Source organism: Enterobacter sp. S-33, from assembly GCF_028735835.1.
Classification (GTDB): domain Bacteria; phylum Pseudomonadota; class Gammaproteobacteria; order Enterobacterales; family Enterobacteriaceae; genus Enterobacter; species Enterobacter vonholyi.
On the sequence record NZ_CP117838.1, the window covers coordinates 1 to 57,265 of the forward strand.

The 57,265-nt window shown below is 57.8% G+C and carries 53 protein-coding genes and 1 other annotated feature (1 of these 54 cut by a window edge); of the genes, 35 read left to right on the forward strand and 18 right to left on the reverse strand.

What is annotated here, in order from left to right; all coding sequences use genetic code 11:
* Genes dnaA through gyrB form a run of 4 tightly spaced genes read left to right on the forward strand, consistent with a single transcriptional unit; the run spans position 1 to position 6,013 of the window.
* Complete coding sequence (dnaA, locus tag PUP35_RS00005) at positions 1–1,395, forward strand: chromosomal replication initiator protein DnaA (RefSeq protein WP_010426558.1); 1,395 nt, start codon at positions 1–3, stop codon at positions 1,393–1,395.
* A 4-nt stretch (positions 1,396–1,399) separates the two neighbouring features.
* Positions 1,400–2,500 carry a DNA polymerase III subunit beta gene (dnaN, locus tag PUP35_RS00010; protein ID WP_014830028.1) on the forward strand — a complete coding sequence of 367 codons (1,101 nt, stop codon included), beginning with the start codon at positions 1,400–1,402 and terminating at the stop codon, positions 2,498–2,500.
* Positions 2,500–3,573: a DNA replication/repair protein RecF gene (gene recF / locus PUP35_RS00015; protein WP_048030318.1), complete on the forward strand. Its 1,074-nt coding sequence runs from the start codon at positions 2,500–2,502 to the stop codon at positions 3,571–3,573. The genes dnaN and recF overlap by 1 nt, the downstream gene beginning before the upstream one ends.
* Before the next feature lie 28 nt (positions 3,574–3,601).
* The gene (gyrB, locus tag PUP35_RS00020; protein WP_127729011.1) at positions 3,602–6,013 is read left to right on the forward strand and encodes a DNA topoisomerase (ATP-hydrolyzing) subunit B; all 2,412 of its coding nucleotides are present in this window, start codon (positions 3,602–3,604) and stop codon (positions 6,011–6,013) included.
* Positions 6,014–6,047: 34 nt separating this feature from the next.
* Here gyrB and PUP35_RS00025 read toward each other — a convergent pair whose 3' ends face one another.
* Positions 6,048–6,983, reverse strand: coding sequence for a LysR family transcriptional regulator (locus tag PUP35_RS00025; RefSeq protein ID WP_274241430.1), 936 nt, complete (start codon positions 6,981–6,983; stop codon positions 6,048–6,050).
* 109 nt (positions 6,984–7,092) lie between these two features.
* On the opposite strand from PUP35_RS00025, the gene PUP35_RS00030 reads away from it, so the two are divergent.
* The 3 genes from PUP35_RS00030 (at position 7,093) to PUP35_RS00040 (ending at position 10,326) form a co-directional block, all read left to right on the forward strand.
* On the forward strand, positions 7,093–8,118 hold the full coding sequence (locus PUP35_RS00030) for a zinc-dependent alcohol dehydrogenase family protein (protein WP_274241432.1): 1,026 nt from the start codon (positions 7,093–7,095) through the stop codon (positions 8,116–8,118).
* Between the two features lie 115 nt (positions 8,119–8,233).
* Entirely contained in the window at positions 8,234–9,046 is an 813-nt protein-coding gene (yidA, locus tag PUP35_RS00035; RefSeq protein ID WP_271369061.1) for a sugar-phosphatase, read from the forward strand.
* Between the two features lie 50 nt (positions 9,047–9,096).
* Positions 9,097–10,326 carry a DUF3748 domain-containing protein gene (locus PUP35_RS00040; protein ID WP_274241435.1) on the forward strand — a complete coding sequence of 410 codons (1,230 nt, stop codon included), beginning with the start codon at positions 9,097–9,099 and terminating at the stop codon, positions 10,324–10,326.
* Here the strand turns inward: PUP35_RS00040 and PUP35_RS00045 are convergent.
* Entirely contained in the window at positions 10,323–10,655 is a 333-nt protein-coding gene (locus tag PUP35_RS00045; RefSeq protein ID WP_096150942.1) for a YceK/YidQ family lipoprotein, read from the reverse strand. The genes PUP35_RS00040 and PUP35_RS00045 overlap by 4 nt on opposite strands.
* 248 nt (positions 10,656–10,903) lie before the next feature.
* Positions 10,904–10,975, forward strand: a sequence feature (ROSE (Repression Of Heat Shock gene Expression) occurs in the 5'-region of heat shock genes and acts as an RNA thermometer to modulate expression.).
* Between PUP35_RS00045 and ibpA the strand changes: the two genes are divergently transcribed.
* The 3 genes from ibpA to PUP35_RS00060 all read left to right on the forward strand — a co-directional run bounded on the left by ibpA (position 10,969) and on the right by PUP35_RS00060 (position 13,768).
* Positions 10,969–11,379 (forward strand): small heat shock chaperone IbpA, encoded by a 411-nt coding sequence (gene ibpA / locus PUP35_RS00050; protein WP_008500162.1) that lies wholly within the window; start codon positions 10,969–10,971, stop codon positions 11,377–11,379. Its footprint overlaps the feature before it by 7 nt.
* 133 nt (positions 11,380–11,512) lie before the next feature.
* Entirely contained in the window at positions 11,513–11,941 is a 429-nt protein-coding gene (gene ibpB / locus PUP35_RS00055) for a small heat shock chaperone IbpB (protein ID WP_008500161.1), read from the forward strand.
* A 165-nt stretch (positions 11,942–12,106) separates the two neighbouring features.
* Positions 12,107–13,768: a putative transporter gene (locus tag PUP35_RS00060; RefSeq protein WP_274241440.1), complete on the forward strand. Its 1,662-nt coding sequence runs from the start codon at positions 12,107–12,109 to the stop codon at positions 13,766–13,768.
* Here PUP35_RS00060 and PUP35_RS00065 read toward each other — a convergent pair.
* A complete protein-coding gene (locus PUP35_RS00065; protein WP_274241443.1) occupies positions 13,736–14,482 on the reverse strand; it encodes a GntR family transcriptional regulator in 747 nt (248 codons plus the stop codon). The genes PUP35_RS00060 and PUP35_RS00065 overlap by 33 nt on opposite strands.
* A gap of 221 nt (positions 14,483–14,703) precedes the next feature.
* On the opposite strand from PUP35_RS00065, the gene PUP35_RS00070 reads away from it, so the two are divergent.
* The 4 genes from PUP35_RS00070 to PUP35_RS00085 all read left to right on the forward strand — a co-directional run bounded on the left by PUP35_RS00070 (position 14,704) and on the right by PUP35_RS00085 (position 18,422).
* The gene (locus tag PUP35_RS00070) at positions 14,704–16,326 is read left to right on the forward strand and encodes an alpha-glucoside-specific PTS transporter subunit IIBC (RefSeq protein WP_274241445.1); all 1,623 of its coding nucleotides are present in this window, start codon (positions 14,704–14,706) and stop codon (positions 16,324–16,326) included.
* Positions 16,323–17,645: a 6-phospho-alpha-glucosidase gene (locus PUP35_RS00075; protein WP_274241446.1), complete on the forward strand. Its 1,323-nt coding sequence runs from the start codon at positions 16,323–16,325 to the stop codon at positions 17,643–17,645. The genes PUP35_RS00070 and PUP35_RS00075 overlap by 4 nt, the downstream gene beginning before the upstream one ends.
* A gap of 92 nt (positions 17,646–17,737) precedes the next feature.
* Positions 17,738–18,085, forward strand: coding sequence for a YidH family protein (locus PUP35_RS00080; RefSeq protein WP_115876760.1), 348 nt, complete (start codon positions 17,738–17,740; stop codon positions 18,083–18,085).
* Positions 18,075–18,422 carry a DUF202 domain-containing protein gene (locus tag PUP35_RS00085; RefSeq protein ID WP_115876759.1) on the forward strand — a complete coding sequence of 116 codons (348 nt, stop codon included), beginning with the start codon at positions 18,075–18,077 and terminating at the stop codon, positions 18,420–18,422. Before PUP35_RS00080 ends, PUP35_RS00085 begins: the two co-directional genes overlap by 11 nt.
* 35 nt (positions 18,423–18,457) lie before the next feature.
* Here the strand turns inward: PUP35_RS00085 and dsdA are convergent, their stop codons facing one another.
* Together dsdA and dsdX are read right to left on the reverse strand one after the other, a co-directional pair.
* Positions 18,458–19,744, reverse strand: coding sequence for a D-serine ammonia-lyase (gene dsdA, locus PUP35_RS00090; RefSeq protein WP_274241450.1), 1,287 nt, complete (start codon positions 19,742–19,744; stop codon positions 18,458–18,460).
* Between the two features lie 17 nt (positions 19,745–19,761).
* The gene (gene dsdX, locus PUP35_RS00095; protein WP_115876757.1) at positions 19,762–21,099 is read right to left on the reverse strand and encodes a D-serine transporter DsdX; all 1,338 of its coding nucleotides are present in this window, start codon (positions 21,097–21,099) and stop codon (positions 19,762–19,764) included.
* A 204-nt stretch (positions 21,100–21,303) separates the two neighbouring features.
* On the opposite strand from dsdX, the gene dsdC reads away from it, so the two are divergent.
* The gene (gene dsdC / locus PUP35_RS00100; protein ID WP_127729026.1) at positions 21,304–22,230 is read left to right on the forward strand and encodes a DNA-binding transcriptional regulator DsdC; all 927 of its coding nucleotides are present in this window, start codon (positions 21,304–21,306) and stop codon (positions 22,228–22,230) included.
* Between the two features lie 84 nt (positions 22,231–22,314).
* Positions 22,315–23,403, forward strand: a complete 1,089-nt coding sequence (locus PUP35_RS00105; protein WP_274241454.1) for a cellulase family glycosylhydrolase — start codon at positions 22,315–22,317, stop codon at positions 23,401–23,403.
* On the opposite strand, the gene emrD is transcribed toward PUP35_RS00105, so the two are convergent.
* The 4 genes from emrD to tisB form a co-directional block, all read right to left on the reverse strand.
* Positions 23,306–24,490, reverse strand: a complete 1,185-nt coding sequence (emrD, locus tag PUP35_RS00110) for a multidrug efflux MFS transporter EmrD (protein ID WP_248175547.1) — start codon at positions 24,488–24,490, stop codon at positions 23,306–23,308. The genes PUP35_RS00105 and emrD overlap by 98 nt on opposite strands.
* 175 nt (positions 24,491–24,665) lie before the next feature.
* Positions 24,666–25,499, reverse strand: coding sequence for an EamA family transporter (locus PUP35_RS00115; RefSeq protein WP_127729032.1), 834 nt, complete (start codon positions 25,497–25,499; stop codon positions 24,666–24,668).
* A 62-nt stretch (positions 25,500–25,561) separates the two neighbouring features.
* Entirely contained in the window at positions 25,562–26,008 is a 447-nt protein-coding gene (locus PUP35_RS00120; RefSeq protein ID WP_021242692.1) for a GNAT family N-acetyltransferase, read from the reverse strand.
* Positions 26,009–26,072: 64 nt separating this feature from the next.
* Positions 26,073–26,162 carry a type I toxin-antitoxin system toxin TisB gene (gene tisB, locus PUP35_RS21945; RefSeq protein ID WP_008500146.1) on the reverse strand — a complete coding sequence of 30 codons (90 nt, stop codon included), beginning with the start codon at positions 26,160–26,162 and terminating at the stop codon, positions 26,073–26,075.
* Between the two features lie 523 nt (positions 26,163–26,685).
* On the opposite strand from tisB, the gene ivbL reads away from it, so the two are divergent.
* The 8 genes from ivbL to PUP35_RS00160 all read left to right on the forward strand — a co-directional run bounded on the left by ivbL (position 26,686) and on the right by PUP35_RS00160 (position 34,515).
* Complete coding sequence (gene ivbL, locus PUP35_RS00125; RefSeq protein WP_057979964.1) at positions 26,686–26,784, forward strand: ilvB operon leader peptide IvbL; 99 nt, start codon at positions 26,686–26,688, stop codon at positions 26,782–26,784.
* Positions 26,785–26,890: 106 nt separating this feature from the next.
* Entirely contained in the window at positions 26,891–28,579 is a 1,689-nt protein-coding gene (gene ilvB / locus PUP35_RS00130) for an acetolactate synthase large subunit (protein WP_274241461.1), read from the forward strand.
* 3 nt (positions 28,580–28,582) lie between these two features.
* On the forward strand, positions 28,583–28,870 hold the full coding sequence (gene ilvN / locus PUP35_RS00135; RefSeq protein WP_008500144.1) for an acetolactate synthase small subunit: 288 nt from the start codon (positions 28,583–28,585) through the stop codon (positions 28,868–28,870).
* A gap of 77 nt (positions 28,871–28,947) precedes the next feature.
* Entirely contained in the window at positions 28,948–29,541 is a 594-nt protein-coding gene (gene uhpA, locus PUP35_RS00140; protein WP_274241465.1) for a transcriptional regulator UhpA, read from the forward strand.
* Positions 29,538–31,043 carry a signal transduction histidine-protein kinase/phosphatase UhpB gene (gene uhpB / locus PUP35_RS00145; protein WP_127729034.1) on the forward strand — a complete coding sequence of 502 codons (1,506 nt, stop codon included), beginning with the start codon at positions 29,538–29,540 and terminating at the stop codon, positions 31,041–31,043. The genes uhpA and uhpB overlap by 4 nt, the downstream gene beginning before the upstream one ends.
* Positions 31,036–32,355, forward strand: a complete 1,320-nt coding sequence (locus tag PUP35_RS00150; protein ID WP_274241467.1) for an MFS transporter — start codon at positions 31,036–31,038, stop codon at positions 32,353–32,355. Before uhpB ends, PUP35_RS00150 begins: the two co-directional genes overlap by 8 nt.
* 140 nt (positions 32,356–32,495) lie before the next feature.
* Positions 32,496–33,887, forward strand: a complete 1,392-nt coding sequence (gene uhpT / locus PUP35_RS00155) for a hexose-6-phosphate:phosphate antiporter (RefSeq protein WP_115876747.1) — start codon at positions 32,496–32,498, stop codon at positions 33,885–33,887.
* Between the two features lie 175 nt (positions 33,888–34,062).
* Positions 34,063–34,515 carry a DUF1198 domain-containing protein gene (locus PUP35_RS00160; RefSeq protein WP_115876746.1) on the forward strand — a complete coding sequence of 151 codons (453 nt, stop codon included), beginning with the start codon at positions 34,063–34,065 and terminating at the stop codon, positions 34,513–34,515.
* Here the strand turns inward: PUP35_RS00160 and PUP35_RS00165 are convergent.
* The gene (locus PUP35_RS00165) at positions 34,512–35,432 is read right to left on the reverse strand and encodes a LysR family transcriptional regulator (protein WP_127729036.1); all 921 of its coding nucleotides are present in this window, start codon (positions 35,430–35,432) and stop codon (positions 34,512–34,514) included. The two genes, PUP35_RS00160 and PUP35_RS00165, sit on opposite strands and share 4 nt — an antisense overlap.
* A 339-nt stretch (positions 35,433–35,771) precedes the next feature.
* Here PUP35_RS00165 and PUP35_RS00170 point away from each other — a divergent pair, with 339 nt between their 5' ends.
* Positions 35,772–36,992 (forward strand): MFS transporter, encoded by a 1,221-nt coding sequence (locus tag PUP35_RS00170; protein WP_127729038.1) that lies wholly within the window; start codon positions 35,772–35,774, stop codon positions 36,990–36,992.
* Positions 36,993–37,083: 91 nt separating this feature from the next.
* Here the strand turns inward: PUP35_RS00170 and PUP35_RS00175 are convergent, their stop codons facing one another.
* A complete protein-coding gene (locus PUP35_RS00175) occupies positions 37,084–38,082 on the reverse strand; it encodes an aldo/keto reductase (protein ID WP_274241471.1) in 999 nt (332 codons plus the stop codon).
* Positions 38,083–38,289: 207 nt separating this feature from the next.
* Between PUP35_RS00175 and nepI the strand changes: the two genes are divergently transcribed.
* The 3 genes from nepI to PUP35_RS00190 are packed head-to-tail and all read left to right on the forward strand — an operon-like array spanning position 38,290 to position 40,050.
* Entirely contained in the window at positions 38,290–39,480 is a 1,191-nt protein-coding gene (nepI, locus tag PUP35_RS00180; protein WP_127729042.1) for a purine ribonucleoside efflux pump NepI, read from the forward strand.
* 56 nt (positions 39,481–39,536) lie between these two features.
* The gene (locus PUP35_RS00185; protein ID WP_041911702.1) at positions 39,537–39,809 is read left to right on the forward strand and encodes a type II toxin-antitoxin system Phd/YefM family antitoxin; all 273 of its coding nucleotides are present in this window, start codon (positions 39,537–39,539) and stop codon (positions 39,807–39,809) included.
* A complete protein-coding gene (locus tag PUP35_RS00190; RefSeq protein WP_041911701.1) occupies positions 39,784–40,050 on the forward strand; it encodes a Txe/YoeB family addiction module toxin in 267 nt (88 codons plus the stop codon). Before PUP35_RS00185 ends, PUP35_RS00190 begins: the two co-directional genes overlap by 26 nt.
* Before the next feature lies 1 nt (position 40,051).
* Here the strand turns inward: PUP35_RS00190 and PUP35_RS00195 are convergent, their stop codons facing one another.
* The 6 genes from PUP35_RS00195 to PUP35_RS00220 form a co-directional block, all read right to left on the reverse strand.
* Positions 40,052–40,957 (reverse strand): DMT family transporter, encoded by a 906-nt coding sequence (locus PUP35_RS00195; protein WP_248175552.1) that lies wholly within the window; start codon positions 40,955–40,957, stop codon positions 40,052–40,054.
* Between the two features lie 134 nt (positions 40,958–41,091).
* Positions 41,092–42,471 (reverse strand): carbohydrate porin, encoded by a 1,380-nt coding sequence (locus PUP35_RS00200; protein ID WP_047649991.1) that lies wholly within the window; start codon positions 42,469–42,471, stop codon positions 41,092–41,094.
* Between the two features lie 138 nt (positions 42,472–42,609).
* A complete protein-coding gene (locus tag PUP35_RS00205) occupies positions 42,610–42,912 on the reverse strand; it encodes a PTS lactose/cellobiose transporter subunit IIA (protein ID WP_029741865.1) in 303 nt (100 codons plus the stop codon).
* 5 nt (positions 42,913–42,917) lie between these two features.
* Positions 42,918–44,294 carry a glycoside hydrolase family 1 protein gene (locus tag PUP35_RS00210; protein WP_274241482.1) on the reverse strand — a complete coding sequence of 459 codons (1,377 nt, stop codon included), beginning with the start codon at positions 44,292–44,294 and terminating at the stop codon, positions 42,918–42,920.
* A gap of 17 nt (positions 44,295–44,311) precedes the next feature.
* Positions 44,312–45,637 carry a PTS sugar transporter subunit IIC gene (locus PUP35_RS00215; protein WP_023309840.1) on the reverse strand — a complete coding sequence of 442 codons (1,326 nt, stop codon included), beginning with the start codon at positions 45,635–45,637 and terminating at the stop codon, positions 44,312–44,314.
* 11 nt (positions 45,638–45,648) lie between these two features.
* A complete protein-coding gene (locus PUP35_RS00220; RefSeq protein ID WP_032644367.1) occupies positions 45,649–45,963 on the reverse strand; it encodes a PTS sugar transporter subunit IIB in 315 nt (104 codons plus the stop codon).
* 293 nt (positions 45,964–46,256) lie between these two features.
* Between PUP35_RS00220 and PUP35_RS00225 the strand changes: the two genes are divergently transcribed.
* Positions 46,257–47,207 carry a LacI family DNA-binding transcriptional regulator gene (locus PUP35_RS00225; protein WP_115876739.1) on the forward strand — a complete coding sequence of 317 codons (951 nt, stop codon included), beginning with the start codon at positions 46,257–46,259 and terminating at the stop codon, positions 47,205–47,207.
* A 48-nt stretch (positions 47,208–47,255) separates the two neighbouring features.
* On the opposite strand, the gene PUP35_RS00230 is transcribed toward PUP35_RS00225, so the two are convergent.
* The gene (locus PUP35_RS00230) at positions 47,256–47,552 is read right to left on the reverse strand and encodes a YicS family protein (protein WP_127729048.1); all 297 of its coding nucleotides are present in this window, start codon (positions 47,550–47,552) and stop codon (positions 47,256–47,258) included.
* A 141-nt stretch (positions 47,553–47,693) separates the two neighbouring features.
* On the opposite strand from PUP35_RS00230, the gene PUP35_RS00235 reads away from it, so the two are divergent.
* The 6 genes from PUP35_RS00235 to PUP35_RS00260 all read left to right on the forward strand — a co-directional run.
* On the forward strand, positions 47,694–48,113 hold the full coding sequence (locus PUP35_RS00235; protein ID WP_127729050.1) for a GNAT family N-acetyltransferase: 420 nt from the start codon (positions 47,694–47,696) through the stop codon (positions 48,111–48,113).
* 146 nt (positions 48,114–48,259) lie between these two features.
* Positions 48,260–49,060 carry a lipoprotein NlpA gene (gene nlpA / locus PUP35_RS00240; RefSeq protein ID WP_008500128.1) on the forward strand — a complete coding sequence of 267 codons (801 nt, stop codon included), beginning with the start codon at positions 48,260–48,262 and terminating at the stop codon, positions 49,058–49,060.
* A gap of 121 nt (positions 49,061–49,181) precedes the next feature.
* The gene (locus PUP35_RS00245) at positions 49,182–49,961 is read left to right on the forward strand and encodes an MBL fold metallo-hydrolase (RefSeq protein WP_115876735.1); all 780 of its coding nucleotides are present in this window, start codon (positions 49,182–49,184) and stop codon (positions 49,959–49,961) included.
* Positions 49,962–49,987: 26 nt separating this feature from the next.
* Entirely contained in the window at positions 49,988–50,941 is a 954-nt protein-coding gene (locus tag PUP35_RS00250; protein WP_274241489.1) for a GlxA family transcriptional regulator, read from the forward strand.
* A gap of 183 nt (positions 50,942–51,124) precedes the next feature.
* Entirely contained in the window at positions 51,125–52,822 is a 1,698-nt protein-coding gene (locus tag PUP35_RS00255) for a ShlB/FhaC/HecB family hemolysin secretion/activation protein (RefSeq protein ID WP_274241491.1), read from the forward strand.
* 14 nt (positions 52,823–52,836) lie between these two features.
* Positions 52,837–57,265 carry the start of a hemagglutinin repeat-containing protein gene (locus PUP35_RS00260; protein ID WP_274241493.1) on the forward strand. Its footprint extends 7,736 nt past the window's final position, so 4,429 of the gene's 12,165 nt are visible here — the first part of the coding sequence; the start codon lies at positions 52,837–52,839; its stop codon lies beyond the right edge, outside the window.

The following is a 57,265-nucleotide window of genomic DNA, read 5'->3' on the forward strand; positions in this document are numbered from 1 at the left end:
GTGTCACTTTCGCTTTGGCAGCAGTGTCTTGCCCGATTGCAGGATGAGTTACCAGCCACAGAATTCAGTATGTGGATCCGCCCGTTGCAGGCGGAACTGAGCGATAACACGCTGGCTTTGTATGCGCCAAACCGTTTTGTGCTCGATTGGGTAAGGGACAAGTACCTTAATAACATCAATGGATTGCTGAACGATTTCTGTGGGTCAGATGCCCCGCAGCTGCGTTTTGAAGTGGGCACAAAGCCGGTCACCCAAACCGTACGTGAAACCGTGAACGTCGCAGCGCCTGCTCAGGCCGCTCCTGCTCCGGCCCCTCGCGTCGCACCCGCTCGTCAGGGCTGGGATAATGTCCCTGCACCGGCTGAGCCAACCTACCGCTCTAACGTTAACGTGAAACACACGTTCGATAACTTCGTTGAAGGTAAATCGAACCAGCTGGCGCGCGCGGCGGCTCGTCAGGTTGCTGATAATCCCGGTGGAGCCTACAACCCGCTGTTCCTTTATGGCGGCACGGGTCTGGGTAAAACGCACCTGCTGCATGCGGTGGGCAACGGCATCATGGCGCGCAAGCCCAATGCCAAAGTGGTGTATATGCACTCCGAACGCTTCGTTCAGGACATGGTAAAAGCCCTGCAAAACAATGCGATCGAAGAGTTTAAACGCTACTATCGTTCCGTTGACGCGCTGCTGATCGATGACATCCAGTTCTTTGCCAATAAAGAACGATCGCAGGAAGAATTTTTCCACACCTTCAATGCCCTGCTGGAAGGCAATCAGCAGATCATTTTGACCTCGGATCGTTACCCAAAAGAGATCAACGGCGTTGAAGATCGTCTGAAATCCCGCTTCGGCTGGGGCCTGACCGTGGCGATCGAGCCACCGGAGCTGGAAACCCGCGTCGCGATCCTGATGAAGAAAGCCGATGAAAACGACATTCGCCTGCCGGGTGAAGTGGCGTTCTTCATTGCCAAGCGTCTGCGCTCCAACGTCCGTGAGCTGGAGGGGGCACTGAACCGCGTTATCGCCAATGCCAACTTCACCGGTCGTGCGATCACCATCGATTTTGTGCGTGAAGCGCTGCGCGATTTGCTGGCATTGCAGGAAAAACTGGTCACTATCGACAATATTCAAAAGACGGTGGCTGAGTACTACAAGATCAAAGTGGCAGATTTACTGTCTAAACGTCGTTCCCGCTCGGTGGCGCGTCCGCGTCAGATGGCGATGGCGCTGGCAAAGGAGTTAACCAACCACAGTCTGCCGGAAATTGGGGATGCGTTTGGTGGCCGTGACCATACGACCGTACTGCACGCTTGTCGCAAGATTGAGCAGTTACGCGAAGAAAGCCACGACATAAAAGAAGATTTTTCCAATTTAATCAGAACATTATCATCGTGACGCTATGAAATTTACCGTTGAACGTGAACATTTATTAAAACCGCTGCAACAGGTGAGTGGCCCATTAGGCGGTCGCCCAACGCTGCCTATTCTCGGAAACCTGCTGCTTCAGGTCGCGGACGGTACGCTGTCGCTGACCGGTACAGATCTGGAAATGGAAATGATCGCGCGCGTTACGCTGACGCAGCCGCACGACGCGGGCGCGACCACGGTTCCGGCACGTAAATTCTTTGATATCTGCCGCGGGCTGCCGGAAGGCGCTGAAATCGCCGTGCAGCTGGAAGGCGACCGTATGCTGGTGCGTTCTGGCCGCAGCCGTTTCTCGCTCTCCACGCTGCCAGCAGCGGACTTCCCGAACCTGGACGACTGGCAGAGCGAAGTTGAATTCACCCTGCCTCAGGCGACGATGAAGCGTCTGATTGAAGCCACGCAGTTTTCCATGGCGCATCAGGACGTTCGTTACTACTTAAACGGCATGCTGTTCGAAACCGAAGGTGAAGAGCTGCGTACCGTGGCAACCGACGGCCACCGTCTGGCGGTCTGTTCTATGCCGATTGGCGACGCGCTGCCAAACCATTCGGTGATCGTGCCGCGTAAAGGGGTGATTGAGCTGATGCGTATGCTCGACGGTGGCGACACGCCGCTGCGCGTGCAGATCGGCAGCAACAACATCCGTGCACACGTGGGTGATTTTGTCTTCACGTCTAAGCTGGTTGACGGCCGTTTCCCGGATTATCGCCGCGTATTGCCGAAGAATCCGGACAAAACGCTGGAAGCAGGCTGCGATAGCCTCAAGCAGGCGTTTGCCCGTGCCGCCATCCTCTCTAACGAGAAATTCCGCGGCGTGCGCCTGTACGTGAGTGAAAACCAGATCAAAATCACCGCCAACAACCCGGAGCAGGAAGAGGCAGAAGAGATTCTGGACGTCACCTACGCCGGGGCTGAGATGGAAATCGGCTTCAACGTTAGCTACGTGCTGGATGTGCTGAATGCGCTGAAATGCGAGAACGTGCGCATCCTGCTGACCGACTCCGTTTCGAGCGTACAGATTGAAGATGCCGCATCACAGTCGGCTGCCTATGTTGTCATGCCAATGAGACTGTAATGTCGCTCACCCGTCTGTTGATCCGCGACTTTCGCAATATCGAAAGCGCGGATCTCGCTTTATCCCCTGGCTTTAACTTCCTGGTTGGCGCAAACGGCAGCGGCAAAACCAGCGTGCTTGAGGCCATCTATACGCTCGGCCACGGTCGGGCGTTTCGCAGTTTGCAGATTGGTCGCGTCATTCGCCACGAGCAGGAATCCTTTGTTCTGCACGGGCGTTTGCAGGGCGAGGAGCGGGAGACCGCCATCGGCCTGACCAAAGACAAGCAGGGCGACAGCAAGGTGCGCATCGACGGCACCGACGGCCATAAAGTGGCGGAGCTGGCGCTGCTGATGCCGATGCAGCTGATAACGCCCGAGGGGTTTACTTTACTCAACGGCGGCCCCAAATACAGAAGAGCGTTCCTTGACTGGGGATGCTTTCACAACGAAGCCGGATTCTTTAACGCCTGGAGCAACCTGAAGCGTCTGCTCAAGCAGCGTAACGCCGCGCTGCGTCAGGTGACGCGCTACGCCCAGCTGCGTCCGTGGGACATGGAGTTAATCCCTCTCGCGGAACAGATAAGCCGCTGGCGTGCCGAATACAGCGCTGGTATCGCCGAAGACATGGCCGACACCTGCAAACAGTTTTTACCTGAATTCTCTCTCACCTTCTCCTTCCAGCGCGGCTGGGAGAAAGAGACGGACTATGCCGAAGTGTTAGAGAGAAGCTTCGAGCGCGACCGCATGTTGACCTATACCGCGCACGGCCCGCACAAGGCGGATTTCCGCATTCGTGCTGACGGTGCGCCAGTGGAAGACACGCTGTCGCGCGGGCAGCTCAAGCTCCTGATGTGTGCGCTGCGCCTGGCACAGGGAGAGTTTCTCACCCGCGAGAGCGGAAGACGCTGCCTGTACCTGATAGATGATTTTGCCTCGGAACTTGACGACGCGCGGCGCGGGCTGCTTGCCAGCCGCTTAAAAGCCACGCAGTCGCAGGTTTTCGTTAGCGCGATAAGCGCTGAACACGTTATAGACATGTCGGACGAAAATTCGAAGATGTTTACCGTGGAAAAGGGTAAAATAACGGATTAACCCAAGTTGAAATGAGCGAGAAACGTTGATGTCGAATTCTTATGACTCCTCCAGTATCAAAGTCCTGAAAGGGCTGGATGCGGTGCGTAAGCGCCCGGGTATGTATATCGGCGACACGGATGACGGCACCGGTCTGCACCACATGGTATTCGAGGTGGTAGATAACGCTATCGACGAAGCGCTCGCGGGTCACTGTAAAGACATCGTGGTCACCATCCATGCGGACAACTCCGTCTCCGTCACCGATGACGGTCGTGGCATCCCAACCGGTATTCACCCGGAAGAGGGCGTCTCTGCGGCGGAAGTGATCATGACCGTCCTGCACGCAGGCGGTAAGTTCGACGATAACTCCTATAAAGTATCCGGCGGCCTGCACGGCGTAGGTGTTTCGGTAGTAAACGCCCTGTCGCAGAAGCTGGAGCTGGTTATCCAGCGCGAAGGCAAAATCCACCGTCAGCTTTATACGCACGGCGTGCCGCAGGCACCGCTGGCCGTCACTGGCGACACCGACAAAACCGGTACCATGGTGCGTTTCTGGCCGAGCCTCGAAACCTTCACCAACGTCACCGAGTTCGAGTACGACATCCTGGCGAAACGCCTGCGTGAACTGTCGTTCCTGAACTCCGGCGTCTCGATTCGCCTGCGCGACAAGCGTGACAACAAAGAAGACCACTTCCACTACGAAGGCGGTATCAAGGCGTTCGTTGAGTATCTGAACAAGAACAAAACGCCTATTCACCCGAATATCTTCTACTTCTCCACCGAAAAAGACGGTATCGGCGTGGAAGTGGCGCTGCAGTGGAACGACGGTTTCCAGGAAAACATCTACTGCTTTACCAACAACATTCCACAGCGTGATGGTGGTACTCACCTTGCAGGCTTCCGTGCGGCGATGACCCGTACCCTGAACGCCTACATGGACAAAGAAGGCTACAGCAAGAAAGCGAAAGTCAGCGCCACCGGTGACGATGCCCGTGAAGGCCTGATTGCCGTGGTTTCCGTGAAGGTGCCGGATCCGAAGTTCTCCTCACAGACCAAAGACAAGCTGGTCTCTTCTGAGGTGAAATCGGCGGTTGAGCAGCAGATGAACGAACTGCTGAGCGAATACCTGCTGGAAAACCCGTCCGACGCGAAAATCGTGGTGGGCAAAATTATCGATGCGGCGCGTGCCCGTGAAGCGGCGCGTAAAGCGCGTGAAATGACCCGTCGTAAAGGCGCGCTGGACCTGGCAGGCCTGCCGGGCAAACTGGCTGACTGCCAGGAACGCGACCCGGCGCTGTCCGAACTGTACCTCGTGGAAGGGGACTCCGCGGGCGGCTCTGCGAAGCAGGGCCGTAACCGTAAGAACCAGGCGATTCTGCCGCTGAAGGGTAAAATCCTCAACGTTGAGAAAGCCCGTTTCGACAAGATGCTCTCTTCTCAGGAAGTGGCGACCCTCATCACCGCGCTGGGCTGCGGCATTGGCCGTGACGAGTACAACCCGGACAAACTGCGCTACCACAGCATCATCATCATGACCGATGCGGACGTCGACGGCTCGCACATTCGTACGCTGCTGTTGACCTTCTTCTATCGTCAGATGCCTGAAATCGTTGAACGTGGCCACGTCTACATTGCCCAGCCGCCGCTGTACAAAGTGAAGAAAGGCAAGCAGGAACAGTACATCAAAGATGACGAAGCGATGGATCAGTACCAAATCGCGATCGCCCTTGATGGCGCGACCCTGCACGCGAACTCGCACGCCCCTGCACTGGCCGGTGAGCCGCTGGAGCGTCTGGTGTCCGAGTTCAACGCCACGCAGAAAATGATCACGCGTATGGAACGCCGTTATCCGAAAACGCTGCTGAAGGAACTGGTTTATCAGCCAACCCTGACCGAAGCCGATCTGAGCAACGAGCAGACCGTCACTCGCTGGGTGAACGCCCTGGTGACCGATCTCAACGAAAAAGAGCAGCACGGCAGCCAGTGGAAATGCGATGTTCAGCAGAATGCCGATCAGCAGTTCGAGCCGATCGTTCGCGTGCGTACTCACGGCGTCGACACCGACTATCCGCTGGAGCACGAGTTTGTGACCGGTCCGGAATACCGTCGTATCTGCACGCTAGGCGAGAAGCTGCGCGGTCTGATTGAAGACGATGCGTTCATCGAACGTGGCGAACGTCGTCAGCCTGTAGCCAGCTTCGAGCAGGCGCTGGACTGGCTGGTGAAAGAGTCCCGTCGTGGTCTTGCGATCCAGCGCTATAAAGGTCTGGGTGAAATGAACCCGGAGCAGCTGTGGGAAACCACCATGGATCCGGAAAGCCGTCGCATGCTGCGCGTCACCGTTAAGGACGCGATTGCTGCAGACCAGCTGTTCACAACCCTCATGGGTGATGCGGTAGAACCACGTCGTGCCTTCATCGAAGAGAACGCCCTGAAAGCGGCGAATATCGATATCTAATCGACGTTATACCGCACGATAACTGGCCGCGCTTTTAGCGCGGCTTTTTTATGGGCGCAGCCATATCCAGCGACATCACGGAAGGTAAACGGCTCGCCAGCGTATCGATCGCAATTCTTACCCTTAGCGGCAGATGCGGCGTCTGCTGCCACACCGCATGAACGTCGAAATGCACATCCGGTGCCTGCTTTAAAAGCGGGACGAGTTTACCCTGGTGAATATCTTTGACGACCATCCAGCAGGGCAGCCATGCAATGCCGTGTCCGGCCAGCGCCGCGTCGCAGATCGCCTGCAAATCATCCATATTGAGCGACGATCGGGGTGTAAAGGTGTGCGAGGTCCCTTCATTATCCATCAGCTGCCAGGAGAGGACTCTGCCTGCGCGCAGATAGTTAATCGCCGTATGAAGGGGTAAATCAGCCACGCTTTGCGGCTGGCCTTTTTTCAGCAGATAATCCGGCGAAGCGCACAGCACCATGCGGTGTTCCCCCAGCCTTCTGGCGACCAGCACGCTGCTGTCCTGAAGCGTGCCGTTACGCACCGCCATATCAAACCCTTCCTCGACGAGATCCACCACGCGGTCGCTGAATGACATCTCCAGTTCAAGCCCGGGGTGTTCCTGTGCCAGCGCTATCAGCAGCGGCGCGACGCACTGGCGACCAAACAGCACCGGCATGGCAACGCGCAGGCGGCCACTGACCTGCTGTTTCCCTGTTTCAAGCAGCGATTCTGCGCCCCGAATCTCCTCCAGCGCGCGCAGGCAGCGTTCATAAAAAAGGGCGCCGTTATCGGTCAGCCTCTGGCTGCGGGTGGTGCGCTGAAAGAGCCGTACTCCCAGGCGTTCCTCAAGGCGAGCGATGCTTTTTCCTACCGCCGAGCGCGACAGGTGCAGGCGAACTGCGGCCTGAGCAAAACTTCCCGCCTCAACGGCAGCGACAAAAACAGGAATATCTTTCAGCGTATCGGTCATGGATTGTATCCATTCAGGCATCAATAAAGAGAAAACTTATCGCCACTGGAGATCATAAGTCAACGGTAGACTGTCAGGACCAAAGCTTACTTGATGGCCGGAGAAAAAAATGACCGAGACAATGCAACGCTGGACGATGAGCGCCCTCGGGCGCGAGAGCCTTGCGCTTATTCAGGAGCCCATTCCACAGCCCGGTCCGGGTGAAGTGCGCGTAAGGGTGAATGCCGTCGCGCTCAACTATCGCGACAAAATGGTGATTGAAGGCACGATGCCGATTCCGCTTTCCTTCCCGTTTACCCCGGCGTCTGACATGGCGGGCGTCGTCGACAGCATTGGTGAAGGCGTCACGCGTTTCCAGCCAGGCGCCCGCGTCATCTCAACCTTCTTCCCGGAGTGGATCGACGGTAAACCGCAGGCTGACGCGCGCAATTTGCCCTATAAAACGTCCGGCGGATACTTCCAGGGAATGCTGGCCGAGTACGTGATTGTGAAGGAAGACGCGCTGGCGGCCTCCCCGGAGACCCTGGATGACGCCGAGGCCAGCACCTTACCCTGCGCAGGGCTTACCGCCTGGTTTGCGCTGGTGGAACGCGGTCAGCTGCGCGCCGGGCAATCGGTGCTGGTACAGGGAACGGGCGGCGTGGCGATTTTCGCCCTGCAAATTGCCAAAGCGCACGGCGCGGAGGTGTTTGTCACCTCGGGGAGCGATGAAAAACTGGCGCTGGCCAAAACGCTGGGGGCCAGCCAGGGCATCAACCGTCTGAAAGGCGACTGGGCTGAAAATACGCTGGCGCTGACTCAGGATCGCGGCATCGACCATATTATTGAAACCGTGGGCGGAGAGAACCTGAAGCATTCCCTGCGCGCCGTTGCCGTTCATGGACGCATATCGGTCATTGGCGTGCTGGCCGGGTCTAACATTTCGCTCTCTGCTGGCGAACTGTTGCTGAAATCTCCCGTCATTCAGGGGATCGGCGTAGGCCACCGCAGGGCGCTGGAAGATTTCGTTCGCGCTGTTGACGTCACGGGACTGAAGCCGGTGATTGAGCATCGCTACCGCTTTAACGAGCTTGAACAGGCACTTGGACATCTGGATCGCGGCGCGTTCGGTAAAATCGTTCTCACCCGCGAGTAAGCCTTTGTTCCCCGGAATAAACGTAAAAGGGGTGTTCCTGTTGCGCAATGTAGCTCTATTTTTGTGTGCTTAATCGCGTTAGCATGAGGCAGCACTCATTTATTCCGGGGAACTCATGGCTATCAAACTCATTGCAATCGATATGGACGGCACGCTGCTGTTGCCGGACCACACCATCTCTCCAGCCGTTAAAAACGCGATCGCCGCGGCGCGCGCAAAGGGCGTGAATGTGGTTCTGACCACGGGGCGTCCGTATGCGGGCGTGCACAGCTACCTGAAAGAGCTGCACATGAATCAGCCTGGCGACTACTGCATCACCTATAACGGCGCGCTGGTACAGAAAGCCGCGGATGGCAGTACGGTTGCGCAAACCGCGCTGAGCTACGATGACTACTTGTTCCTGGAAAAACTGTCCCGTGAGGTGGGCTCCCACTTCCACGCCCTCGATCGCAATACGCTTTACACCGCCAACCGTGATATCAGCTACTACACGGTACATGAATCCTACGTTGCGACCATTCCGCTGGTGTTCTGTGAAGCCGAGAAGATGGACCCGGCGACCCAGTTCCTGAAAGTGATGATGATTGACGAGCCGGAGATCCTGGATAAGGCGATTGCGCGCATTCCGGCCGAGGTGAAAGAGAAATACACCGTGCTGAAAAGTGCGCCGTACTTCCTCGAAATCCTCGATAAACGCGTCAATAAAGGCACCGGCGTTAAATCGCTGGCCGACGCGCTGGGCATTAAGCCGGATGAAATCATGGCCCTGGGCGATCAGGAAAACGACATCGCGATGATTGAATATGCGGGCATGGGCGTGGCGATGGAAAACGCTATTCCGTCGGTGAAAGAAGTGGCTAATTTTGTCACCAAATCCAACCTCGAAGACGGCGTGGCCTACGCGATTGAGAAGTTTGTGCTGAACTAAACACCCGCTTGCTATACCCTGATGCGATAACTGTGCATCAGGGTATCCTCATGAAACAAATCACCTTCGCTTCCCGCAACCACCAGCTGACCAACATCAATACCTGGACGCCGGACAGCCAGTGGCTGGTCTATGACGTGCGCCCGTCAGGTGCGTCGTTCACCGGTGAAACCATCGAGCGGGTCAACGTCGGCACGGGTGAGGTGGAGGTGGTTTATCGCGCCACTGACGGCGCGCACGTCGGCGTGGTGACCGTTCATCCGGCACAGGACAAGTACGTCTTTATCCACGGTCCGAAAAACCCGGATGGAGACTGGCACTACGATTTTCATCATCGTCAGGGGGTGATTGCGCATCACGGCCAGTTGAGCAACCTGGACGCGATGGATATCACTTCGCCGTACACTCCTGGCGCGCTGCGCGGCGGAAGCCACGTCCATGTCTTCAGCCCGAACGGCCTGCTCGTCAGCTTTACCTATAACGACCACGTGCTCCACGAGCGCGATCCTAAACTTGATTTACGCAACGTCGGCGTGGCGGCGCCTTACGGGCCGGTGAAGCCGCAGAGTAACCATCCCCGCGAATACCCGGGCGCTTACTGGAGCGTGCTGGTCAGCCGCACGACGCCCAATCCGCAGCCGGGCAGCGACGAGATTAACCGCGCTTACGAAGAGGGCTGGGTGGGCAACGACAGGCTGGCGTTTATCGGCGATACCCTGTCTGCAACGGGCGAGAAAGTGCCTGAACTTTTTATTGTTAATCTGCCCGAAGACGAGCAGGGCTGGAAGCGTGCGGGCGATGCGCCGCTACAGGGCTCGACGGATACCCTGCCAGCTCCGCCAGCGGGAGTAGAGCAGCGTCGTTTAACCTTTACGCATCAGAGGGCGTATCCGGGTCTGGTAAACGTGCCGCGTCACTGGGTTCGCAGTAATCCGCAGGGGACACAGATTGCGTTTCTGATGCGGGATGATAACGGCATTGTGCAGCTGTGGCTGATCTCGCCGGAGGGCGGCGAGCCGTGCCAGTTGACGCGAAACGGAAGCGATATTCAGTCTGCATTTAACTGGCATCCTTCCGGCGATCGTTTGGGGTTTGTGCTCGAAAATAGGATCGCCTGCTGCGACGCACAGACCGGAGAGGTGACGTTTTTGACGTCCGATCACGGCAATCCGCCATCTGCTGATGCGGTCGTGTTTTCTCCGGACGGGCGCGTTATTGCATGGATGGAAGAGACAGCCGGTTTCCGTCAGCTTTGGGTAACGGAAACCGCGCAGCGCTAGCGTGGAGGCATGTCAGCGGGCGGGATGACGGCGTTTGTCGCCAGATTCTCCTGCTCGCTTTTTTCTACCCGTGAGCGTACGGAGTTGTCCTTACGAAACATATCCCACGGCAGCAGAAGCGTATCCGCCACGGCCGTAAACGGCATATCGAGGATTACCAGGGATTTTGTGCCCCAGTTTGTATCGTCATCGGAGAGCATCGTCGCGCTGGCTCGCGTCCCCGGATATGTTCCTTCTTTACCGCCGGTGTGAGACATCACGCTCGAACACCCGCAAAGTAAAACAACCCCGCTGAACGTCGTCAGCTTTATCAGAACATTTTTCATCATCACTCAGTCATCGTTAATGGCACTGCATAGACCTTCAACTCAGGGTTATAGCGAGCCTTATCCAAAATGGATAGCCCGATAACCCCGCACTGTGGCAGCCATCGCAATTTAACCCTTTGTGCTGTTGTCCCAGTCTAAGCGAGATGCAGGAAAGTGCAAAAAAAAGTGCAGGTGTCGTTCTTGAAAAGGCCGATTGCAGACCCATTTTAATGATGTAGCCCGATAACGAACTCGCCTGATGGGTGTTCGGGGGCGCAAAGGCCTGTCCATGGTGGAAGGCTTCAACTTCTCGCTGATTTCAGGAGTTTTATTTATGCGTAACTTCGATCTTTCTCCGCTCTACCGTTCTGCAATTGGTTTTGACCGCCTGTTTAATCATTTAGAAAATAACCAAAGCCAGAGCAACGGCTACCCTCCATACAATGTTGAGCTGGTTGACGAAAACCACTACCGCATCGCCATTGCCGTCGCCGGTTTTGCAGAAAACGAACTGGAAATCACCGCTCAGGACAACCTGCTGGTGGTGAAAGGTTCCCATACGGCCGAGCAGAAAGAACGTACCTACCTTTATCAGGGCATCGCCGAGCGCAACTTTGAACGCAAGTTCCAGTTAGCCGAGAACATTCACGTGAAAGGCGCGAACCTGGTCAACGGCCTGCTGTTTATCGAACTGGAACGTGTGATTCCGGAAGAGAAAAAACCGCGTCGTATCGAAATTAACTAATTATGCGGGTCGCGCGAGCGGCCCACCCAGACTTGCTTGCCGTAACGGGAGCATATGCGAATCCACTTGGATTTGCAGGAACAACTGCGCACAAAAAATTGTGCCGAACTCGCTTCTCAGAAGGAGATTTAGTATGCGTAACTACGATTTATCCCCCTTGCTTCGTCAGTGGATTGGTTTTGACAAACTGGCTAACGCCCTGCAAAACACCGCTGAGCAACAGACTTTTCCGCCTTACAACATCGAAAAAAGCGACGATAACCATTATCGCATCACCCTTGCGCTGGCCGGCTTCCGCCAGGAGGATCTGGATATCCAGCTCGAAGGCACGCGTCTGACCGTGAAAGGTACGCCGGAGAAACAAGAGACCGAGACCAAATGGCTGCATCAGGGGCTGGTTAATCAGCCGTTTAGCCTGAGCTTTACTCTGGCAGACCATATGGACGTCTCCGGCGCAACGTTTACCAACGGGCTGCTGCATATCGACCTGACCCGTAACGTGCCGGAAGCCATCGCGCCACAGCGTATCGCCATTAGCGACCGCCCAGCGTTAAACAGTTAACAGTGTGCGGGCTGGTGTCCTCACCCCGGCCCTCTCCCACAGGGAGAGGGTGAAAAGATAAAGCCCTGCCACGACAGGCCTTTTTTGTGCGCCATCGCCCATACAACCGCCCACGGCTCTGAGAGAATCCTTAGCATAACTAAGGTTATGCCAAGGAAGTGGATCATGAGTGATATCGCGTTAACCGTAAGCGTGTTGGCCCTGGTCGCTGTTGTTGGCCTGTGGATAGGGAATATCAAAATCCGCGGCGTCGGGTTTGGGATAGGCGGGGTGCTGTTTGGCGGCATTTTTGTCGGGCACTTTGCCGACAAGCTCGGGCTGGTCCTCAGCGCCGAAATGCTCCACTTTACCCAGGAGTTCGGCCTGATCCTCTTCGTTTACACCATCGGTATTCAGGTGGGACCGGGGTTTTTCGCCTCACTTCGGGTCTCCGGATTACGGCTCAACCTGTTTGCCCTCGGCATTGTGATAATGGGCGGGCTGGTCACCGCGATTCTGCACAAAATCTTCGATATCCCGCTCCCCGTAGTGCTGGGCATTTTCTCCGGGGCGGTCACCAACACGCCTGCGCTCGGCGCGGGGCAGCAGATCCTTCGCGATTTGGGTATCGAACCCGGCATCGTCGACCAGATGGGGATGAGCTACGCCATGGCCTATCCGTTTGGCATTTGCGGCATTCTGCTCTCCATGTGGCTGGTCCGCGTCCTGTTTCGCATTAACGTCGACAAAGAGGCGAAGGACCATGAAACCACGCTCACCAACGGCCATATGCCGATCAAAACCATCAATATTCGGGTCGATAACCCTAATCTGAATAATATGGCGATTCAGGACGTGCCGATCCTGAACAGCGCCAATATCATCTGCTCCCGCCTTAAGCGCGACGATATGCTGATGGTCCCCGCACCCGGCACCGTCATTCAGCAAGGCGATCTGCTGCACCTTGTCGGTCAGCCCGGGGATTTAAATAACGCGCGGCTGGTGATTGGTCAGGAAGTGGATACCTCGCTCTCAACCCGCGGCACCGCTATGCGGGTGGAGCGCGTGGTGGTAACAAACGAGCATGTTCTCGGCAAGAAAATACGCGATCTGCAGGTAAAAGAGCGCTATGACGTGGTGATCTCCCGCCTCAACCGTGCGGGTGTTGAACTGGTCGCCAGCCCGGAGGCCAGCCTGCAGTTCGGGGATATCCTCAACCTGGTCGGTCGCCCCTCGTCCATTGACGCCGTGGCAGATATGGTGGGCAACGCCCAGCAGAAACTGCAGCAGGTGCAGATGCTGCCTGTGTTTATCGGTATCGGGCTCGGCGTGCTGCTCGGTTCTATTCCTGTGTACGTACCGGGCTTCCCGGTGGCGCTCAAGCTGGGCCTGGCGGGCGGGCCGCTGATTATGGCGCTGATCCTCGGGCGTATCGGCTGCATCGGTAAGCTCTACTGGTTTATGCCGCCGAGCGCCAACCTGGCGCTGCGCGAGCTGGGCATCGTGCTGTTCCTGGCGGTGGTCGGGCTGAAGTCCGGCGGGGATTTTGTCGATACCCTGGTCAAGGGCGAAGGGATGAGCTGGGTCGGCTACGGCATCTTTATCACGGCGATCCCGCTGCTGACGGTGGGCATACTGGCGCGGATGTTCGCCAAAATGAACTACCTGACGCTGTGCGGCATGCTGGCGGGTTCCATGACCGATCCGCCCGCGCTGGCCTTTGCCAATAACCTGCACACCACCAGCGGCGCGGCCGCGCTCTCCTATGCCACCGTCTACCCGCTGGTGATGTTCCTGCGCATCATCACGCCGCAGCTACTGGCGGTGCTGTTCTGGGGGATGAGCTAGCAGGTCGTCCGGGTGGATGCGCCGCAGATGGTAGTCCACCTGGTAATCACTGGTATTTCGGAACATCACTGAATAATTGAGGAACTCGCCGCTGTCGCTGTAGGAAAGAGACGTAATGCGCAGCAGCGGCGTCTGTTCCGGCAGGTTCATATAACCGGCCAGCGTTTTATCTGCCAGCACCGGCGTCAGGCTCTCGTAGTTGCCGCTGATGGTGATCCCGCACTCCTTCTCGATGTAATCAAACTTTGACCCTTCAAGATGCGACAGCGACAGGTTGCGAAACAGCTTCACCGGCATAAAGCTGTCCTCCAGCATCAGCGGTTTTCCGTCCACGTAGCGCACCCGTCTGGAAAAGTAGATCCGCTCATCCACCTGAATCCGCAGCTGGCTGGCGATGGCGGGCGGGGCGGGCATCACTTCAAACTGCAGCACCTTGCTCTGCACCTCTTTTCCCTGCTGACGCAGCACCTCCACCAGCCCGGTCAGGTTTGTGGTTTCGTGGTGAACGTCTTTGCGCGACACAAACGTGCCGCTGCCGTGCCGCCGTTCAACCAGCCCCCAGCTCACCAGCAGATCCAGCGCCTTGCGGATGGTCATGCGCGCCACGTCAAACTCCTGCGCCAGCGCTTTCTCGCCCGGCAGCGGGCTGCCGATGTTGTAGTCCGATGAATTCAGCCGCAGCCGCAATCTGTCAGCAATGGATTTGTAGATCACCAGTAGACCTCTCTGCCCTTATCAGGGCGTGGATGGCGTCCTGACATGTCCATATTTACCGTAAAAAGTAGACCTGATTGGTCAAAATAAAACCATGAATGCGATCACGAATCGCAGCGGCACGCCATGTTCGCGCATCAGTAAGTTCTTATGCTCACCTCAGGCCAGCAAAAAACCATAAAGGCCTCTACCCCTACAGGTTGTTTCATGAGGATTTAAAAATGCTCAGTCAAATACAACGTTTTGGCGGTGCCATGTTTACCCCGGTGTTGCTGTTTCCGTTCGCCGGGATCGTGGTGGGAATCGCCATCATGCTTCGCAACCCGCTGTTTGTCGGCGAAGCCTTAACGGCCCCCGATCATCTTTTCGCGCAGATTGTTCACATCATTGAAGAGGGCGGCTGGGCGGTGTTTCGCAATATGCCGCTGATTTTTGCCGTCGGCCTGCCGATTGGCCTGGCGAAGCAGGCCCAGGGCCGCGCCTGTCTGGCGGTGCTGATTAGCTTCCTGACCTGGAACTACTTCATCAACGCGATGGGGATGACCTGGGGCCACTTCTTCGGCGTCGACTTCTCCGCCGAACCGACGGCGGGAAGCGGGCTGGCGATGATTGCCGGGATCAAAACGCTCGATACCAGCATCATCGGGGCCATCGTGATTTCAGGCATCGTTACCGCCATCCACAACCGCTATTTTGACAAGCCGCTGCCGGTGTTTCTGGGGATTTTCCAGGGCAGCTCGTTTGTCGTTATCCTCGCATTCTTCGTCATGATCCCCTGCGCCTGGCTGACGCTGCTGGGCTGGCCGAAAGTGCAGATGGGCATTGAGTCTCTGCAGGCGTTCCTGCGCTCTGCCGGGGCGCTGGGCGTGTGGGTGTATACCTTCCTGGAACGCATTCTGATCCCAACCGGGTTGCACCACTTCGTCTACGGTCCGTTCATCTTCGGCCCGGCGGCGGTTGAGGGCGGGATTCAGGTCTACTGGGCGCAGCATCTGCAGGAATTCAGCCAGAGCACCCTGCCGCTGAAAACCCTCTTCCCGGAAGGCGGCTTCGCCCTGCACGGTAACTCAAAAGTGTTCGGTTCGATCGGGATTGCGCTGGCGATCTGGTACACCGCGTCGCCGGAAAACCGCGTCAAGGTCGCGGGGCTGCTGGTTCCGGCCACGCTTACCGCGGTGCTGGTGGGCATTACCGAACCTCTCGAATTCACCTTCCTGTTTATCTCGCCGCTGCTGTTTGCCGTTCACGCCGTGCTGGCGGCGACCATGGCGACGGTGATGTACGCCTTCGGCGTGGTCGGGAACATGGGCGGCGGCCTGCTGGACCAGTTCCTGCCGCAAAACTGGATCCCGATGTTCCACAACCACGCCTCGACGGTGTTCACCCAGATCGGCATTGGCGTCTGCTTCACCGGAATTTACTTCGTGGTCTTCAAAACGCTGATTGCGCGTCTGAACCTGAAAACGCCGGGCCGGGAAGAGAGCGAAATCAAACTCTACAGCAAGGCCGACTATAAGGCGGCGCGCGGGCAAACCACCGCCCCGGCGGCGGCCAGCCAGCAGGTCGGACAGGCCGCCGGGTTCCTGCAGGCGCTTGGCGGCGCGGCCAACATCGAAAGCATCAACAACTGCGCCACCCGCCTGCGCATCGCCCTGGTCGATATGGCGAAAACGCAAAGCGATGACGTCTTCAAAGCCCTCGGCGCCCACGGCGTGGTGCGACGCGGCAACGGTATTCAGGTGATTGTCGGCCTGCACGTTCCTCAGGTGCGCGACCAGCTGGAATCGCTGATGAAAACCCCCTTAACGAATGAACAAACCACCCTGACAGAGGCTATATCATGAAAAAATTCTCAGTTGTCATTGCAGGCGGCGGCAGCACCTTTACGCCTGGTATCGTCCTGATGCTGTTAGCCAACCGTGACCGTTTCCCGCTGCGCGCCCTGAAGTTTTATGACAACGACAGCGCGCGTCAGGAGACCATCGCCGAAGCGTGCAAAATCATCCTTAAGGAGCAGGCTCCGGAGATTGAATTCAGCTACACCACCGATCCGAAAGCGGCGTTTACCGATGTCGATTTCGTAATGGCGCATATCCGCGTGGGTAAATACCCAATGCGTGAAAAAGATGAAAAAATCCCGCTGCGCCACGGCGTGCTGGGCCAGGAAACCTGCGGCCCGGGCGGCATCTCCTACGGCATGCGCTCTATCGGCGGCGTGCTGGAGCTGGTGGATTACATGGAGCAGTACTCCCCAAACGCGTGGATGCTGAACTACTCCAACCCGGCGGCGATTGTCGCGGAAGCCACGCGCCGCCTGCGTCCGAACGCCAAAATCCTCAACATCTGCGATATGCCGATCGGCATTGAAGGGCGCATGGCGCAGATAGTCGGCCTGAAGGACCGCAAAGAGATGCGCGTGCGCTACTACGGCCTGAATCACTTCGGCTGGTGGACGTCGATTGAAGACCTGAACGGCAACGATCTGATGCCGAAGCTGCGCGAATACGTGGCGAAAAACGGCTATGTTCCGCCTTCGGAAGATGCGCACACCGAAGCGAGCTGGAACGATACGTTCGCCAAAGCCAAAGACGTGCAGGCGCTGGATCCGGACACCATGCCGAACACCTACCTGAAGTATTACCTGTTCCCGGACTACGTGGTCGCGCATTCCAACCCGGAACGCACCCGCGCCAATGAGGTCATGGATCACCGTGAAAAGCATGTGTTCAGTTCCTGCCGGGCGATTATCGAGGCGGGCAAATCCTCCGCCGGTGAGCTGGAAATTGATGAACACGCGTCGTACATCGTCGATCTGGCGACCGCCATTGCCTTTAACACCCAGGAGCGGATGCTTCTGATTGTGCCAAACAACGGGGCCATCCATAACTTCGATGCCGACGCGATGGTTGAGATACCGTGCCTGGTCGGCCATAACGGTCCTGAGCCGCTTACGGTGGGCGATATTCCACACTTCCAGAAAGGGCTGATGAGCCAGCAGGTAGCGGTGGAAAAACTGGTGGTGGATGCCTGGGAGCAGCGCTCGTACCAGAAACTCTGGCAGGCGATTACCCTGTCGAAAACCGTGCCGAGCGCGTCCGTCGCGAAAGCGATTCTGGATGACCTGATCGAGGCCAACAAGGATTACTGGCCAGAGCTGCACTGATCGTCCTGACCGACATCGCCCGATGTCGGTCTCCTTGTCCTTGTCGATTTACGCTATGCTGAAGCCTGCCCGTAGCTCGACAAGGAACCTTCATGAAAATTTCCCGCCTCGGCGAAGCGCCGGACTACCGCTTCTCGCTGGCTAATGAACGCACGTTTTTAGCGTGGATCCGCACCGCGCTGGGATTCCTTGCCGCAGGGGTGGGTCTCGACCAGCTCGCGCCTGATTTTGCCACGCCGCTGATTCGCGAGGTGCTTGCGCTGCTCCTGTGCCTGTTCGCGGGCGTGCTGGCGGTTTACGGCTACCTGCGCTGGCTGCGCAATGAGAAGGCGATGCGTCTGAAGCAGGATCTGCCCTATACGCGCGGGTTACTCATCATCAGCGCGGTTTTGCTGGCGGTGGCGGGCGTGGTGATGGTGCTGGTGTTCTATGGCGGATAGCCGCAAAGCGCGACGGGAAGCGGACCCCGGCCTGCAGCCGGAGCGGACGTCGCTCGCCTGGCTGCGTACGCTGCTGGGGTATGGCGCGCTGATTGCCCTGGCGATTAAGCACAACTGGCACCGCACCGGGGTGCCGTTCTGGATCTCGCTTGTTGTGCTGGCGCTGGTGGCGATCGTTTTATGGCGCTATACCCGCAGCCGTAACCTGATGGACGTGGCGCAGAACGACTTTGTGCAGCCGAAGGCGGTGCGGGATAAGTTCCTGATTGCGCTGGCCGTGCTGTCTCTGTCTTTACTCTTCGCAGTGACTCACATTCAGCAAATTGTGAGCTTTTAAAGCCCGGTGGCAGCTACGCCTTACCGGGCCTACGATCAGCGGCCTTTTGCTAAATACTTCGCCATCTCGTCTTCCGGCACCATCCCGCCGCCGGTCGCCCACACCAGGTGGGTAACGTTCGCACCGGCACTGACGCGCAGCGGCCCGGCCATCCCCGCCAGCGCCGACGGTTCCAGACGAATGCCTTCCTCCTGCGCCAGCCAGCCGAGCATGTCGTACATGCTCCGATCGGAAAGCGTATAGAACCCGTCGAGCAGGCGCTCCATCGCGCGACCCACGAAGCCGGAGGCACGCCCTACCGCCAGCCCGTCCGCCGCCGTCACGTTATCAATGCCCAGGTCCTGTACGGCAATCTCGTCGTGCAGGCCGGTGTAAACCCCCAGCAGCATGCACGGGGAGTGCGTGGGCTCCGCGAAGAAGCAGTGGACGTTGTCGCCAAAGGCCAGCTTCAGGCCAAACGCCACGCCGCCGGGGCCGCCGCCGACGCCGCACGGCAGGTAGACGTATAGCGGATGCTCCGCATCCACCACGCGGCCCTGTGCGGCAAACTGCGCCTTCAGCCGCTCGCCCGCCACCGCATAGCCCAGGAACAGGGTGCGGGAGTTTTCATCGTCAATGAAGAAACAGTTAGGATCGCTTTCCGCCGCTTTGCGTCCCTGCTCCACCGCCACGCCGTAATCCTGCTCGTATTCCACGACGATCACGCCGTGGCTACGCAGTTTGGCTTTCTTCCACTCGCGGGCGTCGGCGGACATATGCACCGACACCTTAAAGCCGATGCGGGCGCTCATAATGCCGATGGACATACCCAGGTTGCCGGTTGAGCCCACGGCGATGCTGTACTGGCTGAAGAAGTCCTTAAAGCGCGGCTCCAGCAGAACGCTGTAGTCGTCTTCAACGCTCAGCAACCCGGCTTCCAGCGCCAGTTTTTCCGCGTGGGTCAGCACCTCATAGATACCGCCGCGCGCTTTAATCGAACCGGAGATCGGCAAATGGCTGTCTTTTTTCAGCAGCAGGGTGCCGGGAATGGCCTTGCCGGACTCTTTCTCCAGCCGCGCCTGCATTGCCGGAATCGCGACCAGTTCGGATTCAATAATCCCGCCCGTTGCCGCCGTCTCCGGGAAGGCTTTCGCCAGATAAGGCGCGAAGCGTTTCAGGCGAGCATGGGCGTCGTCCACGTCGGCTTTGGTCAGCCCAACATAGGGCAGCCCTTTAGCCAGCGTGGTGGTAAGCGGGTTAAGCCAGGTGGTTTCTTTCAGGGCAATCAGATCCTCAACCAGAGGAAACTGTGCGGTTAAAGTAGTGATAGTTGCGTTTTCCATAATACGTCTCTTCGCGCTCAGATAATGAAAGAAAGCAGGAATGTGCCGCCAAGTGCAAGCACCGAGGCGATAAACGTCGCCGTCGTATAGTATTTGAAGGTCTCATTCAGGGTCGCGCCGCAGTATTGCTTCACCAGCCAGAAGAGGGAATCGGTTACGATTGTGCAGCCAATGGCGCCGGAACCGATGGCAATGGTGATGATCTCCGGGCTCACGTTCGGGTAGAGCGGCAGCATCGGCGCGACTATCGCCGTGGCGCCCATCATCGCGACCGTGGCGGAGCCTACGGCGGCATGCAGCACCAGCGCCACTAGCCAGGCGAGCAGGATAGGGTGCATGTGCAGGTTCGATAGAATATGCGCCAGCGAGTCCGCCAGCCCGCTGGTTTTCAGGATGGCGTTAAACGCGCCCCCCGCGCCGATAATCAGCAAAATGTTGGCGATAGAGCCGAAGCCATGCTCTGTATGGGTTAGCATCGCGCCCATGCCCATATGCTGGCGGATGCCCAGCAGGTAGTAGGCGACAAACACGGCGATAAACATCGCGGTGATCGGGTTGCCGATAAACTCCAGCAGCGTATACAGCGTGCCTTCTTTTGCCATATTCAGCTCGGCAATGGTTTTCACCAGCATCAGGGCAATCGGCAGCAGCACCGTGAACAGCGTGGCGCCCAGCGACGGCAGGGTGTGCTCTTCCCGCACCTTCAGGTCTGAAAATTCCGCCGGAACCGGTTTAAACGGCAGACGGTTGCCGAGCAGTTTCAGGAACAGCGGGCCGCCGACCAGCGAGGCCATCAGGCCTACCATCAAACCGTAGACAATGACCGTTCCGACGTCCGCGCCTAATTTATTGGTCACAAACAGCGCGGCCGGATGCGGCGGCACCACGCAGTGCACCGCCATCAGCGCGGTACAGAGCGGAATGGCCAGCTTAAGCAGCGACGTGTTGGTCTTTTTGGCGATGGAAAACGCCAGCGGGATCAGCAGAACCACGCCCACTTCCACGAACAGCGTAATGCCGCAGATTAGGCCTACCAGCACCATAATCACGTCTGCTGACAGCCAGCGGCAGCGCTGCAGCGCGATCCCGATGCGCTCGGCCGCGCCGGAAACCTCCATCATCTTACCGAGAATGGTTCCAAGGCCGATAACCGCCGCCAGAAAGCCCAGCGTGCCGCCAATCCCGCTCTCGATGGCGTTTACCATATCCAGCGGGCTCATTCCCATCATTGCGCCGACGAAAAAGCTCGCCAGCAGCAGCGCAAGAAATGGGTGAAACTTCAGTTTTACGATGGTTAAAACAATCAACACGATGCTGACAAGCAGCGTTGCCACAACCCAGACCTGAGATCCCATATCTCACCTCACCCTTATGTCATCTGGGGGTATTGGACGAAAAAGCGGCGTGGGGTGACAAACGATATAAATTGGCGTTCAGGTGAGCTAGATTGAATCAACTGAGTGACTATGCTCTAAAAAACGTACTTAATCTGAATTAGGGTCACATAAATTCACCCTTAAACGGTATGCTGAGCGCAGAAAACACGCGCGAGAATTGTGATGACCGATGCAAATGAAGCCAGAAACCGGCTATTAAACGGCTGGCAGCTGTCGAAAATGTACACCTTTGAAGTCGCGGCCCGGCATGAATCCTTCGCGCTGGCGGCGGAGGAACTGTCGCTTAGCCCCAGCGCGGTAAGCCACCGCATCAACCTGCTGGAAGAAGAGCTGGGTATTCAGCTGTTTGTCCGCTCGCATCGTAAAGTCGAGCTGACGCAGGAGGGAAAGCGCGTTTACTGGACGCTAAAATCGTCCCTCGACACACTGAATCAGGAGATCCTGGACATCAAAAACCAGGCGCTGTCCGGTACGCTGACGGTCTACTCCCGGCCGTCGATCGCTCAGTGCTGGCTGGTACCCATGCTGGGTGACTTTACCCGCCGCTATCCGTCGATTTCGCTCACCATCCTGACCGGCAATGATTACGTCAATATGCAGCGAACGGGCGTCGATCTGGCGCTCTATTTCGACGATACGCCGCCAAACCATCTGTCTCATCACTTCCTGATGGACGAGGAGATTTTGCCCGTCTGCTCCCCGCGGTATGCCCGCGAGCATGAACTGCTGAAAAACCCTGATAACCTCAGCCACTGCACGCTGCTCCACGACCGTCAGGCCTGGAGTAACGATTCCGGTACGGATGAATGGCTGAGCTGGGCGCAGCACTTTGCGGTGAATATGCCGCCATCGTCGGGTATCGGTTTCGATCGTTCGGATTTGGCGATTATTGCGGCCATCAACCACGTTGGCGTCGCGATGGGCAGAAAGCGGCTGGTGCAAAAACGGCTTGAACGGGGCGAGCTGATCGCCCCGTTTGGTGACAAGACCCTGAAATGCCATCAGCACTACTATGTCTCAACGCTTTCTGGCCGTCAGTGGCCGAAAATAGACGCCTTTATCGGCTGGCTGAAAGAACTGGCAGGTTGAAGAATTATTACGCTTTCGCTCTACACCAAATGTGAAAAAGCGTGCTAAATACAGGTAATGCTTTCGATTTATCCAGGGTAAACCGTGTTAAAGCCTTTTATTGCCTCTGCATTACTGATCTCTTCCGGCTGGGCGATGGCCGCTGAGCCGCCGCTGACGGCCGCCCGTTATGCGCAGCAGCTGGGCGTCGGGATGGATGTGGACTGGGCGCGCACCGAGCGCGGCATACGTGAATTCGACCCGCTGGTGGTACGCGATTTTCGGGCTAAAGGCATTACCCACGTGCGCATCCGTGTCGCCGATGAGCCGACGGAAGCGCGGCTGATCCACCTGCGCAAGCTGGTGGAAGCCTGCGAGCAGTATGGCGTGATCCCGATAGTCGCGTATCAGGCGGATGAATATAAAAACGACCCGAAAGCCGATAACGAGAAAGAGACGGTCAACTGGTGGATTGCCGTGGCGCACTATTTCGGTCAGAGCTACCCGCTGCTGGGTTTTGACCTCATTTATGAGCCGGCCGACAAGCTCAATCACAATCTGGCGTCGTTAAACCGCGTCTATGAAAAGACCATTAAAGCGATCCACGACATCGACCCCCAGCGCATGATCTTTATTGCGCCGCGCCTGCGTGCCGCGCCGGAGGAGTTATCCAGCCTGAAGCTGCCTGCGCACAGCCAAAACTACCTGCTGGCGGAGTGGCATATTTTCCCGTGGGGGCCGCTGAAAAATGGTGGTAAATACCCGTGGACGTCCGGCACGGCGGCGGAGAAAGCGGCTATCCATAATCGCATCAATACCGCGCTGCGCTGGCAGCAAAAAACCGGGCACGTTAGCTGGGTCGGGGGCTGGGGCGTGGGGGAGTCAAACCACCTCACGCCAACCGCTTCGCAAATGGCCTTCGCCACCTTTATGGCCTGCGAACTGCAAAAAGCGAAAATCCCGTATGCGCTTAACGCGGATTTCCAGTTTTACGACGGGGAAGAGGGGGCCTGGCGGCCAGCGCCAGAGCCCTTACTGCAGGCGATGATAACCCCTGCCTGTGAAAAGCCCGGCGAGAAGCCGGGCCATCATGCGCTTAAACCGGCTGCTCGTGATGCGGAACGCGCGACGCCAGCGGCAGCCAGCACAGTAAAATCAGCAGCCCCATCAGCGTCATCAGCAACCCCAAACTAGACTGCCCGGTCTGCGGCATCATCGCCGACAGCCAGGCCAGCGCGCCGGAACCAATGTTCTGCAAACCGCCCACCAGCGCGCCCGCCGTGCCTGCGAGGAACGGGAACGGCTCCATCGCGCCGCTGGTGGCGAGCGGGAACAGCATCCCCGCGCCGAAGAAGAACAGCGCTGCCGGGATGAGCAGCGTCCAGACGGTCATCACGCCAAACAGCCCCGGGATCCACATCATCAGACCCGCCAGCAGGCAGCTGATCACCGACTGCCACATCAGGGTGGAGAAGCGCTTGTTCTGACGCCCGGCAAACCACGCGCCGAAGAACGCCGCCGGGATTGGCAGAATAAACAGAATGCTCACTACCATGCTGCTCAGGCCCAGCCCCGCGCCCAGCAGCACGCCGGAGCAGGCTTCAAACACCGCGATGCCCGCCAGGCCGCCGATCAGCATCAGCAGGTAGCAGGTGAACGCGCCGTTGCCGAACAGCGTTTTATAGCTGGCGATAAGCTTCGTGCGCGGCGCGTCCTGCGGCCGCGTTTCCGGCATCCAGCGCGCCATGCTGAAGGTGACAATCATGCAGAGCACCAGCAGGAAGGCGTAGCAGGCGCGCCAGGACCACATAGTGTCCAGCAGGCCGCCAATCAGCGGGGCCAGCAGTGGGCTCACCAGAATCCCCATATTCAACAGGCTGTTGGCATGACGAAGCTGAGTGCCCTGATACATATCGCGCGGTAGGGTTCGCGCCATTACCCCGCCGACGCCGGTCCCGACGCCCTGCAGGGCGCTGGCGGCAATCAATACGGTCAGGCTGTGGGTGGTCATCGCAATCACGGTCGCCACCATGAAAATGCACATACCGACTAAAATCACCGGACGGCGTCCGATACGGTCGGAGAGCGGTCCATAGAACAGCTGCGAAACGCCATAGGTCAGCAGGTAGGCTGCCATTACGCTCTGTACTGCGCCCTCGCGGACGTTTAATTCCTTTGCCATGTCGGCAATCGCCGGAATATAGATGGTTTGCGCCATCTGACCGACGGCCACCAGTAACACCAGCATCAACAATAAGTTAACGTTCCGTTGCTTTTTCATGTCGCTGAATACTTTTGCCAAAAGAGAAAAATGAAGAATAAGTGACTGCACATTCCCATAAATGCGCGAGGAATCTACCACAGAGAGATGGCAATTTAAGCATTGTCTTGGTGAATGAAAAAACCGGCAAAGGCAGGATTTGTAAACAAGAACGGCAACTAATGTTGCCAGTGCTTTACGCCAGGCGCAGCAGAATGGCGCCGCCGGCGATACCCAGCGCCGCCGCGATGCGCAGGCCCGCAACCTTCTCTTTTAAAAGGATAAACGCGATTAGCGCGCCAAAGAGTATGGAGGTTTCACGCAGCGCCGCGACTACCGCCAGCGGCGCCTGCGTCATTGCCCACAGCGCCAGACCGTAAGAGCCCATGGTGCCAACCCCGCCGAGCAGCCCCTTTTTCCAGTGCAGGCGCAGGTAGCCGGACGCCTCGCGCCGACGCGCCACCATCGCCCAGCCGAGCAGGCAGAAGCCGTTCATAAAGAAGGTCCATAGCGTATAGCCCAGCGCGGTGTCCGACAGCCGCACGCCGGTGCCGTCCACCAGCGTATACCCGGCAATAAAGCAGGCATTTAGCAGCGCCAGCCAGATCCCTTTGCGTGACTGCATGCGCCCGTTCATCGCCATCGCCAGAATCGACAGGCAAATTACCCCGATGCCGGACCAGGCGAGCCAGGAGAGACGATCGCCGAGCGCCAGCACGCTGATCAGCGCCACCAGCAGCGGGGCGGTGCCGCGCATCAGCGGGTAGGTCTGGCTCATATCGGAGACCTGATAGGTCTTCGCAACCAGCACGGTGTACACCACCTGTAGGGCGCAGGAGACAATCAAAAACGGCCAGCTTTCTGCTGAAGGTTGTGGGGAAAACGGCAGTAAGACCAGAGCGATAACCGTGGCGGATCCGCTGACGCTTATTGCGGAATAGAGCTTGTCCGTTCCGGCCTTAACGATGGCGTTCCAGCTGGCATGCAGCAGCGCGGCGAAGAGCAAAATGCAGAATACGGTGATGGTCATGGCGTATCGGGTGGTGAATTGTCACTCAACTGTAACATTCACGCCCTGAAGCTGCCAGCCGCTTACACCGCACAAAAAAGGCGGTGCGTCACCCGCGGTTCGTCCGAGACCAGCGTAAATCCTGCCTGGCGATAAAACCCGTAGGCAGCGTCCGGCGCATGGGTATTGAGGAAATCAAACCAGATGCTGGCATCGGCCATCACCACGGTCAAAAGCTGCTTGCCAATTCCCAGCCCGCGGCACTTTTCGCTGACGTAGAGATGGCGAATACGTCCGGCGCGCGGCTGCTGGCTGAACGGATCGCGATTCAGACCGCACACGCCGACCAGCTTGCCGTTGAGAAACGCGCCTAACAGCTTTTCGCCCGGCGCGTTAAAGCGGTTCTCACCCCGCTGCCAGCTCTCTTCGAGCCTGCGCAGCATATTGAAATTCAGTGCAATACTTTCCGCCTTCAGGGCGATATACCCCGGCTCGTCTGGCGTGACAGGCTCAATTAACAGACGCGACATAGCATTCCCTCGTTATTAAAGAGGGGCGGTTGCCCGCCCCTCTCAGGTGCGACTTGAACCTGAATTACCGAACGAATTTCAGGACAGCATCAAGCAGTTGCAGTACAGCAACAATGAGTTTGAGGATAAGTATCACCATATCCACTACGCTCATACGCGTCTCCTTTTGGTTAAAAGGAGCACGATGCTGGCGTACCTTTCCGCCGCCTGTTGCCAGCACCTGGATTGACGTAACACAGTGTGCTCACTTCAGAGGGTTAAGGCACTGACGGCACCACCCGTTTCAGCCAGGACTTCGTTGCGCCGGTAGAACTGCGGCCCCCTCGCTCACTGCGAACACCCTCAGTATAGATAAATACTGTACGTATGAACAGTATTTTGTGGACAAAATCTGGATGGCGATCCATACTCAAAAACGTCAAAATCCGTGCCTCAATTGCGCGTTCGTCTTCGATCGCGTATACTTTTTTGCGTTGACGTAACACAGTGTGTTCTGCGGCGACCAACCGCAAAACCCTGATAAAAACCTCGCTTAGGCGGGGTTTTTTGTTTTCATCACCCAACAAACGAAACGTGATCCCTGACGCATTTTTGCGCAGATGAAAATTTTTCCATTGTCACGCCCGAAAACCTGTGTTTGTATAAATTCAATCAATGAATCCAAACACAGGTCCCCAATGACTTCATCCATCTTCACTTCGACCCTACTAAAAACTGCGCAACCAGCCGCAGTGGTCGTCGTGCGTGTGGTGGTGGTCGTCGGCAATGCGCCGTAGGGACTGGATCAACACACGAATCCAAAACCCCGCCGGCGCAAACCGGGCGGGGTTTTTCGTTTAGGACCCTCCCCGGAAAGTCGGCCCAGAAGAAAAGGACTGGAGCATGGCAAGTTCGGGCACAACATCCACCAAGACGCGTTTTACCGGCGCGCAGCTGATCGTTCACCTGCTGGAGCGACAGGGCATCACCACGGTTGCGGGCATCCCCGGCGGCACGGTGCTGCCGCTGTACGATGCGTTAAGCCAAAGCACGCAGATCCGCCACGTGCTGGCGCGCCACGAGCAGGGGGCAGGCTTTATCGCTCAGGGCATGGCGCGTACCCAGGGTAAACCGGCGGTCTGTATGGCCTGCAGCGGGCCGGGCGCAACCAACCTGGTGACCGCCATCGCCGACGCGCGCCTCGACTCCATTCCGCTGATCTGCATCACCGGCCAGGTACCGTCCTCGATGATCGGCACCGATGCGTTCCAGGAAGTGGATACCTACGGCATCTCTATCCCCATCACCAAACATAACTATTTAGTTCGCGATATCAGCGAGCTTCCTCAGGTTATCAGCGATGCGTTCCGCATTGCGCAGTCCGGCCGCCCGGGCCCGGTGTGGATAGACATTCCTAAGGATGTCCAGACCGCAGAGATCGAGATCGACGTTCTGCCGGAGCCGGGCGAGCGAGCCCCCGCGCCGGAATTCAGCGCTGAGAGCGTGCGCGACGCTGCCGCCATGATTAACGCCGCCAAACGCCCGGTGCTCTATCTGGGTGGCGGGGCGATTAACGCCGCAGATGAAATCCGCGAGTTTGCAGAAAAAGCCAACCTGCCGACTACCATGACCCTGATGGCGCTCGGCATGCTGCCAAAAGCGCACCCGCTGTCCCTGGGCATGCTGGGGATGCACGGCGCGCGCAGCACCAACTACATCCTGCAGGAGGCGGATTTGCTGATTGTTATGGGCGCGCGTTTTGATGACCGGGCGATTGGCAAAACCGAGCAGTTCTGCCCGAATGCGAAAATCATTCACGTGGATATCGATCGCGCCGAGCTCGGCAAAATCAAGCAGCCGCACGTGGCGATTCAGGGCGACGTGGCCGAGGTGCTGACGCAGCTGATCCCGCAAACCGACACAACCGACCGCGCCGACTGGCGTCAGCTGGTGGCCGATCTGCAGCGCGAGTTCCCGGGTGCCATCCCAACCGAAGGCGACCCGCTGAGCCACTATGGTCTTATCAACGCCGTGGCCGCCTGCGTCGACGACAGCGCGATTATCACCACCGACGTCGGCCAGCATCAGATGTGGACCGCGCAGGCCTACCCGCTGAACCGTCCGCGCCAGTGGCTGACCTCCGGCGGTCTGGGAACCATGGGCTTCGGCCTGCCTGCGGCGGTCGGTGCAGCGCTCGCCAACCCGGACCGCAAGGTCATCTGCTTCTCCGGTGACGGCAGCCTGATGATGAACATTCAGGAAATGGCGACCGCGGCCGAAAACCAGTTAGACGTGAAAATCATCCTGATGAATAACGAGGCGCTGGGGCTGGTGCACCAGCAGCAGAGCCTGTTCTACAAGCAGGGCGTGTTTGCGGCGACCTATCCGGGGATGATTAACTTTATGCAGATTGCTGCCGGCTTTGGCCTGCACACCTGCGATCTGAACGCGGAAGAGGATGCCCATGCGGCGCTGCAGGCGGCGATTTCTCGTCCGGGCCCGGCGCTGATCCACGTTCGTATCGACCCTGAACAAAAAGTGTATCCGATGGTGCCGCCGGGTGCGGCAAATACTGAGATGGTGGGAGAATAAGCCATGCAGAAACAACATGATAACGTCATTCTGGAACTCACCGTCCGCAACCATCCCGGCGTCATGACTCACGTCTGCGGGCTGTTTGCCCGCCGGGCGTTTAACGTGGAAGGCATTCTCTGTCTGCCGATTCAGGGCAGCGAGCACAGCCGCATCTGGCTCCTGGTGAACGATGACCAGCGTCTGGAGCAGATGATGGCGCAGATTGACAAGCTGGAGGACGTCACCAACGTGGCGCGCAACCAGTCCGATCCCACCATGTTTAACAAAATTGCGGTGTTTTTCGAATAGATCGCTCATTGCTTGAACACCCGCGCGCTTACCGTTAAGGTAGGCGCGTTTTTTTATCCGCCCGCCAGGAACGCGCCATGACCACCATCGCCCTTATCGACGACCACCTTATCGTCCGCTCCGGATTTGCCCAGCTTCTGAACCTCGAACCGGATTTTCAGGTGGTGGTCGAGTTTGGCTCCGGTCGCGAGGCGCTGGCGGGCCTGCCGGGACGCGGGGTGCAGGTCTGTATCTGCGATATCTCGATGCCGGATCTCTCCGGGCTGGAGCTGTTAAGCCAGCTGCCGAAAGGGATGGCGACGATCATGCTGTCGGTTCACGACAGCCCGGCGCTGGTCGAGCAGGCGCTTAACGCGGGCGCGCGCGGCTTCCTTTCCAAACGCTGTAGCCCGGACGAGCTGATTGCCGCCGTGCGCACCGTCTCCACCGGCGGCTGCTACCTGACGCCGGATATCGCCATCAAGCTGGCGGCCGGCAGGCAGGATCCGCTCACCAGACGCGAGCGTCAGGTGGCTGAGAAGCTCGCGCAGGGGATGTCGGTGAAAGAGATTGCGGCTGAGCTGGATTTGTCGCCAAAAACCGTGCATGTCCATCGCGCCAACCTGATGGAAAAACTCAACGTCAGCAACGACGTCGAGCTGGCGCGCCGCATGTTCGACAGCTGGCAATGAGTTCCGCTTTTTCACGGCTGATCGCCGTCGTCGCCAGCTTTTTTATCTTCTCCGCCGCGTGGTTCTGCCTGTGGAGCATTAGTCTGCATCTGGTGGAGCGCCCGGAGCTGGCGGTGCTGCTGTTTCCATTCGGCCTGCGTCTGGGGCTGATGCTGCAATGCCCGCGCGGCTACTGGCCCGTTTTGCTCGGGGCAGAGTGGCTGATGCTGGTCTGGCTGGCTCAGGAGGTTGCCCTCGCGCATCTTCCCTTATTGATGACCGGAAGCCTGCTCACGCTTCTCCCTGTTGCCCTCATTTCCCGCTATCGTCACCAGCGCGACTGGCGCACCCTGCTGCGGCAGGGGGCGGCGCTGATTGCCGCCGCACTGCTGCAGTCCCTGCCGTGGGTTGGCGACAAGGAGATGCTCAACGCTCTGCTGCTGACCCTCACCGGTGGCCTGACGCTGGCACCCACCTGCCTCGTGATCTGGCACTACCTCACCAGCACCGTCTGGCAGCCGCTCGGCCCGGGGCTGGTTTCCCAACCGGTGAACTGGCGCGCCCGGCATCTCATCTGGTATCTGCTGCTGTTCGTGGTAAGCCTCTGGCTTCAGCTGGGTTTGCCCGCCGAGCTTTCACGCTTCACGCCGTTTTGCCTTGCGCTGCCGATTATTGCTCTGGCCTGGCACTATGGCTGGCAGGGGGCGCTGATCGCCACCCTGATGAACGCCATCGCGCTGATTGCCAGCCAGACCTGGCACGACCATCCGGTGGATCTGCTGCTCTCGCTGCTGGCCCAGAGCCTGACCGGGCTGCTGCTGGGGGCGGGCATTCAGCGACTGCGCGAGCTGAACCAGTCCCTGCAGACCGAGCTGGCGCGCAACCGCCGTCTGGCGGAGCGTCTGCTGGAGACGGAAGAGAGCGTGCGGCAGGAGGTGGCCCGCGAGCTGCACGATGATATCGGCCAGACGATCACCGCCATCCGCACCCAGGCGGGCATTGTCCAGCGTCTTGCGGCGGAAAATGCGGGCGTGAAGCAGGGCGGGGCGCATATCGAGCAGCTTTCACTTGGCGTATATGACTCGGTGCGACGCCTGCTCGGCAGGCTGCGCCCGCGCCAGCTTGACGACCTGTCGCTGGAGCAGGCGGTACGCTCCCTGATGCGCGAGATGGAGCTGGAAAGCCGCGGCATTGTCAGCCATCTCGACTGGCGAATTAACGAATCTGCCCTGAGCGAAGGCCAGCGCGTGACGCTGTTCCGCGTCTGTCAGGAGGGGCTGAACAATATCGTCAAACACGCCAGTGCCAGCGCGGTCACGATACAGGGCTGGCAGCAGGACGAGCGCCTGATGCTGGTGATTGAAGACGACGGCTGCGGCCTGCCGCCGGGCTCCGGCCAGCAGGGCTTTGGCCTGGCGGGCATGCGCGAGCGCGTCAAGGCGCTGGGCGGCACGCTGAACCTTTCCTGTACCCACGGGACGCGCGTCAGCGTCAGTTTGCCGTTAAGGACGCATCATGTTTAATACCCCAGCCAGCGTAGCCCCATTAAGCAACAAAGCGGAAATTGACGCCCGCTACCGCCACTGGCGACGTCATATTCTGATTACCATCTGGCTCGGCTACGCGCTGTTCTACTTCACTCGCAAAAGCTTCAACGCCGCCGCGCCGGAGATCCTCGCCAGCGGCGTGATGACGCGCACCGATATCGGCCTGCTGGCGACGCTGTTTTACATCACCTACGGCCTGTCAAAGTTCTTCTCCGGTATTGTTAGCGACCGCTCTAACGCCCGCTATTTCATGGGCGTTGGGCTGATCGCTACCGGGGTGGTGAACATCCTGTTTGGTTTCTCCACATCGCTTTGGGCCTTCGCCCTGCTGTGGGCGCTGAACGCCTTTTTCCAGGGCTGGGGCGCGCCGGTCTGCGCCCGCCTGCTCACGGCGTGGTACTCGCGCAACGAGCGCGGCGGCTGGTGGGCCGTCTGGAACACCGCGCATAACGTCGGCGGGGCGCTGATCCCGATGGTGGTCGGCGCCGCGGCGCTGCACTACGGCTGGCGCGCGGGGATGATGATTGCAGGTGGCCTCGCCATTCTCGCCGGGCTGTTCCTCTGCTGGCGCCTGCGCGACAGGCCGCAAACCGTTGGCCTGCCTGCGGTGGGCGACTGGCGGCACGACGAAATGGAGATTGCCCAGCAGCAGGAGGGGGCGGGGCTGACCCGTAAGGAGATCCTCACCAAATACGTGCTGAAAAACCCGTACATCTGGCTGCTGTCGCTCTGCTACGTGCTGGTCTACGTGGTGCGCGCGGCCATTAACGACTGGGGCAATCTGTACATGTCCGAGACGCTCGGCGTTGACCTGGTCACCGCTAACTCGGCGGTGACGATGTTCGAACTGGGCGGGTTTATCGGCGCGCTGGTAGCGGGCTGGGGTTCGGATAAGCTGTTCAACGGCAACCGCGGCCCGATGAACCTGATTTTTGCCGCCGGGATTTTGCTCTCCGTCGGCTCGCTGTGGCTGATGCCGTTCGCCAGCTACGTGATGCAGGCGGCGTGCTTTTTTACCACCGGCTTCTTCGTCTTTGGCCCGCAGATGCTCATCGGCATGGCAGCGGCGGAGTGTTCCCACAAAGAGGCGGCAGGCGCGGCGACGGGCTTTGTCGGGCTGTTTGCCTACCTTGGCGCATCGCTCTCCGGCTGGCCGCTGGCGCGGGTGATCGATATCTGGCACTGGAGCGGTTTCTTCGCGGTGATCGCCATCGCGGCGGGAATTTCCGCCCTGCTGCTGCTGCCTTTCCTGCACGCGCAGGCCCCGCGCGAGATGGGTGAAGCGTGATGCGCCTCACCTTTCTGGCCCGAGTGGCGTAAAACTAAGAAATTTTCCCGGTTTTACCTGGACGCTGTCTCAGGCATCTCTCCTGGCTGATTTTTACAATGCCTGCCATTCGCAGGTAAAAATCAGCTCAGGAGCAAACCATGCTGGCCTTCCTCAACCAGGTGCGCAAACCGACCCTGGATCTGCCGCTCGACGTGCGGCGCAAAATGTGGTTCAAACCGTTCATGCAGTCCTATCTGGTGGTCTTTATCGGCTACCTGACCATGTACCTGATCCGCAAAAACTTTAATATCGCGCAGAACGACATGATCTCCACCTACGGGCTGAGCATGACGCAGCTGGGGATGATTGGCCTGGGCTTCTCCATCACCTACGGCGTGGGAAAAACGGTTGTGTCCTACTACGCGGACGGCAAAAACACCAAGCAGTTCCTGCCGTTTATGCTGATCCTCTCCGCCATCTGTATGCTCGGCTTCAGCGCCAGCATGGGCGCAGGGTCTGTCAGCCTGTTCCTGATGATCGCCTTCTACGCCCTGAGCGGCTTCTTCCAGAGTACCGGCGGGTCGTGCAGCTACTCCACCATCACCAAGTGGACCCCGCGCCGCAAGCGTGGTTCGTACCTCGGCATGTGGAACATCTCCCACAACCTCGGCGGAGCGGGTGCGGCAGGCGTGGCGCTGTTTGGCGCAAACTACCTGTTCGACGGCCACGTGATCGGCATGTTTATCTTCCCGTCGATTATCGCCCTGATTGTCGGCTTTATTGGCCTGCGCTACGGCAGCGACTCCCCGGAATCGTACGGCCTCGGCAAAGCCGAAGAGCTGTTCGGCGAGGAGATCAGCGAAGAGGACAAAGAGACCGAAGAGAACGAGATGACCAAATGGCAGATCTTTGTTGAGTACGTGCTGAAAAACAAAGTGATCTGGCTGCTGTGCTTCTCAAACATCTTCCTGTACGTGGTGCGTATCGGCATCGACCAGTGGTCCACCGTGTACGCCTTCCAGGAGCTGAAGCTCTCTAAAGAGGTGGCGATTCAGGGCTTCACCCTGTTCGAAGTGGGCGCGCTTGTCGGCACCCTGCTGTGGGGCTGGCTCTCTGACCTCGCCAACGGCCGTCGTGCGCTGGTGGCCTGCGTCGCGCTGGCGCTGATTATCGCCACACTTGGCATCTACCAGCATGCCAGCAACCAGTACGTTTACCTCGCATCCCTGTTCGCGCTTGGCTTCCTGGTGTTTGGTCCGCAGCTGCTGATCGGCGTGGCGGCAGTGGGCTTCGTACCGAAAAAAGCGATCGGCGCTGCCGATGGGATTAAAGGCACCTTCGCCTATCTGATTGGCGACAGCTTCGCCAAGCTGGGTCTGGGGATGATCGCTGACGGTACGCCAATTTTCGGCCTCACCGGCTGGGCGGGCACCTTCGCGGCGCTGGATGCGGCAGCGATCGGCTGTATCGTCCTGATGGCGATGGTCGCGGTGCTGGAGGAACGTAAAATTCGCCGTGAGAATCGTGCGCAGAAATTAAAAACAGCCTGAGTGTGCAGGTAACGTCTTTGCCCGGTGTGTGATGCCGGGCTTTTTTATTTCCGCCGACGGCATTAATACCTTATCCCCCGTCCCGCAACGTCTTTTCAGTGCACTATTCTGGTTCTGCCCGCTGTTGACGCCGTGCGTTTCCCGCTATGATGAGCGGCTAGTCAAAGGAGAACGCATGGTCTGGATAATGCTGGCAACGCTTGCCGTGGTGTTTGTGGTGGGATTTCGCGTCCTGACCTCAGACTCCCGCCGCGCCATCAAACGTTTAAGCGAGCGTCTGGGCATCACCCCGATGCCGGTTGAGTCGATGATCGATCAGTTCGGCAAAATGCCGGGCAATGAGTTTATCCGCTACCTTGAGCGCCCGGACGAAGCGCATCTGCAAAACGCCGCGCAGGTGCTGCTGATCTGGCAGGTCTGCATTGTCGACGCCAGCGAGGAGAACCTGCACGCCTGGCACCGCATGCTGCGAAAAGCCCGCCTTGCCGCACCCATTACCGATGCGCAAATTCGTCTGGCGCTTGGCTTCATGCGGGAGATGGAGCCCGATCCGCAGGAGCTGAACGCCTTCCAGCTACGCTACAACCAGCTCTTCCTGCCGGAAGAGGGTGTGTTTTATCTGCATTAAGGCATTTTCCCGCATAACACATTCTGAGCGTTCAGAATCTCCTCTCTGTTTTCATTGAGGCGGGTGGCGGCATAGATATCTATGTTTAACCTTTTTGCCTCCGCGTCCGTGAGTTCACGGTAGCAAAGTCCTTCCTGATTAAAGGTGCATTTCGACTGCGGCAGCAGCGCAAATCCTTTCCCTCTTGCGATACGGCTCAGCATCACGAGGGTATCATCCGGCTCTTTAATACGCTTCAGCGGCGTTTTTAGCGTATCAAAGTAGCTTTCGCATTTGTCGTAGAATGAAGGGTTTGCACTTCTGGAAAACCAGAATATGGGTAAATCACTGATATCTTCGAGGGAGACTTTCTCTTTGAGACTTGCAGGGTGTAAAGAGGGCATTGCGATGAGTAACGGCTCCTGGCAGACCCACCGGTACTGAACAATGTCTTCATGACCCGTTCCTTTTTCACCGGTCAGCACCAGATCCAGCATATTTTTAGACAAGCTTTGCAGCAGTTGCGCTGACGTCAGATCCGGCGTTTCGACATCATCTCCCGCGTTCATTTTTTGAAGCTGGGTGTTCACCGGTTCAATATATTCAAAATTAAGCGTCCGCGTCAGCCCGATTCGGAGGCTCGTTTCAGAGGAGAGCGTGTCTTCTTTTAAATTGCTGATGTCTTTGAGTATTTTTTCAGCCTGAACAACCAGCGCACGACCTGCTTCAGTGAGGCTAACGTCATGCGTGCTGCGGCTGAACAACTGACGTTTCAGAACCGCTTCAAGGCACTTTATCTGGCGCGTCAATGGCGGTTGAGTCATGCGTAGACGTTCGGCAGCCTTACGGAAATTCAGTTCATGTGCAACAGCGAGAAAGCATTGTAATTGTTTGATACTGGGCAGGTTATTGCTGATTAAATATTCTGCTGTGGCCATACGTGAGTCCTGAATGCGAAAAGGTATTTAGTCTTTTTTCGATTTCGATATTACACGGTAACGCTATGAAGAAAAACCCAATTTAATAGTAATACAAAAAGTATATTACAAATTTAATAATTCCACTTATGCACTGAATTGATAAATTAATTTCTGTTTTTTTCTTATTTTTATTAAAAGGAACTCTCTGTTCTAAAGTATCGCGTGGAAAGTAAGTACGTTTCTCAGAAATATCATCGTTGGCCCGAAGATATTGGGTATCCCGTCTGTGGGTAACAACATTCAACATTTATCCAATTCGTAAAAGAATTTACTGATTAGTATATTGAGGTGGCGATTATGGCTGTAGAACGTTTTCCGCAAAAAATGACCTTAAAGTCATGGCTTGCTTTATTTATTCTGGCTATTTCAACGTTTACTATTGTTACCACTGAACTGGCGCCAGTAGGTTTATTAACCCCAATTGCAGATGGGCTACAGTCTTCGGAATCTGCAGTGGGTATGACCGTATCGCTTTATGCCTGGGTCGGGGCGTTGAGCGCGCTGTTTGCCTCCGTCTTTTTAGGGAATGTGTCCAGGAAGCGCCTTTTACTCGTGCTCACCGTGGTACTTCTGATTTCTAACGTCATGGCCGCGACCGTAGACACCTACAGCATGCTGCTTAGCGCCCGCGTACTGGGTGCGCTTGCTCACGGTGCATTCTGGGCGATGATCGGCGCGGCGGCGGTAGCTATCGTACCTGCCAGATATATTGGCGCGGCGACGTCAATCGTATTTGGAGGCGTTTCCGCAGCAAGCGTTTTTGGCGTGCCGGTATCCAACTATATTGGTATTCACTTCGGCTGGCGGCAGGCATTTTGGCTGATGGCCGCGCTGAGCGTAATTGCCTTTGTGGGTATTAGTGTGCTTGTTCCCCGGATCGCCAGCAAAAGTTCGCTTGGCCTGGATGCGCTTAAAGGCGTGCTAAAGTCGTCTACCTTGTGGAAAATTTACTCAGCAACCTTGCTGGCCGTTACGGCCCACTTTGCTGCTTTTACGTATATTGAACCCTGGCTACATGCGCAGAGTTCACTGTCCATCACCTTTATTCCCGCTGTGCTTTTTGTTTACGGCATCGCGGGTCTGGCCGGTAATTTCCTCACCGGCGTGTTGATTGATAAGTATCTCAAGCTGACGGTCTCGTTGTCTGTACTGCTGATCTGTGCAGTGCTGCTGTTCCTGGGTCTGTCAGGTTCCTCGCTCTCTGCTGCGATGATATTCACCAGCATGATTGTCTGGGGTATCGCCGTGTCAGGAATATTTGTCGGCTTCCAGACCTGGGTTTTATGTATGGCAGAGGATAAAGCCTTCCCCGCCTCTGCAATCTACGTTTCATTTTTCAATACCGCCATTGGTATCGGCGCGTCGGTCGGTGCCTGGATAGTTTCATCATTTTCACTGCCGCTCCTGTATATCGTCGCCGCCACGGCCATCGGCCTTTCCGTTCTGCTTATTGCGTTTATCCCTGCCACGTTGACCGCTAAACAATCCCGGATGGAGAAATCTTATGAGTCCAATTAATGCCCGCATCCGGCATGGATGAAAAATAATCATTGCTGACAACGGATAAAAAAACCGGGTAAACCCGGTTTTTTTATTTCATGATGAGGTATCAGGCGTTTACACCCTTCATTCCCTCTGCAGAATATCGTTCACCTTTAATCTCTATCTTTCGACGAATATCGTTCAGTGATTGAATATCGCTTTTTTCCAGAACAATGTCGGCTGAGAGTGCATTCTCTGCCAGGTAACGGGTGTGCTTAGTGCCCGGAATGGGAACCAGTTTATCGTATTGCGCCAGCAACCACGCCAGTGCAATTTGACCCGAAGTGCAACCGTATTTCTGCGCAAGCGGCGTAATCGCATCGAGCAACTGGCGATTATGATCAAGACTGGACTGAATAAAACGTTCGTTATTCTTGCGAAAATCACCCTCTGCAAAATCACTGTTGTTCAGGTATTTTCCAGTAAGGAAGCCTCTACCAAGAGGCGAGTAAGGCACCAGGCCGATATCCAACTCTTTCACGACCGGCAGAACGGTATCTTCAATATCACGCGTCCACAGAGAATATTCCGTTTGCAGCGCGGTGACAGGATGGACTTCATGGGCCCGTCGTAGCGTTGAAGCTGAAACTTCACAAAGACCAATATGGTTAATTTTACCTTCTTTAACGAGCGCACTGAGGCAATCCATGCTTTCTTCGACCGGTGTTTCGTTGCTCACTCTGTGAAGGTAAAAGAGATCGATGCGTTCAACGCCAAGGCGCTTAAGGGATTCGTTACAGCAACGGATGATATAGTCGGGTGTGTTATTAATGGAGCGGGCATAGGACTCGTCGGGAGAGCGATCGATACCGCACTTCGTGGCAATTTTAAACTGCTCGCGTGTGCTTTTATCCAGCCCGGCAAGAAAGTGACCGATCAGCCTTTCATTGTGACCGCGGCCATAAAGATTTGCGGTATCAATGAACGTCACGTTCAGTTCGATGAGCTTATGCAACACCTCAAGTGATGCATTGTCATCCGTCTGCCCGTAAAATTCACTCAGCCCCATCGCACCAAAGCCAATAGCACTAACACTAAGATTTTGAGATAAGTTACGTGTTTTCATAGTTTCTCCTTTTCAGACGCTATGATTGTTTCACCTCAAATGTGGATACTGAATTTTCATTTTCGTTATGCTGAAAAGGTATCAGTCGACGACGCTCTCCCTCCTGGCTCATTAAAAACGACAAAAGTTGTCAAATCGTTAAATCCGTCACACTTTTGATGATAAACTGCGCGACTTTTCCGCACGTTTTTATCTTCAGGTGACGCCATGACAGAACATATCCAGCCCACGACCAGACCGCAGACCAAAGAGGTTTCACGCCCCAACTGGTCGGCGGTTTTCTCCGTGGCGTTCTGCGTCGCCTGCCTGATTACCGTTGAGTTTCTGCCGGTGAGCCTGCTGACACCGATGGCGCAGGACCTGGGCATTTCCGAAGGCGTGGCGGGGCAGTCCGTTACCGTCACCGCGTTTGTGGCGATGTTTGCCAGCCTGTTTATCACCCAGGTGATTGGCACCATCGACCGTCGCAAAGTGGTCATTCTGTTCAGCGTGCTGCTGACGCTCTCCTGCCTGCTGGTCTCCTTCGCAGAAAGCTTCACCCTGCTGCTGCTGGGCCGCGCCTGTCTGGGACTGGGGCTCGGCGGCTTCTGGGCGATGTCCGCCTCGCTGACCATGCGCCTGGTGCCTGCGCGCACCGTGCCGAAAGCGCTGTCCGTCATCTTTGGCGCGGTCTCCATCGCGCTGGTGATTGCCGCGCCGCTGGGCAGCTTCCTGGGCGGGATTATCGGCTGGCGTAACGTCTTTAATGCGGCGGCGGTTATGGGCGTGCTTTGCGTTATCTGGGTGTGGAAGGCGCTGCCGTCCCTGCCTGGCGAAGCGGCGCACCACAAACAGAACATGTTTAGCCTGCTGAAGCGTCCCGGCGTGCTGGCGGGGATGACCGCGATCTTTATGTCCTTTGCCGGGCAGTTTGCCTTCTTTACCTATATCCGCCCGGTGTTTATGACCATGGCGGGCTTTGACGTAGACGGCCTGACGCTGGTGCTGCTGAGCTTCGGTATCGCCAGCTTTGTCGGTACCTCGCTTTCGTCCCAGTTCCTGAAGCGCTCCCTGAAAGTGGCGCTGGCGGGTGCGCCGCTGGTGCTGGCTGCAAGCGCCGCGGTGCTGGTGCTGTGGGGTAGCGATAAGTGGGTCGCGTCTGCCATTGCGATTATCTGGGGCTTTGCCTTTGCGCTGGTGCCGGTGGGCTGGTCGACGTGGATCACCCGCTCACTTGCCGATCAGGCTGAAAAAGCCGGGTCGATTCAGGTGGCGGTGATCCAGCTGGCAAACACCTGCGGCGCGGCGATTGGCGGCGTGGCGCTCGACCACCTGGGGCTGACGTCACCGCTGGTGATTTCAGGCGCGCTGATGCTTTTGACCGCGCTGCTGGTGGCGGGCAAGGTTAAAGCACGTTGATTGATAAATAGTCACTTCATCGATATACTTGTACCGTAACTTGTACAGGAGGGAATATGCAGGTTGTGACGTTTACCGAAGCACGAAGCCGACTCAAAGATGTGTTGGACGACGTGAATGACAACGTGGAGACAACCATCATCAGCCGCCGAAACGGGGGTGACGCGGTGGTTATGTCTCTGCAGCACTACAACTCGATGATGGAAACCATCCATCTGATGAGTTCGCCTGCTAACGCCAGCCGACTGATGGAGTCAATCGCACAGGCAAATACCGGAAAAACCACGCAGAGGGATCTGATAGATGACCAGGCTACTGATTTGGACTGATAACGGCTGGGATGATTACCTGTGGTGGCAGGAGCAGGACAAGAAAACGCTTCGCAGAATCAATAAATTGATTGAAGATGCGAAGCGTCAACCTTTCGATGGCCTGGGTAAGCCGGAACCCCTTAAAGGTAACCTTTCCGGATACTGGTCCCGTCGAATCAATGATACCGATCGTCTGGTTTACGGGGTGTCAGATAGCGCTCTTACTATTTTAATGTGCCGCTATCACTATTATTCGTAGATCACGCCGATGTCCTCACCCGTCTTCTTGAATCCATCGAAATCAGTACAACCGACGACACGATCAGCAGCGTCCCCAGCCAGTCCGGCAGGGTGAACGCCACGCCCAGCAACACCACCGACAGCAGCGCGCTGCTCAGCGGCTCGGCGCAGCTCAGAATGCTCGCTTTCGGCCCGCCGATCGTCTGCGCGCCTTTCAGATACAGGCTGAACGTCAGCGCGGTGCCGATCACGACCAGGTAGAAAAACGCCAGCAGCAGGCTGCCGTCAATGACGAAGGTCGTCCCGCGCCCGGCGTAGAACGGCGTCAGCATTAACCCGGCAATCAACATACTCCAGCCGACAATCGGCAATGTGCCATAGCGGGCAATTAGCGTTGACGGATAGGTCGTGTAAAACGCCGCGGCAAACGCCGAAGCGATGCCGAAGAACAGCGCGGCTGGCGAGATGGAGAGCGAGGTCGGGTCGCCGTGGGTGACCAGCAGGAACGTCCCGACCAGCGAGGTCACAATCGCGGATAAAACAAACACGCCGGGGCGCTTTTTCCGCGCCAGCGCGAACCAGGCCACGATAATGGTTGGCGACAGAAACTGCAGCACAGTGGCCGTTGCCGCATTGGATTTTTCAATCGTCAGCAGGAAGGTGAGCTGCACGGTGAGCGCGCCGACCAGCGAGAAAAACAACAGGCTGAGGGCGTCTTTGCGATGTTTGATGACCGAGAAAATCTTGTCGCCGTGAACGAAGGAGAGCGTCAGCAGGATCACGCCGGTAAACAGCAGGCGAACCATGGTCAGGTAAGGCGAAGAAATGTGGCTTTTCTCCATGATGTACTGCGCGCAAACGCCGGAACTGCCCCATAAAACGGCGGCGATCAGGACGTTCAGCATCCCTTTACGTGTAGAACCCATTTTCTCCCCTGTTATGTTGGTTTTTTTCTAGCATAACATGGGATCTTTCCGGGTGGCGCTACGCTTACCCGGCCTACAAAACCTTGTAGGCCCGTGCAAGCGCAGCGCCGCCGGGCGAAACAAACGGCGCTGTACTAGAACCACGCCTCCCACATCGCGCCGACGTTGAAGTCATCGAGCGTTTCGTCTTTGGTGTTGTTCACGCGCGCGGTGCGTGCGTTATCCACCTTGCCGCCGGTCACGTAGAAGCGCAGCATCGGACGGAACTCTGGCCCCATGGCGATAGACATGTTCTGCGACAGGGTCAGCTTCCAGCCCTTGTTGTCGCCGCCGTTGTCGTAATCCACGTGTTGCCAGCCTGCTTCCAGCCAGGTGGAGTGAACGTCGTTCCACCAGTGCATCGGACGCACGATGGCGTTGTAGTTCTTGCGGTTGTCGGTCTTATCGCGGCTGTTGTCGTAGTCGTGGAAGGCGAGGATATACTCCACCTGCGTGGCCTGGGTGAATTTGTATAGCCCTTCGAAGCTGGCGTAGACCGTGGTCAGATCCTCGGTTTTGTTGAACACGCTGTTGTCCGCGTTATCGGAGTAGCGGGCAATCACCTTGTTCACGCCGCTGTCGTTGGTGTGGCTCAGCACCACGCCGCCCTGCCACGCGTTCAGACGTTCGTCGCTCTCCACCGCTTTGGAGTCAAAGCCGTAGTTGGCGTAAAGCTCCATGTCGATCGGTCCGAGCTTCATGCCGTGGATTTTAGAGGTGGCCGCGTAGTTACCTTTGTCGCCCGTGCCGGACCCGCCGGTACAGGTGATGCGCGACGGGTTGGCTTCATCTTCCATCACTTCCGGGCTACAGGATTCCACCGCCGCCACGGCGGCGACGTCAAACTGCACGCCGCCGATGTCGAAGTTCTTCACCCCGGCGCCCTGGCCGTCGTGGTTCATCCAGAAGTAATCGTTGATGCCCTGCTGCGGACGCTGGTGGAAGTCACGACCGGCCCAGAAATAGGCGTTCGGGTTGGAGGCCATAATATTGGTCACCCCGGCGTAGGCTTTTTTCAGGTTAACTTCGTCGCCCCAGTGGTCGATCATCACGTTGATGTCCCAGATGGCGCCGTTTTCGCCTTTAAAGGCCTTGGAAAGCTGGAATTCCCCGCCGTTGCCTTCGTTGCCCAGACGACCAATGGCGGACGCGCCGTTGTATGAACCGTCCACCGCCACGTATTTCTGATCGGCGGCCTGGAAGTGCGCGCCGTATCGGGCGTAGCCGGTAAATTTAACCCCAAACGGAATCGCCATATCCGGAGATTGCGCCGCGCTTTGCGGCTCGGTCACCACGTCCGCTTTTTTCGCGACGGCAGCATCCATTTTGGCCTGACGTTCAGCCAGGGCTTTATCCACCGCTTTCGCCACAATGGCGTCGATTTGTTCCTGCGTGAATTCCTGTGCGAGCACGGAAATTGGGCAAAGCGCGGCGATAACCGCCATGGTTAATGGAAGTTTTTTAATCGTATTCATGGTTATCTCAATATAGTTTAATTTTATTCAGACAATAACCATCCCGCTCCGATCTGACAGAATATGTCGCTATCATCAGAACAAGTGGATTTCTAGTTTTAGGTACAGAGGTGTTACATTAATTTATTTCGACATAGGCTATCTCTGATATAAATGAATAATTTCTTCGGATAATTCACGCGCTAATAAGGAATTCATTAAATGATCCTGCGCGTGCACCATAATTAACGTCATCGGCTGGCGGCCTTCGCCCGCATCCTGCTCGATCAGTTTGGTCTGCATCTTGTGCGCCTGGCGCGCGTAGCCGTCGGCTTCGCGCAGCAGGCTTTTGGCTTCGTCAATGTTGCCCTGGCGCGCGGCGTGCAGGGCTTCAAAGCACAGGCTGCGGGACTGCCCGGCATTGACGATAATTTCCATTACGGCTTCTTCTAATGCGATCATCATCATTACTCTTTATCAAAACTATTATTTAACGCGGTGGCGGCAAACCACTCCCCGCTTTTCTTAATGGTGCGTTTCTGCGTCTCTAAATCGAGCTGGATAAATCCGTAGCGATTTTTATACGCGTTGCACCACGACCAGTTATCTATAAACGTCCACATATGGTAGCCAAGACAATTACACCCTTCGCTAATCCCTTTATGCAGCCAGGCTAAATGTTCGGAAATAAACTCGATGCGGTATTGATCGTTAATCTGACCATTTTCAATAAAACGCTGCTCATTTTCGACGCCCATGCCGTTTTCGGAAATAAAGCAGCGAGGGTTGCCGTAATTGTCGCGCAGGTTAATCAGAATATCGTAGATACCCGGCTCGTAGATTTCCCAGCCGCGGTGCGGATTCATCTTGCGGCCCGGCATCTCGTAATTATCAAAGAACCACTCCGGCATAAACGGCGCCTGCGGGTTCACCGCGCTGTCGCGACACTTCACGCGACGCGGCTGATAGTAGTTAATGCCGAGCAGGTCGATTTTCCCTTCTGCAATCAGGAAACCGTCTTCCGGCTTGCAGGCGGGCAGCTGGTCGTAAGATTTCAGGAGCGCCACCAGATCCGCCGGGTATTCGCCTCGCAGAACCGGGTCAAGGAAGCTGCGGTTAAACATCAGATCCGCAACGTGCGCCGCCTTCACGTCTGCCGGGTTCTGCGAACGCGGATACGACGGCGTCAGGTTCAACACGATGCCGATCTCCCCCGCGTAGTGCCCGGCGCGGTAGGCCTGCACCGCCTTCGCATGGGCCAGCACCGTGTGATACGCCACGGTGGCCGCCCTGCGGAAATCCACTACGTTGGGGTAGTGGAAGTCGTACAGATAACCGCCTTCCACCGGCACGATCGGTTCGTTGAAGGTAAACCAGTGCAGCACGCGATCGCCGAACAGCTCGAAGCAAATCTGCGCGTAACGTGCGTACGCGTCCACCACGTTGCGGTTTTCCCAGCCGCCTATTTCCTGCATCGCCATCGGCATGTCGAAATGGAACAGAGTGATAAACGGCGTGATGCCCTGTTCATTCAGCTCATCAATGACCTGATTATAAAAATCAACCGCCTCCGGATTCACTTCACCGATACCGTCGGGGATCAGGCGCGCCCAGCTAATCGAGGTGCGAAAGCTGTTGTGGTTCAGCTGCTTCAACAGCTGAATGTCCGTTTTCCAGTGCTGATAAAACGTGGAGGTCTGCTGTGGCCCCACGCCGTTGTGAAAACGGTTCGGCTCGCGGGCAAACCAGTAGTCCCACGTGGTTTCCCCCTCTCTTGCCCCTTCCGTCTGGAGAGCGGAGCTTGCGCTGCCCCACCAGAAGTTATCGGGAAATGCGTATTTCATGACTCTTCCTCTTTGACTTAATTGCTGGCGGTCTCAGCGGCACCGACGGTTGCCTGGGCCTTCTGCTCTTCGTTTTTGATGAGCGTACGCTCATAGGCGCGCAGGAACGGCAGGTACATCAGCGCGGACATCACCATACAGACCAGGCACATCACCACCGGGCTCAACGCCCAGTTCGCCGCCCACGAGGCGCCGATCGGTGCAGGGGTAGTCCATGGGGTCAATGACACAACCTGTGCCAGCCAGCCGAGCTTGGTTGCCGCGTACGCCAGACAGGCGTTGACCAGCGGAACGAACACGAACGGGATAAACAGCATCGGGTTCATGATGATCGGCGCGCCGAACAGAATCGGTTCGTTGATGTTAAAGAAGCTTGGCACCACGCCCATTTTGCCGATGGTGCGCAGGTGGGTAACGCGGCTGCGCAGCAGCAGGAACGCCAGCGGCAGGGTGGAGCCGACGCCGCCAATCAGCAGGTAGTGATCCCAGAAGCCCTGCAGGTAGACGTGCGGCAGCGCCGCGCCTGCGGCCAGTGCCGCCTGGTTTGCCGAGAGGTTGGCCATCCAGAACGGGTTCATGATGCCGGTGACAATCAGCGAACCGTGGATACCGGCGAACCAGAAGATCTGGCACAGCAGCACGGAGAGCAGAATGGCGGGCAGGGAGTCAGAGGCGGACACTAGCGGCTCCAGCAGGTGCATAATCGCCTGCGGGATAATCATCCCGGTCTGCGCTTCAATGAACAGGTTCAGCGGGTGCAGCGTACCGATCACCACCATCACCGGGATCAGGATCTCAAACGAGCGCGCCACGCCGGTCGGGACTTCCTTCGGCAGACGAATGGTCACGTTGTTCTGCTTCAGCCACGCGTAAACGCGGGTGGCGTAGATCGCGGTAATCAGCGCGGTGAAGATGCCCTGACCGGAGAGATACTGGGTCGAGATTTTGCCGTCGGCATACGGCGCGGCGACCAGCAGGAAGGCCATAAAGGCCAGCAGGCCGGACATCACCGGGTCGAGGTTAAACTGACGCCCCAGGCTCGCCCCAATCCCCACCGAGATGAAGAAGGTCATCACGCCCATGCTGAGGTTAAACGGCAGCATCAGCTGCTCGCGGTAGGTCTGGGAGAAATCCAGCCAGCCGCGGGCGAAGCTGTTGGTGGTATCCGCCGAGAACGGCGGGAAGATGAACACCAGCATAAACGAGCCGATGATCATGAACGGCAGCGCGGCGGTAAAGCCGTCGCGGATGGCAATCACATACTTTTGCTGGCCGAGCTTCGCGGCCAGCGGGGTAATTGACTGCTCAATCACCGCGACCATGGATTGATATAACGAACTCATGTGAACACCTTTTAGTGTGCCGCTTCGATGAGCGACAGAGCATAGTCCAGTACTTTATCGCCACGCTGCATGCCATAGTCCATCATATCGATGGGCTGCACCGGAATGCCATGCGTCGCCGCCTTGTCTGAGAGTGTCTGTAACATGTATTTCACTTGCGGTCCGAGAAGGACAACCTGGTATTGCGGAAACTGCGTATCAAATTCGGAAACACCGTACGCATCAATCTTCACCGGCAAACCACGTTCTTTCGCGACATCGACCATTTTGCTGACCAGCAGGCTGGTGGACATCCCGGCAGAGCAGCACAGCATAATCTTGAACATCGACAACCATCCTCTAAATGTAAAAAGTTATTGCGAGGATGATTGGACATTATACGGAAACCGGTTTCCATTTATAAAAAGCAGAACTGTGATAGCCATCAAGATCCAATACTTATGAGGCTAATTAACCGGATGTGCGTCACATAATTTGGCTGGTTTGACATCATTTTGAGTGGAAACGGAAAATCGGTTTCCATGGAAAACGGAAACGGATATACTCCGTTCTGGCTATAATGTGAGCCGAAGCGGTGATGGAATTTGCAGGCGCGAGGTAAGCCTGCCAGGGGAAAAAGATGTCGACAATCAATGATGTATCACGTCTTGCCGGGGTGTCTAAAGCCACGGTTTCGCGAGTGTTGAGTGGGTCGCGTGGCGTTAAGGAAGCCAGCCGTCAGGCCGTTCTGAAAGCTGTGGATGAGCTGAACTATCGTCCCAACGTGATTGCCCAGTCGCTGCTGAGCCAGTCGACGGGCTGCATTGGGGTCATTTGCGCCCAGGAAAACATTAACCAGACCACCGGTTATCTGTACGCGCTGGAAAAACAGCTCAGCCAGCATCAAAAACACCTGCTGCTGCGTTTCGCGCACGGTAAAGCGGAAGTGATGAACGCCCTTGAAGAACTTTCCTGCGGGCTTTGTGATGACATCCTGGTGATCGGCGCCCGTTTCCCGCTGGACGTCGACATGGACAACGTCATCCTGGTCGACTGCATGGAGTCTGATAATTCCAACAGCATCCAGTTCGATCACGCTTTTGCCGCAGAAACTGCCTGTAATTATCTCACCAGCCAGGGGCGTCGCCAGATTGCGCTGATCCACCCCCACGGCAGCGGTTTTGCCGACCAGGTGCTGCTCGGCTACAAGCACGCGCTGGAGAAAAATTTCCTGCCCTTTAATCGCAACCTGGTCTTTATGGACGCGACGTCTTCGTCCGTTGCGCTGCAGGAGCTGCTGAATAACGCCAGCACGCTGAACTTCAACGCGCTGCTGGTGGCGGACGAGCAGGAAGCCCAGCGGGTGATCCCGCAGCTGCAGGCGTTTAATAAATCGGTACCGGACGACATCATGGTCTTTAGCCTTGCCGGATCGCTGCACCTGCCGGGTATTCCGGTGATCCCGGCGATTGAATATTCCATGGATGCCATGGCGGCGCGTATTGTGGGCTGGCTGACGGAGAAAACGCAGATGCTGGGCTCGTATGTGCTGCGCGGAGATTTAATTATTCCGGATGTGCGTAAGCGTTAAATATGTTTTCCAGGCCGGGTAAGCGTAGCGCCACCCGGCAAGCAGCATTCAATAATCTTCCATACAATCCACTTGACCAATCGCCCCCCAGTAGGCATCCAGGTTGTCGCGCTTCACGGCGGTAATGGCATTTTTGATTAGCAGCTGATTGGCCTCGGACGACAAAATCATCTCCTGCCAGGCTTTATCGCTCTGCTTTTTCTGTGGCGTACAGGTTTTCTTAATATCTTTAAGGACCTGCTGCTTTATTTGCGCCTCTTTCATGGGATCGTCCTTTTCCTGAGCATGGACAAACGCGGCGAACAGCAGACAAACCAGCAGGCAGACAAGGTGTGCAGCTTTCATCAACAACCCCCTTTTGACGTCACAGGCTTCCCATGAAATATATCGTTACATTCAGTGTAGCGACGCCAGCCGAAAGTATGAATTTTCTCCGTAAAGTATCTGTGAGATAGTCAAACAGCACACAAAAACAGGGAGAACGTCATGCAACTGAGCATTACCAATACGGTTACGCAGCAGGAAAAAGAAGAGTTATTCGTGGGGCTGCGTGCCTACAACGCGCAATTTTTGGATATGGCGACCTTTAGCGGCGACGTTGGCGTTTACATGCGTGACGATAATGGCGCCATGCTGGGCGGGTTAATCGGTGTGCGAAAAGGCGACTGGCTGAATATCGACTATCTCTGGGTGAGCGAGACCGTGCGCGGATCCGGCGTTGGCAGCCAGCTCATCAGAACGGCCGAAGAGGAAGCCAGACGCAAAGGCTGCAAGCACGCGCTGGTCGATACCGCCAGCTTCCAGGCGCGGCCGTTCTATGAAAAACAGGGGTACCAGTTGCAAATGTCTTTGCAGGATTATCCTTATCCGGGCATGCAGCGACATTACCTGGCGAAAGCCCTTTAGCTCTGAATCCGCAGGCCGGGTAAGCGCAGCGCCACCCGGCTATACCCGCATATAACTTATCCTTCTTATTGATTCTTTTTCGGTTTTTATTTCACCGCCTCGTTGTCGATATAGTCATTACAACATTCAGCAAAAGGAACTGTCTTGTGAAACGTCGATTGGGTGCTCTGGTACTGGCTGGCCTGTTGCTGGCAGGGTGCGATCAAAGTGGCAGCGATGCCAAACACATTAAAGTCGGCGTCATCAACGGCGCCGAGCAGGACGTGGCGGAAGTCGCCAAAAAGGTGGCGAAAGAGAAATATGGCCTCGACGTGGAGCTGGTGGGCTTCAGCGGCTCGCTGTTGCCTAACGATGCCACCAACCAGGGGGAACTGGATGCCAACGTCTTCCAGCATCGCCCGTTCCTTGCAGAGGATAACAAGGCGCATGGCTACAAGCTGGTGGCCGTGGCGAACACCTTTGTTTTCCCGATGGCCGGCTATTCCCGCAAAATCAAATCCGTCTCTGACCTGAAGGACGGAGCGACCATTGCCATTCCAAACGACCCTACAAACCTGGGCCGCGCGCTGCTGCTGTTGCAAAAAGAGAAGCTCATCACCCTGAAGCCGGACACCGGGCTGCTGCCAACGGCGCTGGATATTACCGCCAACCCTAAACAGCTGAAAATCATGGAGCTCGAAGGGGCGCAGCTGCCGCGCGTGCTGGACGACCCGAAAGTCGATGTCGCCATCATCAGCACTACCTACATCCAGCAAACCGGGCTGTCGCCGGTGCATGACAGCGTCTTTATCGAAGACAAAAACTCGCCGTACGTGAACATCGTTGTGACGCGCGAAGACAACAAAGACGCCGAGAACGTGAAGGAATTTATCCAGTCGTATCAGTCGCCTGAAGTGGCGAAAGCGGCGGAGACGATCTTTAACGGCGGGGCGGTGCCGGGCTGGTAACAATCTGATGGAAAAAGGGTTGCTTAAATTGGCCCGATTCCATCGGTAATCGCCCTTTAACCCACAGCGTCAGCTGAGACGGCTGGCTATCCTCCTTATCACACCAACCGGAGGATAGCCCATGAACATTACCCACATTCGCAACGCCACCCAGCTGATTACCTACGCCGGAAAACGTCTTTTAATCGACCCGATGCTGGCCCCTAAGGGGGCTTACCCGGGCTTTCCCGGCACTGCGTATGCCGAACGCCGTAATCCGACTGTCGAGCTCCCCGTTGACGTCAACACGCTGCTGGACGCCGACGCGGTGATCGTCACCCATACTCATGACGATCACTGGGATCGCGCCGCGGCAGAGCTGATCGCCAAAGATAAGCCGATCTACGTGCAAAACGAGCGTGACGCCGCGCTGCTGCGCAGCCAGGGTTTTAGCAACCTGACCGTCATGACCGACGCAACCACCTTTGGTGATATCCGGATAGCGAAAACTCACGGCGGCCAGCACGGTACCGATCGCGCTTACGCCGTGCCCGAACTGGCGGAGCGGCTGGGCGAGGCCTGTGGCGTGGTGCTCCGTCATCCTGATGAGAAGACGCTCTATATTGCCGGGGATACCGTCTGGCGTGACGAAGTGGCGGCCGATCTGCAAAAGCATCAGCCGGACGTGGTGGTGCTGAACGCCGGCTATGCTCACGTCATTGGCTTTGGGCCCATTATTATGGGGCAGGAGGACGTGCTCAACGTCCATTTCCTGCTGCCGCAGGCCAAAATTCTGGCGAGCCATATGGAAGCCATTAACCACTGCCTGTTAACCCGCAGCGCGCTGCGTGAGTACGTTGAAGCCAACCAGGTGAGTGACGCAGTGAGCATTCCCCAGGATGGCGAAACCGTTATATTCTGAGTATCTAAAAGGGAAAGGAGAGACAAATGCCGCTAGTCAACGTCGCGATTGTCGCGGTAGACGGGTTCAGCCCGTTCCACTACTCCGTTCCCTGCATTCTGTTTGGCGACTCGGTCTCCGGAGAAAAGCGCTTTAACGTGACGATCTGCGCCGAAACGCCGGGGTTCCTCACCTCAAAAGACGGATTTGCCCTCAACGCCACGCAGGATTTTACCGCCATTGGGCAGACCGATATTGTTGTCGTTCCCTACTGGCAGCACGTTCTTGAACGCCCGCCGCAGTCGCTGCTCGACAGCCTGGTGCAGGCGAGAGACAACGGCGCAGAAATCGTCGGGCTGTGTCTGGGGTCGTTTGTGCTGGCCTGGGCGGGTCTTCTCGACGGTAAGCGTGCGGCCACCCACTGGGAGTTCGAACGTCAGTTTCAGTCCCTCTTCCCGAACGTTCGGCTGGATATTAATGCCCTTTACGTGGATGACGGCAATATCATTACCTCTGCCGGGACTGCCGCCGCGCTGGACTGCTGCCTGTATATCATTCGCCAGCGCTTTGGCAGCGTGGTCGCCAACCAGATTGCCCGCCGGATGATTGTACCGCCCCACCGCGAGGGCGGTCAGGTGCAGTTCATCGCCCAGCCGGTTCCTAAAGATACCCGCGACGGACGCATTAACTGCCTGATCGACTATCTTCAGCAGCACATCACCGAACCGCATAGCCTGGACTCGCTGGCGGAGGTCGTCTCGATGAGCCGCCGCACCCTGACCCGTCATTTTGTTAACGCTACGGGGATGAGCGTCGCCGACTGGCTGACCGCCGAACGCCTGCGGCGCAGCCAGATCCTGCTGGAAGCCGGAAATATGCCGATTGAGCGCGTGGCTGAGCTGGTGGGATTTAATTCCGCCGTCACCTGGCGACAGCAGTTTAAGGCTCGTTTTGGGGTGAGCCCTGCGGAATGGAGAAAAACCTTTCGTCTTCACAGCTAGTTTATTTGGGCTAACTCAAGATTTAAGGCTTAGTTAAATAATTTATTATTTTTTCTTAATCGACCTCTCATTTTTCTAAAAAAATATTTTATTTGATGAGCCCTAACGCAAATTAGATATACTCGCATTAAGAATGCTCTTATATTTTGAAAATATTAATTGCGAATAAATTTTGTGGCATGGATGAATAGGAATAAAATAAAAAAGAGAATAATTTCATTAGCAAATTATATTATTTTTATCTTATCGGTTACGCTTTTTTCAGCGAGCGTTAACGCTGCTCCGTTGTCTCCAGCCGATCGCGATTCCATCCAGCAGCAACAGCAGCAGCTTTTATTACAGAACCAGCAACAGCGTGAGGAGCTGGAGCGGAGTATTCCTCGTCCCGCGCCCGCCAGACCGCTGCCGGCTACCGGCGCCGGGCCCTGCTTCACCATTGATACCATTACCCTTTCCGGCACGACCCTAATCTCCCCGAAAACCCGGCAGGCCCTTGTCGCGCCGTGGCAGGGCCGCTGTCTGGATATGGCGAAAATAACGGAGCTTCTCGCCCATATTTCTGACTGGTATATCAGCCGGGGATATATCACCAGCCGCGCTTTTCTTACCGAGCAGGATCTCTCCGGCGGTCTGCTGAATATTGTGGTGCTGGAAGGACGGCTGGAAGCGATCCGTCTGGAAGGCGAAACGCCGCACATGCTGAAAATGGCGTTTCCGGGACGGGTCGGCGGCATCCTTAATTTACGCGACATCGAACAGGGCATGGAGCAAATTAACCGTTTGCGTGCCGAACCGGTTCAGATTGAAATTCTTCCGGGAACGCAGCCCGGATATTCCATCGTTAACCTCACGGCAAAACCGGAATTTCCCTTAAGTGCATCGGTAAGCCTGGATAATAGCGGGCAGAAAAGTACCGGCGAAGATCAGCTGAGTGGCGTGCTCACCGCCAATAATATGCTTGGGCTGGCGGATAAATGGTTTGTCAGCGGCGGGCGCAGCAGCGATTTTGCCAGCGCGTACGATGCGCAGAATTTCCAGGCGGGCGTCAGCGTGCCGTTTGGCTACGGCCTGCTGGACTACAGCTACGCCTGGAGTAACTACCGGACCACCATCAGTAACCAGGGATTCAACTGGCTCTCCACGGGCGATACCAAAACCCACCGCCTTAACGCGTCCTGGGTGGTCTTCCGCAACGGGGAGGTGAAAACCGGCATTGCGGCTGGCGTGGTTCAGCGCTCCAGCCGCAACTGGCTCAACGACGCGCCGCTTCAGAGCAGCACGCGCAACCTCTCCAGCCTGATTCTGGGCATTACGCACACGCAAAAAATGCTGGGCGGCGTGGCGACCTTCAACCCGACCTGGAGCCACGGCATGCCGTGGTTCAGTGCCGAAACCGACGAAGATAAGTCCGGGGATGTGCCGCGCGCGGAATTCCGTAAATGGAGTCTGAACGCCAGCTTCCAGCGGCCGATTACCCGTAATGCCTGGTGGCTGACCAGCGCCTACGGCCAGTGGTCGCCCGACCGGCTGTACGGCTCTGAGCGCCTGACGCTCGGCGGCGAAAGCTCCGTGCGCGGTTTTAAAGAGCAGTACCTGTCCGGGGATAACGGCGGCTACTGGCGTAACGAGCTGGGGTACTCCCTCTTCACCCTTCCGGTGATTGGCGCAGTGAGCGCAACGGTCGCCGTTGACGGCGGCTGGCTGGAAAAAGACCGTCAGGACCGCTTTGCCTCCGGCACGTTATGGGGAGGCTCGGTGGGGCTGAGCAGCGCAGGGCGCTGGTACAGCAGCCAGATTTCGGTCGGTACGCCCCTGCACTACCCCGACTGGCTCGGCCCGGATCATGTGAGCGTTAACTGGCGCATTGCCTTCATGCTTTAAGAGACTCTACGACTATGGATACCCGTCACCCACCCGTTCGTTTCTCACAGCGTCTGATCAGCTGGATTGTCTGCGGCCTGATGGTCTGGCAGCCGATGGCGCCTGCCGTCGCGGCGGCGCTCACGCCGACCGGGCAGACCACGGTCGATCGGGCGGGGAACGGGGTGCCGGTCGTCAACATCGCCACGCCCAACGGGGCGGGTATCTCGCATAACCAGTTCGGTGAGTATAACGTCGGCAAAGAGGGGCTTATCCTCAACAACGGTACGGACCGTTTAACCCAGACCCAGCTGGGCGGGCTTATCCAGAACAACCCCAACCTGCAGGCCGGGCGGGAAGCGAAAGGCATTATCAACGAAGTCACGGGTGCCAGCCGCTCGCAGCTACAGGGCTACACGGAAGTTGCCGGTAAAGCAGCAAACGTCATGGTGGCCAACCCGTACGGCATTACCTGTAACGGGTGCGGATTTATCAACACCCCGAACGTCACCCTGACCACGGGGAAACCGCAGTTCGACGCCAGCGGTAACCTGCTGGCGCTGGAGGTGACGAAAGGGGCCATCACGGTTGAAGGCCAGGGGCTGGATGCCAGCAAGAGCGACGCGCTGTCGATTATTGCGCGCGCGACGGAAGTGAACGCCGCGATCCACGCGAACGACCTGACGGTGACCGCAGGGGCGAACCGCGTGGGGGCAGACGGCAGCGTCAGGCCGATTGCCGGTGAGGGCGCCGCGCCCGTGGTGGCCGTGGATACCGGCGCGCTCGGCGGGATGTATGCGAACCGTATTCGCCTGGTCTCCAGCGAGACGGGCGTGGGGGTGAACCTCGGCAACCTCACCGCGCGCCAGGGCGACATTCAGCTGGACGCGGGCGGGAAACTGACGGTCACGAACAGCCTGGCCAGCGGCTCGATTACCGCGAACGGCGCGGGGGTGGCCCTCAGCGGCAGCCATCAGGCCGGGGGGGCGCTGAGCGTGGCCAGCTCGCGGGATGTGGAGCTCAGTAACAGCACGCTCGCCAGCCAGGGCGATATGCGCCTTTCCGCTGCGGGGAAAGTGCAGACGACAGGCGGCGGGACAAACAGCGCGGGCGCGCTGGCGGTGAGCAGCGGGCAGGGGATGATGCTCAGCAATACCTCCCTGGTTTCCCGCGGCGCGGCGACGCTGGACAGTAAAGACACCCTGACCGTCAACGGCGGCGGCGTGTCGGCACAGGGCGGGGCGCTGACCGTCACGAGCAAACAGGGAATGGCGCTTGCGGATGCGACGCTGACGGGTCAGGCCGACACCACGCTGTCCACCGGCGGCAGCCTGACGCAGCGCGGCGGCAGCGTCACCAGCAAAGGCGCGCTCAGCGTGGCGACCGGGAAGGATATCACCCTGACGAATACCCGCAGCGGAAGCAATACCCGCGCGACGCTCAGCAGCGGCGGCACGCTGTCCTCCACGGCCAGCGCGGTCTCGGCAGGAGAAAGTCTGTCCCTGAGCGGCGGGCAAATAGTCCTGGACGGCCAGAGCCGGGCCGATGCCGCGGGCGATGTCCGCCTGACGGGCAGCGCCGTCAGTAACCAGGGGCAGGTGAATGCGGGGCGCGACATTGCGCTCTCCGGCGACAGGGTGTCCAGCAGCGGCCAGCTGGCGGCGAAAGGCCGCCTGGACGTGAACGCGGGAGAGCTGACGAACGGCGGCACGGCGCAGGGTAACGACGTCACCCTGAAGGGGCAGACGGTCACTAACAGCGGTACCCTGCAGAGCGCCGGCAACCTGGCGCTGAGCGCCGGTACCCTGGAGCAGCGGGGCACGCTCAGCGCGAAAGGCAACGCGAACGTCACGGCGCAGCAGACCCTGCGTAATAGCGGCAGCCTGCTGGCTGACGGGACGATGAGCGTGACGGCAGACGCGCTTGAACAGAATGGCACCCTGTCCGGCGCGACGGCGCTGACGGCGCAGACCGGCACCCTGACCAGCGGTCAGGCGTCCCGTACCACCAGTCAGGGCAATGTTCAGATTACCGCGGCCCGCAGCGCCAGCCTGAACGGGCAGACGGACGCGGCGGGGGCCTTAACCGTCGTCAGCACCGGCGACCTGACCACCGGCCAGGATGCGCACCTGCAGAGCGGGCAGGGGCTTACCCTGCAGGCGCAGAATGCCGTGCTGAACGGCACGCAGGCGGCGAAAGGCGCCCTGTCGGTGACGGCGGGCACCCTTGCGCATGCCGGGAAATCCACCGGTAACGCGCTGAGTTTTAACGCAACCGGCGACCTGACCAGCGGCGGCGAGCTCACCGCCGGTACCCTCAGCCTCAGCGGACAGAACATCCTTCACTCCGGCGTCGCAAAAGCGGACCGCATGACCCTGACGGCCCCCGGGCGCATCACCAGCAGCGGTACGCTGGTTGCCGGTACGCTGGCGCTGGACGGTGCCTCGGTGGAGAACGGCGGGCTGCTGCAGGGGACCACCCTGCTCGACCTGAAGACCGGGTCGCTCACGAACCTCACCGGCGGGTCGGTCTACAGCGCGCAGGATTTAACGCTGAACGTTCCGGCGCTGGCCAACAGCGGGCTTATCACCACCGACGGCACGCTGCGCATTAAAGGCGACACGCTGACAAACCAGGGTGAAATTAACGGCGTCAGCCTGAGCAGCGACTACCTCAGCCTGACCAACAGCGGACGCCTGCTGGCGGACGACCGGCTCACCCTGAACGGCACTGCATTTACTAACGCGGGCAATATTGCGGCCGGCGACCTGCACATCACGGCGGACAGCCTGCAGAACCAGGGCACCGTCGGGGGGGACGCGGCGCTGACGCTCGGCGTGGCAGACCTCACTAACCGGGGCGCGCTGCGCAGCGGCGGAACGCTCACGCTTAACGGTGAAACGCTGGCCAACAGCGGCGAGCTCAGCGCCACCGCGCTGCTGCTGAACCTGACCCGCCAGGCCAGCAACGATGCCGACGGGCGGGTGATTGCCCGGGACGGCCTGACGCTGACCGCCGCCAGCCTGACGAACGGCGGCCTGATGGCCGGTACCGACGCGCAGTTTAACAGCGCGTCGGTGACCAACGGCGGCACGCTGCAGGGAACCCGCTCCCTGACGGCGACGGGGGCACAGCTCAGCAACCTGCAGGCGGGCATGCTGCTCTCCGGCGGCGCGCTCGGCCTGCGCCACACCACCCTGACCAACGCCGGGCTGCTGCAGGGCAACACCCTGAACCTGGCCACCGGCGAGTGGATGAATACCGGCAACGCGCTGGGGGAAGCGGGCGTGACGGCGGCGGTGACCGGCACGCTGACCAACAGCGGCAAGGTGCTCAGCCAGCAGGCGCTGGACGTCCAGGCCGGCAGGACCGATAACCGGGGCCAGCTGCTGGCGAAAGTGCTGACCCTGCGGGGCGACCTGCAGAACAGCGGCCTGCTTCAGGGCAGCAGCACGCTGGCCTGGTCCGGCAACACCTTCACGAACCAGCCTCAGGGCCAGGTGACGGGCGGCGAGACCCTGACGCTCAGCGGACAAACGCTGAGCAACGCGGGCAGCCTGCAGGGGCGCCGCGCGACGCTGGACGCCGCGAGCCTGAATAACCAGGGCAGCGTTCAGGCGCTGGACGCCCTGACGCTTTCCGCGACCGGCAGGCTGGATAACACCGGCGCCCTGCTCAGCCAGAACCTGTTCACGCTGACGGCGGCCCAGCTGTTCAACGACGGCCAGCTGGCCGGGAAGGCGCTGACGGTGAACGCCGCGCAGCTGACCAACACCGGCATGCTGCAGGGCAACGACACGCTGGCGCTGACCACCCGCGCGCTGAGCAACGGCGCCACCGGGCAGCTGATTAGCGGCAGTTCTCTGGACCTGTCCCTCGACACGCTCGATAACGCCGGCCTGCTGCTGGTGAACGGCGGGTTTACCCTGCGGGGCAGCGACCTGACGAACCGGGGCGATATTCAGGCGCAGAGCCTGGATTTGGGCCTGAGCAGTGCACTGACCAGCACGGGGAACATCGTTGCCACCGGAGATGCCGCGCTTCACGCGACAACGCTGACCAGCAGCGGCACGGTGGCGGGCAAAACGCTGACAGCTGGCGCGACGGAGCTGCGCAACAGCGGCCTGATGCAGGGCAGCAGCGCGGTTAACGCCGCCGCCGACCGCTTTATCAACGAGCTGAACGGCAAATGGCTCTCCGGCGGCGGCTTCACGCTGACGGGGGGAGAGCTGACGAACGCCGGTACGCTGCAGGGCGCGACGCTGGGCATGACCGGCACCACCCTCACCAACAGCGGCACGGTGAACGGGCAGACGGGACTTGGCGGCACGCTCAGCGGGGCGTTAACCAATACCGGGCTGCTGCAGAGCGGCGGCACAACCACCTTCACCGCGGACACCCTGGCGAACCCGGGGCGCATCACCGGCGGCACGCTGTCCCTCACCGCCCGCGATATGAACAACG

Bases quoted from the DNA above. Each gene is read 5' to 3' on its own strand.
- PUP35_RS00040 (WP_274241435.1), top strand. From the start codon at position 9,097: ATGAAACAAATCACCTTCGCTTCCCGCAACCACCAGCTGACCAACATC.
- PUP35_RS00150 (WP_274241467.1), top strand. From the start codon at position 31,036: ATGTTTAATACCCCAGCCAGCGTAGCCCCATTAAGCAACAAAGCGGAA.
- PUP35_RS00060 (WP_274241440.1), top strand. From the start codon at position 12,107: ATGAGTGATATCGCGTTAACCGTAAGCGTGTTGGCCCTGGTCGCTGTT.
- dsdC (WP_127729026.1), top strand. From the start codon at position 21,304: ATGACCGATGCAAATGAAGCCAGAAACCGGCTATTAAACGGCTGGCAG.
- PUP35_RS00250 (WP_274241489.1), top strand. From the start codon at position 49,988: ATGCCGCTAGTCAACGTCGCGATTGTCGCGGTAGACGGGTTCAGCCCG.
- PUP35_RS00070 (WP_274241445.1), top strand. From the start codon at position 14,704: ATGCTCAGTCAAATACAACGTTTTGGCGGTGCCATGTTTACCCCGGTG.
- PUP35_RS00195 (WP_248175552.1), bottom strand. From the start codon at position 40,957: ATGGGTTCTACACGTAAAGGGATGCTGAACGTCCTGATCGCCGCCGTT.
- nepI (WP_127729042.1), top strand. From the start codon at position 38,290: ATGACAGAACATATCCAGCCCACGACCAGACCGCAGACCAAAGAGGTT.
- PUP35_RS00210 (WP_274241482.1), bottom strand. From the start codon at position 44,294: ATGAAATACGCATTTCCCGATAACTTCTGGTGGGGCAGCGCAAGCTCC.
- PUP35_RS00025 (WP_274241430.1), bottom strand. From the start codon at position 6,983: ATGACCGATACGCTGAAAGATATTCCTGTTTTTGTCGCTGCCGTTGAG.
- ibpB (WP_008500161.1), top strand. From the start codon at position 11,513: ATGCGTAACTACGATTTATCCCCCTTGCTTCGTCAGTGGATTGGTTTT.
- PUP35_RS00080 (WP_115876760.1), top strand. From the start codon at position 17,738: ATGAAAATTTCCCGCCTCGGCGAAGCGCCGGACTACCGCTTCTCGCTG.
- recF (WP_048030318.1), top strand. From the start codon at position 2,500: ATGTCGCTCACCCGTCTGTTGATCCGCGACTTTCGCAATATCGAAAGC.
- PUP35_RS00085 (WP_115876759.1), top strand. From the start codon at position 18,075: ATGGCGGATAGCCGCAAAGCGCGACGGGAAGCGGACCCCGGCCTGCAG.
- PUP35_RS00165 (WP_127729036.1), bottom strand. From the start codon at position 35,432: ATGGCCACAGCAGAATATTTAATCAGCAATAACCTGCCCAGTATCAAA.
- PUP35_RS00230 (WP_127729048.1), bottom strand. From the start codon at position 47,552: ATGAAAGCTGCACACCTTGTCTGCCTGCTGGTTTGTCTGCTGTTCGCC.
- uhpT (WP_115876747.1), top strand. From the start codon at position 32,496: ATGCTGGCCTTCCTCAACCAGGTGCGCAAACCGACCCTGGATCTGCCG.
- PUP35_RS00200 (WP_047649991.1), bottom strand. From the start codon at position 42,471: ATGAATACGATTAAAAAACTTCCATTAACCATGGCGGTTATCGCCGCG.
- PUP35_RS00075 (WP_274241446.1), top strand. From the start codon at position 16,323: ATGAAAAAATTCTCAGTTGTCATTGCAGGCGGCGGCAGCACCTTTACG.
- yidA (WP_271369061.1), top strand. From the start codon at position 8,234: ATGGCTATCAAACTCATTGCAATCGATATGGACGGCACGCTGCTGTTG.
- PUP35_RS00045 (WP_096150942.1), bottom strand. From the start codon at position 10,655: ATGATGAAAAATGTTCTGATAAAGCTGACGACGTTCAGCGGGGTTGTT.
- PUP35_RS00245 (WP_115876735.1), top strand. From the start codon at position 49,182: ATGAACATTACCCACATTCGCAACGCCACCCAGCTGATTACCTACGCC.
- PUP35_RS00115 (WP_127729032.1), bottom strand. From the start codon at position 25,499: ATGACCATCACCGTATTCTGCATTTTGCTCTTCGCCGCGCTGCTGCAT.
- emrD (WP_248175547.1), bottom strand. From the start codon at position 24,490: ATGAAAAAGCAACGGAACGTTAACTTATTGTTGATGCTGGTGTTACTG.
- PUP35_RS00120 (WP_021242692.1), bottom strand. From the start codon at position 26,008: ATGTCGCGTCTGTTAATTGAGCCTGTCACGCCAGACGAGCCGGGGTAT.
- ilvN (WP_008500144.1), top strand. From the start codon at position 28,583: ATGCAGAAACAACATGATAACGTCATTCTGGAACTCACCGTCCGCAAC.
- gyrB (WP_127729011.1), top strand. From the start codon at position 3,602: ATGTCGAATTCTTATGACTCCTCCAGTATCAAAGTCCTGAAAGGGCTG.
- dnaN (WP_014830028.1), top strand. From the start codon at position 1,400: ATGAAATTTACCGTTGAACGTGAACATTTATTAAAACCGCTGCAACAG.
- PUP35_RS00190 (WP_041911701.1), top strand. From the start codon at position 39,784: ATGACCAGGCTACTGATTTGGACTGATAACGGCTGGGATGATTACCTG.
- PUP35_RS00170 (WP_127729038.1), top strand. From the start codon at position 35,772: ATGGCTGTAGAACGTTTTCCGCAAAAAATGACCTTAAAGTCATGGCTT.
- PUP35_RS00185 (WP_041911702.1), top strand. From the start codon at position 39,537: ATGCAGGTTGTGACGTTTACCGAAGCACGAAGCCGACTCAAAGATGTG.
- dsdX (WP_115876757.1), bottom strand. From the start codon at position 21,099: ATGGGATCTCAGGTCTGGGTTGTGGCAACGCTGCTTGTCAGCATCGTG.
- PUP35_RS00215 (WP_023309840.1), bottom strand. From the start codon at position 45,637: ATGAGTTCGTTATATCAATCCATGGTCGCGGTGATTGAGCAGTCAATT.
- PUP35_RS00255 (WP_274241491.1), top strand. From the start codon at position 51,125: ATGAATAGGAATAAAATAAAAAAGAGAATAATTTCATTAGCAAATTAT.
- PUP35_RS00220 (WP_032644367.1), bottom strand. From the start codon at position 45,963: ATGTTCAAGATTATGCTGTGCTGCTCTGCCGGGATGTCCACCAGCCTG.
- PUP35_RS00235 (WP_127729050.1), top strand. From the start codon at position 47,694: ATGCAACTGAGCATTACCAATACGGTTACGCAGCAGGAAAAAGAAGAG.
- uhpA (WP_274241465.1), top strand. From the start codon at position 28,948: ATGACCACCATCGCCCTTATCGACGACCACCTTATCGTCCGCTCCGGA.
- PUP35_RS00205 (WP_029741865.1), bottom strand. From the start codon at position 42,912: ATGATCGCATTAGAAGAAGCCGTAATGGAAATTATCGTCAATGCCGGG.
- ibpA (WP_008500162.1), top strand. From the start codon at position 10,969: ATGCGTAACTTCGATCTTTCTCCGCTCTACCGTTCTGCAATTGGTTTT.
- ilvB (WP_274241461.1), top strand. From the start codon at position 26,891: ATGGCAAGTTCGGGCACAACATCCACCAAGACGCGTTTTACCGGCGCG.
- tisB (WP_008500146.1), bottom strand. From the start codon at position 26,162: ATGAGCGTAGTGGATATGGTGATACTTATCCTCAAACTCATTGTTGCT.
- dsdA (WP_274241450.1), bottom strand. From the start codon at position 19,744: ATGGAAAACGCAACTATCACTACTTTAACCGCACAGTTTCCTCTGGTT.
- ivbL (WP_057979964.1), top strand. From the start codon at position 26,686: ATGACTTCATCCATCTTCACTTCGACCCTACTAAAAACTGCGCAACCA.
- PUP35_RS00225 (WP_115876739.1), top strand. From the start codon at position 46,257: ATGTCGACAATCAATGATGTATCACGTCTTGCCGGGGTGTCTAAAGCC.
- uhpB (WP_127729034.1), top strand. From the start codon at position 29,538: ATGAGTTCCGCTTTTTCACGGCTGATCGCCGTCGTCGCCAGCTTTTTT.
- PUP35_RS00030 (WP_274241432.1), top strand. From the start codon at position 7,093: ATGACCGAGACAATGCAACGCTGGACGATGAGCGCCCTCGGGCGCGAG.
- PUP35_RS00160 (WP_115876746.1), top strand. From the start codon at position 34,063: ATGGTCTGGATAATGCTGGCAACGCTTGCCGTGGTGTTTGTGGTGGGA.
- PUP35_RS00175 (WP_274241471.1), bottom strand. From the start codon at position 38,082: ATGAAAACACGTAACTTATCTCAAAATCTTAGTGTTAGTGCTATTGGC.